We start from the raw sequence: 56,319 nt of genomic DNA on the forward strand, positions 1-56,319 counted from the left end.
TTCGGCGAGCTCGGATAATGCGATAGTGGCGTCGGTCATTGTGGCTCCTACTGTGGTTTTGTTAAGGTCTTCGCAAACCCAACATTACCTCAAGAATCACAATGGCCGCCCTCAAGCTGCCTTCCTAAACGCCAACTCTGGCGAAGTCTTCATACACCACGCTGCGGGACACAATCCACTGCTGGAACACCTGTCAGTACACCGCTCGACAAAATGGCGCAAACATTGGGTGCAGCCAGTTTCGACATATTGCTATCCTGGATCGACGCATTGCGTGCGGTCAGGAATCTATGTGCACATCACACACGCTTATGGAACAGAAATCTGGCGGCACCGAGAAGCATAGACGTGCCAAACATTGTCAGCGTCTCTCCAGTAGGCAGTGGCCATCGAAACGCCCACAATACAACCTACACAGCCATCCTTGTCATACGGCAGATCAGCAAGATTTCGGGGCTCGTTGAAAACATCAAGGACGGCCTCAATCAGCTGTTAAAAAAATACCCGGAAGCTGATCGGGTCAAGACATCGATGGGGATGCCGGATCACTGGGAAACCTGCAGGATCTGGAGACCATAGACCCTGCATGCCTTTGCAGATCAAAGCGACTTCGCCGCCGTGCGCGCGATTTCCACGAACGCCTGCACGGCCGGCGCGGCGCGCGACAGGTTGCGCAGGATCAGCCCGACGCGCCGCCGCGCCATCGGCCGCAGCGGCCGCGCGACGATGCGCGGATGCGTTTGCGCCATCGCGTGCGGCAGCGCCAGCTCGGGCATCACGGTGACGCCGTCGCCATTGTCGACCAGGCCCAGCACCGTGACCATCTGCGACATGCGGTAGCGCACGTGCGGCGCCAGCGCGGCATTGGCGAACAGCGGCTCGACCAGCGCCGAGCAACCCTGTTCCGGCATGATGAAGGGAATGCCCACCAGCTCCTCCAGCGTAACGGACTTCCTGGCCGCCAGCGGGTGATCGCGCTGCAGCAGGGCCACCAGCTGGTCCTCGACCAGCGGTATGGTGTCGAAGCGGTCGTCCGGCAGCACGGCGAAACCGACATCCACGCGGCGGTCCGCCACCCACTGGATGACGGCGGCATCCGGCCCTTCGTCGATCTGCACTTCGATGCCGGGATAGCGCGCGCGGAACGCCTGCAGGATCGCCGGCAGCAGTTTCAGGGAGGACGTGGGGCCGAACGAGCCGATGCGGATCAGGCCCTGGTTCAGGCCGCGCGCCACCGAGGCATCCTGCCGCATCGCTTCCTGCAGGCCGAGGATCTCGCGGGCGCGCAGCAGCAGGCGGCGGCCCAGTTCCGTCACTTCGACGGCGGCCTGCTGGCGTTCCACCAGCTGCACGTCGAGTTCCTGCTCGAGCGAGCGGATGGCGTGCGAGACGGCGGACTGGCTGATGCCGAGGCGCAGCGCGGCCGAGGTGAAGCCGCGCATCTCGGCCACCATCACGAAGATTTCCAGTTGGGTGAAGGTCATGGTAGTCCGATGGAAAGGTGGCCATGAGCTTTTGCTCATTTGCCTATGAGTCGGGATAAGTAATACTGTATGGCTTCCCCAACCCCGGATGCAAGCGGAACATGAACAGCCCTCTCCTGAAAAACAATCTCGTGTACGTGAAACTCGTACTGGTCACCCTGTTCTGGGGCGGCACGTTCATCGCCGGCCGCATCGTCGCCCATGCGCTGCCGGCGATGACGGCCGCCGCGCTGCGTTTCGCCGTGGCGGCCGTCCTGCTGCTGCTGGTCGCATGGTTGAAGGAGGGCGGCCTGCCGCGCCTGAGCGGCAAGCAGATGGCGGCCACCGCGGCGCTGGGCCTGACCGGCATCTTCCTGTACAACCTGTGCTTCTTCGGTGCGCTGGGCTCGATGCCGGCCGGGCGCGCCGCGCTGTTCATCGCGCTGAACCCGATCGTGACCGCGCTGGCCGCCGCCGTGCTGCTGCGCGAACGGCTGCACGCCGTGAAGTGGGCCGGCATCGCGCTGGCCTTCGCCGGCGCGGCGATCGTCATCACCCGCGGCGACCCGATGGCGGCCCTGCACGACATCGGCCAGTCGCTGGGCAAGGGCGAACTGCTGATGCTGTGCGCGATCAGCAGCTGGGCCGCGTACACGCTGGTGGGCCGCGCCGCGCTGAAGGGCCTGACGCCGGTCGCCGCCACCACCTATGCCGCGCTGTGGGGCTTGCTGTTCCTGCTGGTGGGCGCGGGGCGCGACCTGGTGACATTGCAGTGGAGCGCCATCGGCTGGCAGGTATGGGGCAGCCTGGGCTACCTGGGCGCGTTCGGCACCGTGCTGGGCTTCGTCTGGTACTACGAGGGCGTGAAGGCGATCGGCGCATCGCGCACCGCCGTGTTCAACAACCTGGTGCCCGTGTTCGGCATCGGCCTGGCGGCGCTGCTGCTGGGCGAGCAGGTGCTGGCATCGATGGTGGCCGGCGGGGTGCTGGTGGCGGCCGGGGTGACGCTGACGAACCGCTGAACCGCTGAACCGTTCACGTACGTGCGCGCTGTTTGCCGGTGTTGTGCCGCGCGGTATCGTGCGATGGCGGCGTGGCGATCTCCCTATCATGACGCGATCTGAAGGGAGGAGAAAGCATGCGGTACCTGATCCTGTTGCTGTTGGTGGCGCAGCTGGGCGGCTGCGCCACGGTGCTGTCGGACAGCGAGCGCACCGCCGTGGCGGGCAAGACCTATGTGATCACCGGCGCTTCCAGCGGTTTCGGCAAGGGTGTGGCGCTGGAGCTGGCGGCATTGCGCGCCAACGTGGTGCTGGCGGCGCGCCGCACCGATGCGCTGGAGGCCGTGGCGGCGGAAGCGGCGGCGAAAGGCGGCAATGCGCTCGTGGTGACGACGGATGTCAGCCGCCAGGGAGACGTGCAGCGGCTGCTCGATGCGGCGCTGGCGCGCTTCGGCCGCGTCGACGTGTGGATCAACAACGCGGCCGTGGGCGCCATCGGCGCGTTCGATAGCGTCCCGCTGGACGACCATGCGCGCATCGTCGACGTGAACCTGAAGGGCCTCATTTACGGCAGCCATGCGGCGATCCGCCAGTTCCGCAAGCAGGGCGCGGGCACGCTGGTCAATATCGGCTCGGTGGAAAGCGTGATCCCGCAGGCCTATCACGCGACGTATTCGGCCACCAAGGCGGCCACGCTGTCCCTCGGCCGCTCGCTGAACGAGGAATTGCGGCTGACCGGCGCCGGCAACATCGCGGTGGCCACCGTGCTGCCGTGGGCCACCGACACGCCCTTCTTCACGCACGCCGCGAACTACAGCGGCGGTACGCCGCGCATGCCGCTGATGGACGAACCGCAAAAAGTGGTGGATGCGATCGTGTGGGTGTCGGTGCACCCGAGGGAAGAACTCGCGGTGGGGTGGAAAGCCAAGGCCGCGTACGCCGGCGCGCGGCTGGCGCCCGACCTGGCCGAACGGTTCTCCGCCAATGTGGCGCACCGTTACCAGTACGAGACGGCGCCGCCCGCACCGGCCACCGCCGGCGCGGTGCACCGGCCGATGCCCGGTTCCACCGGCATCGATGGCGGCCACCGCGAACGCATCGAACGCGAGAACGAGGAACGCGCCGCGGCCCGGCGCGGGGATTGACCGTTATTGCTTGCCGGCGTCGAGCGTCTTCAGGTAGTCCTCGTACACGTCGTACATGCCGCCGAAACCGCCTTCCATGGAAGCATGGCTGGCCAGGAAGATGGCGTTCTCCGCCGCGCTGGCATTCAACGGCGCCGAGTGCAGCGTGAAGGCCGTCCGGCCGTTGTCTTCCTCCAGCGTGACGGTGTTCAGCACTTCCAGTGGCCACATGGGCAGCAGCGGATAGCGGATGCGGTTGCCCTGCTCGTCCGCGAAGCCGTTGACGAAGGCGAAGCGCTGCGGCGGCTCGATTTCCTGGAAATCGAAACGGCCCCACACATCCATGTCGGCCGTGCCGCCGCGCGGATGCATGCAATAGTGGAAGATGCCGCCTGGCCGCACGTCGGCCTGTGCCACCGTGATCGTGCATTCCTTCGGCCCCCACCAGTGCCGCAGGTGGTCCGGGTCGGTCATTGTCGCGAAGACCAGGTCGCGCGGCGCGTCGAACACGCGGCGGATGGTGAGTCCAACTTCGTCAGCGTTTGCCATGCTCGTTCTCCTTAGTTTGCACTTCAGCCAGGTAATCGTCGAGGCGGTCCAGGCGCTCTTCCCACAAGCGGCGGTACTGGCCGATCCAGCCGCTCGCCTCGCGCAGCGGCGCCGCTTCCAGGCGGCATGGCCGCCACTGCGCATCGCGGCTGCGCGAGATCAGGCCGGCGCGCTCGAGCACCTTCAGGTGCTTCGTGATCGCCGGCTGCGTCATGTCGAACGGTGCCGCCAGTTCCGACACCGAGGCCTGCCCCCGTGCCAGGCGTGCCAGGATGGCGCGGCGGGTGGGGTCGGCCAGGGCCGCGAACGTCAGGCTCAATTGTTCGGAATGGAGAGATTGCTCGTCCATGGGGTAAGACCGGAAGCTTATTTAACCTGTTGGTAATGTAAGCTGTGGATCAGCGTGGTGTCAAGCTATTGCCGTGTTGCGGTGAAGTGCACGGCAAAAGGAAACTCCTGGGTACATGGCTTGCCTTCACAGAGGGCTGGCTTGTATTTCTCCAGCATCAATACACCGGCAACCAGCTTCGTCAGTTTCGTATTGGCAGAGTGGGCATCGGGAGATTGATACACCTTGATATCGGTGGCACGGCCATCCGGTCCCACGATGACGCCCAGGTCGAAAACGCCTTCGATATGCACCTTGCGGCGGATATCGGCCAGCGTGCGCATCAGGTGCGCATAGCCATTGACGGGGAATGGCGGCTCGTCGTCCGGTCCCATCTGCTCGTACATCCCCCGCAGCCGCGCTTTCTCGTCTTCTGGAAGCTCGGCATAAGGTTTGTTGAAGGCAATGGTAGTAAGTGCGACGTTTCGCTTGATGTTGGTCCCGACACGCGCATCCTGCTCCGCCATGCGGTATTGCTGAGCATGGGCCAGGCAGCTCGCCAGCGCCAGCATGGCCCCGAGAATGAAGTGGATACGCAACATGAGCTCCGTGCAAAAGGCGCAGTTATAGCGCATCGCTGCCATGGTAAAACTCACGAATTGTCACGATGTAATAAGTTTTTCCTTGAACAATCTAGCCAGCCACGCGGCCGTTTTCAGTGCCGCAGCTTGAAGTTCATGCGGAACGGGAATTCCTGGGTGCAAGGCGTGCCACCGCACAGCGCCGGCTTGTACTTTTCCAGCACCAGCACGTTGGCGATGACGGTCGTCAGTTGCGGGTCGGACGATCCGTACACCTTGATCTCGCTGGCGCGGCCATCCGCGCCGACGATCACGCCCATGTCGACGTTACCGGCGATCTGCAGGCGCTCCTGCACGGCGGACATCGCCCGCATCAGGCTGCGGTAGCCGCGCGCGGGGAACGGCGGCTCGTCGCCGGGCGCCATGTGTTCATACATGCCGCGCAGGCGCGCCTTGTCCGTCTCGGACAATTCCGCATAGGTCTTGTCCGGCGGCAGGCTGAGGCGGGTATTCTCGCGCTTGAGGAGCGTGCCGGTGCGTGGTTCCTCCTCCTTCATGCGGTACTGCTGGGCGTGGGCGAGGCTGGTCGACAGTACCAGCATGGCGCCGAAGGCAAGGGCGATTCGCAAGTTGACAACTCCCCAGTGGAAACGCGGTTCATGACGCATCGATGTCCATCGAAAAACCAGCCATGATCAAGGCGGCCAAGGCCCCGGAAATCCAGGTGGCCCTTGATCGGCTTCATGCAACATCGCGGGGCCGCTAGCGGTAGGTTTTCAGCTGTTGGTTCTCCAGCGAGAAGCGGATGGCAAAAGGGAATTCCTGGGTACACGGTTTGGCATTGCACAGCGCCGGCTTGTATTTCTCCAGCATCAGCACGCTGGCGATCACCTGCGTCGTCTTCGGGTCCGGCGACTGGTAGACCTTGACGCTGTCGGCCTGGCCATCGGCACCGACGATCACGCCCATCTCCACCACGCCCTCGATCTGCACGCTGTTCTGGGCGGAACTGATTGACCGCATCAGCTTGCCATACCCGCGCGCCGGATACGGCGGCTCGTCATCTGGCCCCATGTTCTCGTACACGGCGCGCAGGCGGGCCTTGTCCGCCTCCGGCAATTCGGCATAGGTCTTGTCGGGTGGGAAATTGATGCGTGCCGTACTGCGCCGGAGATTGGAGCCAGTCTGGGGCTCGTCGGCTTTCACGGAGTATTCCTGGGCCTGCGCCAGCAACGTCGACAGCGCCAGCACGGCGCCAATGGCAGGGATGATGCGCAAAATAAACTCCGCAATGGTAAATGCTGTTTATAGCGCATCACCCCCTGTCGAAAACTCACTATTTATCACACGGCAACTAATTTCCCAAAAACGGGGACAGTCCCCGATTTTTAGCAACAATTCTGTGGTTTTTACACCGCATCCTGTTGTCTGGCTTATTTCGACAAGGGCGGCACGAATCATTTGTCGGAATGCCGACAAATCCCATGCCTGCAAGAAAATTGTTGCTCAAAAACGGGGACAGTCCCCAGTGCGGGTGTTGTGGATTTACCACCCGGTGCCGGAGCAGTACTGTTCGACGTATTTCTGGTGCGACGGCAGCTGGGCCACGGTACGGTCGATGGTGCCGCTGATGTTGCCGAGGAAGCGGGCCAGTTCTTCGTCGCCCATCAGGTCCGCGGTCTGGTGGTGCGAGGCGGGCAGGATGCCCTGGCCCAGCATCACCTGGATCCACGAGTTCTCGGCGAACAGTTCGTTCGGCACGCGGAACACGCGGCCGGTGTCGCGGAACAGGTCGATGCGGTGCTGCAGCGACGGCGGCAGCTTCATCGTGGCGGCGTCGCGCCAGTACGGCGTGTCGCGGCGGTTTGTCACGTTGTAGTGCAGGATGATGAAATCGCGGATGTGCTGGATCTCGTAGTCGGCCTGCTGGTTGAATTCGTCGATGTCGGCCTGGCTGATGCCATCCTGCGGGAACATCTGCATCAGCCGGATGATGCCGCGCTGGATCAGGTGGATGCTGGTCGATTCGATCGGTTCCAGGAAGCCGCTGGCCAGCCCGATGGCGATGCAGTTGCCCTTCCACGTCTGCTTGCGCTGGCCCGGCGTGAAGCGGATCACGCGCGGCGTCATCAACGGTTCGCCATCGACGGCCGCCTGCAGCGTGCGCACTGCCGTTTCGTCGTCCGTGTAGCGGGTGGAGTACACCAGGCCATTGCCGACGCGGTGCTGCAGCGGGATCTGCCACTGCCAGCCCGCGTCGCGCGCGATCGAGCGGGTGTACGGCACCGCATCGCGCACCGATTTCGTCTGCAGCGCCACGGCGCTGTCGTTGAACAGCCAGTGCGACCAGTCCTCGTATTCCACGCCCATGGTCTGCCCGATCAGCAGGCCGCGGAAACCAGTGCAGTCGATGAACAGGTCGCCCTCGAGTTCGGCGCCGGAGTCCAGGCGCAGGGCGGTGATGTCGCCGCTCAGCAGGTTCTTGCGGACCTCGACGATCTTGCCTTCCACGCGCTGCACGCCATAGCGTTCCGAGAAGCGGCGCAGGAATTTCGCGTAGCGGCCGGCATCCATGTGGTAGGCGTAGTTCATGCCGTTGTTCGGCAGGTGCGCAAAGCGGTTCTTCAGGCCGGCCTTCAGTTCCAGGCAGTAGTCGCCGTAGTCGCCGGCGATGCCGCGCTCGCGGCCCTTGTGCCAGAAATGCTGGAAGCCGGCCGTCCAGTGGTCGGTGCCAGTGGTGCCGAACGAGTGGATGTAGTCCTCGTTCACGTTGCGCCAGTTTTCAAAGCTGATGCCCAGCTTGAAGGTGGCCATGGTCTCGGCCATGAACTCCTGCTCGTTGATTTCCATGAGGTGGTGGAAATTGAGCAGCGTGGGAATGGTGGCTTCGCCGACGCCGACGGTGCCGATCTCCTCGGACTCGATCAGCTTGATGTCCAGCAGCTTGCCCAGCGATTTCGACAGCCCGGCGGCGACCATCCATCCCGCCGTGCCGCCGCCGGCGATCACCACGCGGCGCACCGGTTTTTTCTGGCGTTGTTGTTCCATGTTCGTCTCCTTCTTGCCTTCTTGTAGTGGCTTCAGCGGTTCAGGCGCTTCAGCAGCTGGGCGCGCAGCGCGCGCGACATGTCCTCGGTCATCGGCGCCAGCATGCGCTGCGCGGCCGGCGGAATGTGGGCGGAAGTCCGCTCGTCGTGCTCGAACACGTAATGGCGGAACAACCCTTCCCATGCCTTGCGCTGCGCCGGCGGCAGGTCGCGGATCGTCATGATCGCGTACATCAGCGCGTTGGTCGCCGTATCGATGTAGTGCGGCGACTGGCGCCACCAGTAATTCACCAGCACGTTGAAGGCGTCGAGCGCCTCGACGTGGTGCCACCACATGCTGGGGATGAACAGCGCGTCGCCCGGCTCCATCTCGGCCACCTGCGCATGTTCCAGGGCTTCGGCAAAGCGCGGGAAGCGCTCGAAGTCCGGCGCATGCAGGTCGACCAGGCTGATCGCCTGCCCGGCCGGGGTGAAGTCCAGCGGCCCCACGTACAGGTTCGGCAACTGCTCGGGCGGGAACAGCGTGAAGCGGCGCCGGCCCGCCGTCACGCAGGCCAGGTTGTCCGGCGCGTCGTAGTGCGCGGCGATGCGCGTGCGGTTGCCGATCCAGATCGAGGCCAATGGCTCGCGGCCGCCGCCCAGGTCGACGTCGTTCTCGGCGCGAAAACCGGGCAGGAAGTTATCGATCGTGGTGGAACCCACGTAGATCGCCGGCGGCTGCTCGTCGTTGCGGTGCCCTTCCAGCTCGTCCAGCACGCCGCCCAGGGGCGCGTGCACGGGCCGGAAATTGAAGCCGGACAGGTCGTCGTTGTAGAAGAAGCGGCCGCCGATGTCCGGCAAGCCGAGCATCGCCACGACCGGGGCGCCGGTATAGAAGCGCTTCAGGTACGCGGACGCCGCTTCCTGCGATGCCAGCGCGGCGCGCACCATCGGCCAGTGCGCCACCAGGCCGCGCAGCAGCAGCGGCTGCGTGGACGTCAGGATGCGGTCATTCAGGTCGCGCGGCGTGAGGCCGCGCAGTTCAGCGACGGGCAGCATGCTGCCGGTTCTTCCGGTCGATCAGCGCGCGGAATTGCGACAGCGACGCCAGCACCATGTGGATCGGCTGCAGGTAGCCGGCCCGGTGCAGCGCACCGATGGCTTCCGTGTCGAGCACGTGCAGGCGTTCCTCGTGGATCGTGTAGAAGCCGGCGAGGCGGTTTTGCGAGCCGTCGTCCAGTTCGATGTCGAACACGAACGATTCCAGCAGCTCGTACTTCAGCAGCGCGTCGACGAAGGCCACGTTGCTCTGCAAGCCTTCGTGGATCGTGAACAGGATCGAGTTGATGCGTTCGAGGTATTCGGTGATGCCGCCGTGCGGCAGGAAGGCCGGCTCGCCTTCGGTACGGGAGACGCGGGGGCTGTCCAGGTCCACGTGCACCAGCATCTCTTCGCCATTGCGGCCGATCAGGAACGGCTGGCGTTCGATCATCAGCGGGATTTCCGGCGCATCCCAGCCATCGGCTTTCAGGAACAGGTTTTCACCGGCCTGGAAGCCGAACAGCACGATCGGCTCAAAGCCGCGGCCATCTTCGGCCTTGCGGAACACGATCGGGTAATGCGCCTGCAGCGTGCGGAATTCGGCGGGGAAGGTGGCAACGTACATCTGCTCGTCGCCGAGGCCGGCGCCGTGGCGGGTGATGACCTTCAGGTCCTTGTGCTGGACGTTGTTCAGTAAAACGTGGTTCGTCATGCGTGTCTCGTCTGTTCTAGATTTTCTGTAGGCCGTGTAGGCGGATATGGTCGATCAGTTCGCGGTTCGACGGCAGCGCGCGCAGCATCTTGCGCGTGAGCTCGGCGGCTTCGCGGAAGTAGCCGTCGGCGCTGCCCGTGGAACCACGCCGCGTGATGCGTTCGCGGTCGGGCTGGAAGCCCATCCCGTACAGCACGTACTGCCAGCTGGCCGACGGGAAGACTTCCTCGATGCGGTTGAAGTCCAGGCGCGATGGCGGCCGGTGGCGCCACAGCGCCAGCAGTTCCTGCAGCCGCGCGGGAATCGTTTCGGCGCGGCGGTTGTCGTGCCAGTAATCCGAAGTACTGCCCGGATCCGTCCGGCCACTCAGCACATAGTGCAGCTTGAGGAATTCGATGACGCGTTCCCAGCGATAGGTAAAGGCGTCGTTGAAGCGCCGCGCCACGATGTCCATCGCCTCGCGCGTGGCCGGAAGATCGTCACTGACCATCGCCGCCGACATTTCCACCAGCGCCAGCGCGGAAGCTTCCAGCGGTTCGATGAAGCCGGCGGACAGGCCGATGGCGACCACGTTGCGGTGCCAGAACTGCTCGCGGTAGCCGGGCTGGAACGTCAGCTTGCGCGGCGCCGGAATATCGTCCTTGCCGATATAGGCGCGCAAATCCGCTTCCGCCTGTTCATCGCTCGTGTGCGCACTCGAATACACATGGCCGATGCCGCGCCGGGTCGGCAAGCCGATATCCCAGATCCAGCCGGCACGCTGCGCGGTGGAGGTGGTCTGCGAGGCGATCGGGCTGTCGTCGCGCTCGTAGGGCACCTGCACGGCCAGCGCGCTGTCGTTGAACAGCACGTCCTTGCGGTGCAGCAGCGGCACGCCGTAGTGGCGGCCCAGCAGCAGCGACTGCATGCCGGTGCAGTCGATGAACAGGTCACCAGCGAGGGCGCCATGTTCCCTGGTCTGCAGCGAGGCGATGTCGCCATTGTCATGGCTGTTGACGGCCGTGACGTGGTCCGGCACGTAGCGCACGCCCAGCTTTTCCAGGCAGTGCTTGCGCAGGAACACGCCGAACTTGCCGGCATCGAGGTGATAGCCGTAGTTGGCCACGGCGGCGAATTCCGGCGTGGCCGGCTGCTTCGGTGCGCGGCCATGCACGCACAGGTGCGGCTGGAAGCTCACCAGGTCGGCGAACGGCACGCCCGGAACATCGCGCTGCCAGCTTTCCACCAGGTCGGCCTCGCCGAAGCCCTGCGGCAGCACGAACGGATGGAAGTAGTAGTCTTCCGCGCCGCCGCCGCTGCGCCAGCCGTTGAAGCGGGATCCCTGCTTGAACGCGGCATCGCACTCGCGGAAGAACGCCGATTCGGACACGCCGATACGGTGCAGGGTGTCGCGCATCGATGGCCAGGTTCCTTCGCCCACGCCGATCGGCGCCACGTCCGGCGATTCGACCAGCGTCACGGTAAGCGCTGGATGGTCGGCGGCGATGACGCCGGCGGTCAGCCAGCCGGCCGATCCGCCGCCGACGATGACCACATGGTTGACCAGGCTGGAAACGGGCGGCTGGGACATGGGGAACCAAAATGAAAAGGTGGCAATTAGTCTAACCGAAAAACTAACGCTGGAAAGAAAAATCGGAGCGGCTCCGCTGCCTGCGAAGCCGCTCCCCTCTCATAGTATGAAAACGATTGTCAGAACTTGTAGCGCAGACCCAACATATAGCGCGCGCCAGCCTGCGTGGCATTGACCAGCATGCGCTCGTTACGGCCGTGCTGGCGCGTCGTTTCATTGGCCAGGTTGATGCCTTCGAACTGCATCGACAGCTGCGGCGTGATCGCATACCCCACCGACAGGTCGAACTGGCCGTAGGCTTCCGTGTAGACCGGGTTAGGACCCGCGCCATCGAAGGTGGAAGCGAGGAACTTGTCGCGCCAGTTGAACGCGGCGCGCACGTTCCACTTGTCGTTCTCGTAGATACCGATCAGGTTGGCCGAATCGGACAGGCCGACCAGCGCGAACTGCTCGCCGGCGCTGGCGTTGTCGAAGCCCAGGCCGGAATCGACATACGTGTAGTTGGCCGACACCCCGAAGCCGCTGTTGCCGAACATGTGCTGCACGTTCACCTCGAAGCCTTTCAGGCTGGCCTTCTTCTGGTTCGAGAACGACGTGATGCGGAAGTTCGCGAGCGGATCGCCCGGCTGGCCGACGATGGTGCCGGTGGCGTTGCCGGAGGCGTCATCCTTGCCTGGCGTGACGCCCGGCGCCGTCGGATGGTTGCGGAAGATGTAATTGCGGATGCAGGTGGTATCGGCGCTGGCGCAGCCGTTGGCCAGGGCCAGGTTCCACAGTGCCCCGCCCACCGGCGTGTGCAGGTTGAACGGGTTGGCGTCGACCTGGGACTGGCCGGCGTAGTTATCCAGGTTCTTCTTGAAGAAGCCCAGCGCGAAGAAGTTCTGCTTGCCGTAGTACCACTCGTACGACAGGTCGAGGTTTTTCGACTCCACCGGCTTCAGCCCCGGGTTGCCGGCAGTGCCGGTGCCGCCGTCCACGCGCGCCAGGTTACTGAGCACCGTGCCGCCCTGGATCTGGTCATAGCGGGGGCGCCCGATGGTTTCTCCGTACGACAGGCGCAGTTTCATGTCTTCGCGCAGTTCGATATCGGTATCGATGCTGGGCAGCAGGTTGTTGTACTTGCCGGTCAGCGTGGTGAAGTCCGGGGCGCCGAACTGCACCGGGAATTCATTCTGCGATACCCATGAGATGCCGGTGGCGGTCTGCACCAGCGCGGAAGAGACGATGTCGGTCTTCTCGTAGCGCACGCCGATGGCGGTGTGGATCGGCAGCGCCGTGTCCCAGTCGGTATTGAACTGCAGGTACAGCGCCTTGGATTTTTCTTCGGTGCGCTGGTCGGTATCCCAGGTGCCCTTGACCGAATACAGGTCCGGCCGCCCGGATGCCTTGATCGCCAGGTCGCGCACTTCACCGAAGTTGAAGGTGTAGAAGTTGTTGAACAGTTTCGGGTTGCCGGAGCCGTCGATCTTGTCGAAGTAGCCGCGCACGGTGGCCGGATGCCACACGCTGCTCGGGTAGTCGGCCGGGCTGGTGGCGCCGCCCCAGGTATCGCGCTGCATCGTCGAGAAGGCGGATCGGTTGTCGACCTTGGTGGCGGACAGGCCGAAGTTCAGCTGCGACGATTCCATCACTTTCAGGCGGCCCTTGAACTGGGCCTGGCTGATTTCGCCTTTCATGTAGCCGTTGCGGAACGCCGAGCCGGTCACCTGCTGCGGCGCGCGCGCGAAATCGGCACCGGCGATCGACAGGACGGGGAAATCCTCGCTGAAGTCGGCCGTGGTGTCGCCGCGGCTGAACGACGCGGTGCCCAGCACGTTGTCCGAACCCCACGGGCTGTCGGCCTGCGATTCGGCGGTGGAGCGGTGCACGTCCAGTTCCAGGCGCAGCGCGGAATTGACCTTCCACAGCGTGTTGAAGCCGACCGACTTGTTTTCGCTGACGGTGGCGAAGTCGGCGCCGCCCATGGCGATGTCGCTGGTCCCGGCAGGGAGGAACTCGGTGTACACCAGCGGGCCGGCGGCCGGGCCATCGGTCCAGCTGGAGGCGGACGGGCCGAAGTTGAACCATGCCGACAGGTCCTGGCGGCGCGTATGGATCTTGTTCTGCGAGTAGGTGTAGTCGAGCGTGGTGGTGAGATCCTTGCGCGGCGCGAACTGGAACGTCAGCTGGCCGTTGGTGCGCTCGCGCTGCACGCCGTTGAACGCGTAGTTCAAATTCTGCGGCAGCGAATACACGTCGTTGGCGCCGGGCCGGTTGGTGATGTTTTCCGAGCCGGGCGCGCCGGGCTGGGGAATCGTGCCGCCGACCGTGGAGCTGCCCCGGTACGGGCCCTTCCAGCCATTGCCCACGGATGCCGTGCTGTAGCCCAGGTTGCGTTCCTGGTAGCTGGCGGTGACCGCCACGCCGAACATGTTGTCGTTCCAGGTATTGCTGTAGATGCCCGAGATTTCCGGCGTCACGCGCTTGCCATCCTTGACATCGCCCGGCAGGTTCGAGGCCGACTTGTCGTAGACGCCTTTCACCCCGACGGAAGCCTGCATGCCGGGGCGGTCGAGCGGACGCGCCGTCATCACGTTCAGCGTGGCGCCGATGCCGCCGGTCGGCGTTTCGGCGCGGCTGGTCTTGTACACCTGCAGCTGCGACACCGCCTCGGAAGCGAGGTTGGCGAAGTCGAAGGCGCGGCCATTCAGGTCGCCCAGGTTCGACGTCGGCATCTGGCGGCCGTTCAGCAGCACCATGTTGAAGTCGGGGCCCACGCCGCGCACGGTGACCTTCGAGCCTTCGCCGATCGAGCGGTCGATCGACACGCCGGAAATGCGCTGCAGCGATTCGGCCAGGTTCGTGTCGGGGAACTTGCCGATGTCCTCGGCGACGATGCCGTCGACGATGCCGTCGGAATTGCGCTTCAGGTTCAGCGACGATTGCATCGATGCGCGGATGCCGGTCACCACCACCGATTGCACCGGCTGCGACGACGACAGGTCGGCGCCCTGGCTTTGGGCAGCGTCCTGTGCCCATGCCGGCAGCGCGGTGGCGGCGCAGGCGCTGGACACGGCCAGGGCGATCAGTTTCTGTTTGGTCCTTGGATAGTGCATGTGGTCTCCTGTGTTCTTCGTTCTTATGGTTTTCTACCGATGAGTTCCTGCCTGGCCGGCGCCGATCCATCCGGTCCGCCTTGCTTTCCAAGGTGTTCCAGAGGTGTATGGAAACGTTTCCATATCAGGCCGCTCAATGGTAGGTGGGCACTTCTACGTTGTCAATCGGAACAGATTTGTTGTTGGACGATACTGTTGTAAAAACTCATCTGGCGGGCTGGAAGACCCGCACGTACTCCACTTCCATGCGCCACGGCAGGCTGTCGTCGCGCACCGCGCCTCCGAGGTCGCCGCCCACCGCGACGTTCAGCAGCAGGTACTGCGGCCGGTCGAACGGCCACTTGTCGTAGTCGCCATCCTTCGGGTTCGCCAGTTCGGCGTAATTGCGCCCATCGACACCCACGAGGATCCGGTCGTTCGTCCACGTGAGCTGGTAGTCGTGGAAGGCGCCGCACGCGCCGGGCACCGTCGTCTTGCTGGTCTTGCCGGTACCACGCGGCCAGTTCTGCGCATTCGTGTAGATGCTGCCGAGGATTTCGCCGGGCTTGTGGCCCACGTGTTCCATGATGTCGATCTCGCCGTCGGCCGGCCACTTGCCGCCGGTGCCCAGCATCCAGATCGCCGGCCAGCTGCCCGGACCGCACGGCAGCTTCGCGCGCACTTCGATGAAGCCGTGCGTCCAGCTGGCCTTGCCCCGCGTGACCAGCCGTGCCGACGTGTAGGCCTGGCCGCCGTAGTCCGGCATCGACGCCAGCGCTTCCTTGCGGGCGGTGATGACCAGGCGGCCATGCTTCACTTCGGCGTTTTCGCGGCGCGCGCTGGTGTAATACTGCAGTTCCCTGTTGTGCCAGCCGGTGCGGTTGAATGCGGTGTCGTAATCCCACTTCGCCGGATCGGGCAGGCCGTCGACATCGAATTCATCCGCCCATGCCAGCTTCCAGCCGGGAGGCGCTTCCATGGCCGGCGCGGCGTCGGCCAGCGCCAGCAGCGCCAGGGACATGGCGGCAGCGATGCCGGTGGCGGTCGGTGAGCGTCGATGGAAAGCAGCCATGGTTCTCCGGATTGACGGCGCGGCAGGCGCATGCAAAGATGAATGTCGTTGTATGGTAACGTTTCCACTTTAACAGTGCAATCCGCGCCGCACTCTGCACCGCAGCATGCGTTGCGTTCTTGTCACATACCCGGGTACGAGATGAAGACAACCTTCTGGATCCTGCTGGCGCTGGCCGGCGCAGCCACCGGCGCCGGCGCCGCCGAAACCTTCCCCTGGCCGAACGGCGCGAAAGCGGCCGTCAGCCTGGCCTATGACGATGCCGCCGATTCGCAGCTCGATCATGCGATCCCCACGCTGGACAAGTACGGCGTGAAGGGCACGTTCTACCTCACGCTCTCCAGCCAGACCATCGACAAGCGCCTGGCCGAATGGCGCGCCGCCGCGCAACGGGGCCATGAGCTGGCCAACCACTCGCTGTTCCACCAGTGCCGGCGCTCGCTGCCGGAGCGCGGCTGGGTGGCGCCGCACCGCGACCTCGACACGACGAGCGTGGCGCAGATGAAGGACCAGGTCACGCTGGCCAACACGATGCTGTACGCGATCGACGGGCGGCGCGAACGCACATTCACCGCGCCTTGCGGCGACCTGCTGGCGGCCGGTGGGCAGGAGTACCTGCCGGCGGTGCACGCCGACTTCGTGGCGATCAAGGCGAGCGTCGGCCGCGGCGCCGTACCGTCGATGGCGAAGCTCGATCCGTACCGGGTACCGGTGGTGGCGCCCGTCGGCCTCACCGGCCAGCAACTGATCGCGATGGTCAAGGAAGCGGCGGACAAGGGCACGATGGTGGCTTTCACCTTCCATGGCATCGGCGGCGACCACCTCGCCAACTCGAGTGCCGCGCACGAGGAACTGGTGAAGTACCTGGCCGACAACCGCAAGGTGTACTGGACCGACACGTTCCTGAACATCATGAAGCATGTGAAGGCTCAATGAACCTAATGCCGTTAAGTTAAGCGTTACCCGGCGCATTGAGAGCGCGTGCATTCACTCCAACAGCGAAGGGCTGGGGTCAGGGAGGAGTACCGGCAAGCATGCCGGTACCGCGACGCAGGCTAGGAGCAGTGCTCCTCGAAACCCCTGCTCTGCCCCGGCGGGGTGTAGCAGGGGTTTCGCGAAGCATGCTTCGCGCCTGCGCAACGGTGCTGGCATAAATGCCAGCACTCCTCCCTGACCCCGGAATTTGCACTTGGGGTTTGCTTAACCAAGCGACACTACCCACTGGACCCCGGATGCGGCAATGCGCGCCCGGCGGGAAGGGCGCGGCATCCGCCGCGTTTGGCGCGGGCGGGTGAGTTCCAGTATGCTCGCCATGTTTTGTCAGCGGAACAGGAATTTCAGTGGCAACCATCAAAGACGTCGCCCGCCTGGCGGGCGTGGGCCTGGGCACCGCGTCGCGCGCGATCAACGGCAGCGGCCCGGTGTCGCCAGCCACGCTGGAGCGCGTGCGCAAGGCCATCGACGAACTGGGCTTCCGGCCGTCGCATGCGGCCCGGGCGCTGCTGTCCGGTTCGTCGAAGATGATCGGCGTGTACATCCCGGCGCTGTCCGGCACCTTCTTCACGCCGATCCTGCAGATCATCGATACCGAGCTGCGCGCGGCGGGGCTGCACATGGTGGTGGCGTTCGGCGTGGGCCTCGGCAATGCGCGCCGCCAGGCCCTGGAAGGCATCGAGTTCCTGATCGAACGCGGCTGCGATGGCCTGATCGTGATGACCAGCGCCCTGGACGAGGACGACCTCGCGGTGGCCGGCAGCCGGCTGTCGCGCCTGGTGGCGCTGAACCATGGTTTCGCGACCATCCCGGACCAGTGCTTCACGGTCGACCACATGCTGGGGGGCCGCCTGGCCGCGCGCACGCTGCTGGAGAACGGCCACCGCGACATCGCGCTGCTGACCGGCCCGATGGAGCTGGAAGACAGCGTGGCCCGCATCGATGGCTTTCTCGCCGAGCTGGCGGCGGCGGGCACCGACACCACCGCGATGTGGCGGCGCGAGGGCGACTTCTCGCCGGCCGCCGGCTGGGCCGCGGCGCGCGAGCTGGTGGCTTCCGGCCGAAAGCCCACCGCGCTGTTCTGCGCCAACGACGAGATGGCCGTGGGCGCGCTGTCGCATTTCCAGGAAGCGGGCATCCGCGTTCCGCATGACCTGTCGGTGCTGGCCTACGACGACACGCCCAGCGCGGAGTATGCGGCCCCGCGCCTGACGTCGGTGCGCATGCCATGGCAGCAGATGACGCTGAACGGCATCAACCAGCTGCTCAACCTGTGCTACGGCCTGAAGCGGCCGGTCGAGCGCGATTTCCCGGTAACGGTGACGATGCGGGCCTCGGTGGCGAAACTGGAGCGCCAGGGGTCACGATGAACCCAGGCGCGGTGCCCTTGCTAGAATAAGCCGCATCCATAAGCCGCATTTCCGCATTCCCGATGGCGGCTCACGAGGCCGGCCATCCGCCAGGAGCCCGACATGATCTTCCGCCAGCTGTTCGATCCAGTTTCATCGACCTACACGTACCTGCTTGCCGACGGCGGCGAGGCACTGCTGATCGATCCCGTCTACGAGCAGGTGCCGCGCGACCTGGCCCTGCTGCAGGAACTCGGCCTGGCGCTGCGGGCCACGCTCGACACGCACGTGCATGCCGACCATGTGACCGGCGCCTGGCGGCTGCACCAGCGCTGCGGCAGTGACATCGCGCTGGCCGCGGCCGCCGGCGCCGAACTCGTGGATCGCCCGCTGCGGCACGGCGACCGTATCGTGTTCGGTGCGCGCCACCTGGACGTGCGGGCCACGCCGGGCCACACCAACGGCTGCCTGACCTACGTGCTCGATGACGCCAGCATGGCCTTCACCGGCGACAGCCTGCTGATCCGCGGCTGCGGCCGCACCGACTTCCAGCAGGGCAGCCCGCAGCAGCTGTTCACTTCCGTGCGCGAGCAGATCCTGTCGCTGCCCGACAGCTGCCTGCTGTACCCGGCGCACGACTACCGCGGCATCACGGTCACCAGCGTGGCCGAGGAACGCCGCTTCAATCCGCGGCTGGGCGGCGAGGTCGACGTGGGCGATTTCACGGGCCACATGAACAACCTGCACCTGCCGCATCCGAAGATGATCGCGGTGGCCGTGCCCGCAAACCTGCGCTGCGGCCAGCCGGAAGGGGGCGCCCTGCCGCCGGAAGCGCCGGACTGGGCGCCGCTGACCCTGCGCTTTTCCGGCGTGTGGGAAATCGAGCCCATGGCGCTGCTCGAACACGGCGCCAAGGCGCAGATCCTCGACGTGCGCGAGGAGGCGGAATTCATCGACAAGCTGGGCCACCTGCCGGGTGCGCGGCTGGTTCCGCTGTCGCAACTGGCGGAGCATCTGGAAGCACTGGACAAGGAGCGCCCGGTGGTAGCCGTCTGCCGCTCCGGCGTGCGCTCGGCGCAGGCTTGCGTGCTGCTTGCCAAGGCGGGATTCGGCCAGGTGGCCAACCTGGCCGGCGGCATGCTGCGGTGGAAAATCGAGGGCATGCCGGTGGCGGCGGAAGCGTGAGCGTGGGCTGATACACTGGCGCCGGCCAGAGCGGCTGGCCCACCGTCGTGGCTGCTGCATCATGCGACAGCACCGATGCGACATGATCGACGCTACCTACCTCGAACGATGACAGGCATGCGATGAGACGTTTTGTACTGATCCCGGCGACCTGCCTGTTTCTCCTCTGCGGTACCGCGGCGGCGGCAAGTTTCGACTGCGCCCGCGCGGCATCCCGGTTGGAAAAGCTGATCTGCGCGAATCCGGAATTGTCGGCTCAGGATGAAACGCTGAACGCCGCGTACCGGAATGCACTCGGCCGCGCGGCCGACAAGGCCATGCTCCGGCGCGCGCAGCGCAACTGGCTCTACTCGCTTGACGCAGGCTGCGCCGATTCCCTCTGCGTGCAGGATGCGTTCTCGGAACGGATCCGGTTACTCGGTTCTCTGGCGGGTTCAAACGTGCCCGGCACGAACTGGACGGGCCATTTCGTGCGCTACTGGAAGGGCCGCGAAGACACGGACAGCGCGTCGATCACGGTCCTGCCGCTGGAAAATGGCCATCTCCATCTCACCGGCGAGGCGCTCTGGCTTGGGCCCGACGGCTACGAGGGGCAGGTGGCCACGGGGCAGATGACCGGATACGCCACGGTGCAGCCGGACGGCACGGCACTGTTCGAATCGGAGTACTGCAAGGCCCGGTTACGGCTGCGCGACGACGCGCTGGAAGTGTCCGGCGAATCCGGCTGCGGCGGCATACGCGTGACGTTCAATGGTGACTACCGCCGCCAGTGACCGGGCGCCGCCAACCGTAATCGCCTGGCCGGATCGCTCGGGTATAATCGCCTGTTGCATTCCAACCAACATCGAATCCATCATGTCCGTACAGATCCGAAATAATGTTCATGTCGCGGGGAACGGGTCGGCCACCATGGTGTTCGCGCACGGATTCGGCTGCGACCAGACCATGTGGCGCTTCCTGGCACCCGCCTTCGCCGAGCGCTTCCGCACGATCTCGTTCGATCTCGTCGGCAGCGGGCGATCCGATTTATCGGCCTATGACCGCGACAAGTACGGCACGCTGCACGGCTATGCGGACGACCTGCTGGAAATCCTCGATGCGTTCGCCACCGGCCCCGTGGTCTTCGTCGGCCATTCGGTCAGCACGATGATCGGCCTGCTGGCGACGATCAAGGCGCCGGAACGCTTCGTCGCCCAGGTCATGGTCGGGCCTTCGCCCTGCTACATCAACGATGGCGACTACGTGGGCGGCTTCAGCCGGGAAGACATCGGCGAATTGCTGGAAACCATGGATGCCAATTACCTGGGCTGGTCGAGCAGCCTGGCGCCCGCCATCATGGGCGCGCCGGGGCGCCCGGAGCTGCGCGCGGAGCTGACCGACAGCTTCTGCCGCAACGATCCCGAGATCGCCAAGCATTTTGCGCGCGTGACGTTCCTCTCCGACCACCGGGCAGACCTGCCGAAATCCACCGTGCCGGCGCTGATCCTGCAATGCAGCGACGACCTGGTGGCACCGCTGGACGTGGGCCGATACCTGCACCGCCACCTGCCGCGCAGCACCCTCCACGTGATCGACAACGTGGGCCATTGCCCGCACATGAGCGCACCGACCGAGAGCTCGCGTGTCATCGAGGGCTTCCTCGCGCAGACCCTGCGCTGATCGACGTGAACGGCGCGCTTCCCGGAGGCGATACCCTGTTCGAGAATGCCGCCTGTGCCCTGGTGGTTACCGGCGCGGACGGCGTGATCCTGCGGGCCAACGCTACCGCCTGCACGTGGCTGGGCTATGGGGAGGAAGAACTGGTCGGCAAGGTGCGCATGCGCGACCTGCTGCCGGTCGGCGCCCGGCTGTTCTATCACACGCATTGCCAGCCGATCCTGGAAGTGCAGGGATCGGTGGCGGAAATCCAGGTCAACCTGGTCAACCGCGGCAAGGAACGGCTGCCCGTGCTGATCAACATCGCGCGCCGCCAGGAGGGTGGCGCCAGCTTCGATCACTGGGCCCTGTTCAAGGCGGCCGACCGCCATGCCTACGAGCGCGAGTTGCTGGCCGCCCGCAAGGCGGCCGAGGCGGCGCTGGAGGCGCGCCGCGAAGCCGAGACCCGGCTGCAGGCCGCGAACGCCCGGCTGTCGGCGGCCGACCGGCGCAAGGATGAATTCCTGGCCACGCTGTCGCACGAATTGCGCAATCCGCTGGCACCGATGCGCAGCGCGCTGGACGTGCTGACGTTCAAGCTGGGAGACAGTGCCGAACCGCGCCTGATCCAGGCCTTCGACCGGCAATTGCGCCACCTCACACGGCTGGTCGACGACCTGATGGAAGTCTCGCGCATCACCCAGGGGCGCATGCAGCTGAGCCGCGCCACGGTGGAGCTCACCGCGCTGGTACGCGGCGCCGCGCACGACCTGGCGCCGATGATGGCGGCGGCACGGCATACCTTGCACGTCCACGTCGCCGACGGCCCGGTACTGGTCGACGGCGATGCGACCCGGCTGGCCCAGGTGGTGCTCAACCTGCTCGCCAACGCGGCGAAATACACCCCCAACGGCGGCATCATCGAACTGCACCTGGCGTGTGTTCCAGGCTTGGCGGAGATCCGGGTGCGCGACAACGGCATCGGCATCCCCACCGCCGCGCTGGCCACCGTGTTCGACATGTTTTCGCAGCTGGAACCGGCGCTGGACCGCGCCAAGGGCGGCCTCGGCATCGGCCTGGCGCTGGTGCGCGGCATCGTCGAACTGCATGGCGGCACGGTGGACGCGGCGAGCGAAGGCCCCGGCCGGGGCAGCGAATTCACGGTGCGCCTGCCGCTGGCGATGGGCGCGGCCTGCCCCGCGGCGCCGGCGCAGGACGATACGCCGCCGGCATCCGTGCGCATCCTGGTCGTCGATGACAACCAGGATGCGGCCGAAACGCTGACGATGGCCCTGACCATGTTCGGCTGCGAAACGCGCACCGTGCATACGGCTGGCGCGGCACTCGATATCGTTGCCGCCTTCCGGCCGGAGGTCGCGCTGCTCGACATCGGGCTGCCCGACATGAACGGCTATGAACTGGCACGCCGGCTGCGCCAGGCGCCGGGCGGCACCGCCATGAAGCTGATCGCCATCACCGGCTGGGGGCAGCAAAAGGACCGCGAGCTGGCACAGGCCGCGGGGTTCGACCACCACATGACCAAGCCCATCGAACTGGGCAAGCTGCGCGACCTCCTGGCCAGGGAGTTTCCCGACCGCTGAACGGCATGGCGCCCGCACGCTGGCGGGGCCGCGATTGCCACGGCGTGCCGTATTCGCGATTCAACGGATGGCGATCAGCGCGAACATCCTGTGCAGTTCACGCAACACCGTGCGCTCCGGCGCTACGGCCGGTGCGGCCTCGTCCGGGACTGCCGGCGCGGACGGGCCGCGTTCCGTGACCTCGACCGGCTCGTCGCGTTCCCTGGCCCGGGTAGCGGCGGACTGCTGGCGCACGGCTTGGCTGTTCATGATGATCTCCCCGTTGACGACGTTATCAAAACACTCAAATCCAGTATACCGGACAAAATATTCTTGTATACTGGATTTTGCATTCGATGCCACAGGAGCCCCGCCTTGTCCATGCCGCCACCCGCCATCGCGCCCGACGACGAACATTACTGGAGCGCCATCCGCCGCCAGTACACGCCTTCGCCCGGATTCATCAACCTGGAAAACGGCTATTTCGGCCCACCGGCCCTGCCGGTAAAGGCGGCGTTGCGCCGCTACCAGGAACAGGTGGACCGCGAGAATTCCTATTTCCTGCGCGTGCGCTTTCCCGAGCGGCTGGAACAGGTGATGGCGGCGCTGGCCGCGTTTACCGGCGCCGCGCGCGACGAGCTGCTGATCACCCGCAACGCGATGGAATCGCTGAACATCCTGGTCCAGGGCTATCCGTTCGCGGCGGGCGACGCGGTGCTGCTGGCGCGGCATGACTACGACAGCGTCATCGACACGTTCGGCATGGTCGGCGAGCGCAGGTCGCTGCGACTGGTGACGGTGGATGTGCCGCTCGATCCGGGCAGCGACGAGGAAATCGTGGACTTGTACGAGCGCGCCATCACGCCGCGCACGCGGGTGGTGCTGGTCACCCACCTGGTGCACCGCACCGGCCAGGTCATGCCGCTGGCGAAGATCGCCGCGATGGCGCGCCGGCGCGGGATCGACGTGATCGCCGACGCGGCGCATTCGCTGGCCCACATCGACTACACGGTGCCCGCGCTGGGCGTGGAATTCGCCGCCTTCAACCTGCACAAGTGGGTCGGCGCGCCGCTGGGGACCGGGCTGCTGTACATCGCCAGGCACCGCATCGCCGATATCGCCCCGCTGTTCGGCGACGTGGGGCACGCGCCCGGCGACATCGTGAAGCTCGGCCACTTCAGCGCGGTGCCCCCGGCCCCGGTGCTGGCGATCGAGGATGCGCTGCGCTTCCATGCAGCGATCGGCACGCCCAACAAGGAGGCAAGGCTGCGCTACCTGGCCCGGTACTGGATGGACCGCGTACGCGATGTGCCGGGAGTGCGCCTGTTCACGCCGCGCGACGCCCGGCGCCATGGCGCGCTGGCGTCGTTCGGCATCGCCGGCATGGCCGCCCGCGACGTGGCCGAACGGCTGATGCGCGACCACCGCATCTTCACCGTGGTGCGCGGCATCGGCGACGAGGAATGCGTGCGGGTGACGCCGCACCTGTACACCTCGCCCGACGATCTCGACGCGCTGGTGGCGGCGATCCGCGCGCTGGCGGGTTAAGTTACTGGCGGTCCACCACGGCGCGCGGGACAATGGCCGCCTGCATGACCTGGGCGATCAGGTAGCGCGCCGGGATGGTGCCGGGATTGTGATAGGTGCTTGGCTCGTCGAGGCGCATGACGAGGCAGTCGCCGGCGGCGAGGTCCCAGCAGCTGGTGCCGACGGTGATTTCCATCCGCCCCTCGATCATCCACAGCTGCCGGTCGATGTCCTGCGACGAGGTTTCATAGGCCACCCGCGCGCCCGCCGGGAAGGTGATCTCGACCATCTGGATCAGCGACGGCACGGTGGGCGACAGGGTGCGGCGCACATAGCCCGAACCCGGGTCGGTCCAGACCGGTTGCTCATCGGCGCGCGCGATCGGCGACGTCGCGTCGACCGGCCGCTCGAACAGCGAAGCCACCGGCACGCCGAGGGCGGCGGCCAGTTTGTCGAGCACCGTCGCCGTGGCGCTGCTTTCACCGCGTTCGATCAGGGAGATGTTCGACCGGCTCACGCCGCTGTGTTCGGCCAGCACCGCGAGGGTCATGCCGCGGGCGCTGCGCAGTTCGCGCAGGCGGTGGGCGATGATTTGATTGATATCCATGGGGCGCGAGTATACAGCCACAGCACACGCCCAGCCGGCCCCGCAGCCGTACCGCGATCGATCCCGCGCGCGGCTAGAATACCGCCATGCCCCGCAAATCTCCGATCTTCCCCGGGCCCCGCACCGCGCGCGGCGCCGTCCTTGCCGTCCTGCTCTCCAACGCCGACCAGGCCGGCGCCGAACCGCTGCGCGGCCGTGTCACGCTGGCGGCCATCGTGCGCGCGCTCAAGCGCAAGTACCACTGGCCGATCGACACGACGAGCTTCCCGTCCAACGCCGCCGATGGCCGCGCCACCTGGGCCACGGTGTACAGCCTGCCGCCCGACGTCATCGACGCCGCGCTGGACGAGAAGGGGCGGGACTGGCTGAAGGCGGCATCGTAGGAAGTATCGTCACGCAATGCACGTCACGCCCGGAACGCCTCCTGTGACGGCTTGCCGGTGCGCTTACCGAAGGGCTAACCGAAGGGCTTCATCCAGCGTTCATGAAGGATTCATGAAGGGCTTGCTGGCGAGCGCGTTAAATCGCTTGTCGCTAAAATAAGATTGTGACAGCATTGCCGCCGCTTCCACTACCTTTTGAAGGAAACATGATGACACCGCACCGGCTGGCCTTTGCAGCAGCACTCCTCCTTGCAGGCGCCGCGCACGCCCAGGTCGTCGAGCAGGCGCCCGGTACGTTCACCGCGCCGGGACAATCGGCCACGCAAGCCCTGTTCGACAAGGCTTACCGGCCCTATCCCCATGCCTATGGCGGTAACGAGGCGGCCAGTCCCAACGACAAGGTATTCCAGGAGCGTTTCAGGCGCGACCCGAGGCTGCTCGGCGGCTACCAGCTGACGCCGAACCTGGCCATCGAGGCGGGTTACGTGTACCTGCTGGACCGGGGCTTCCACCGTATCGATGCGTTCGAGCCGGACAACGCGCTGGGCAGCCTGAGCACCAGCAACTTCAGCAGCCACCTGGCGCTCAAGTACTCGCTGCCACTGACCGACAGGCTGACTGCCTTCGGCAAGGTGGGCGTCGCCCACAGCGTGATGACCCCGAGCCTGAATGCGGTGGCGCTGGACAAGGCCTATGACACCGACAAGCCGGCACGCAAGAAGGAAGCCGACAGGGGCCGCTACCTGGGCGTGGGCGCGCAGTACAAGCTGAGCGACAAGGCATCGATCGACGCGCAGTATGGCAGCCACGGCGACGCGGCCGGCAAGTGGGGCAAGGCGACCAATTCCACCGGCGCCAGGGCCAACCTCAAGATCGGCTTCTGACGGCACGCGCACCGGATCAGCGGCGGTGCTTCTCGAAGAACCGCCAGATCGCTTCGTTCGCATCGAGATCGCGGCTGGTTTTCCCGATCGGCAGGCCGACGTTGAACGGGTCGGCACCGGGCCACGTGTGGCCGCCTTCCCGGATCGTGGCCAGCGCCACGCTCTGCTGCCCGTTGCCGGCCTCGATCCATGTCACGCTCGTTCCGTCGCCGGCATCCGTGTCGATGACGCGGCGGCTTGCACCATCCGCCGCATCCTCGGCACGGAGACCGTTCCGCTTCAGCCAGTAGCCATACGTGTCTTCCGCCGACAGGTAGCCGGCCGGCTTGCCGGCGTACGCCACCACCTCGTCGGCGGTGCCGTGCACCAGCAGCATGCCGACCCGGCCGGGATTCGCATGGTGCTGCACCACCGGTTCCGGCATCGGCGCCCCGACCGGGGCCACCGCGGCGAACAGGTGTGGCAGTTCCGCCGCGATGCGCAGCGCGAAGAAGCCGCCGCGCGACAGGCCCGTGGCGTACACCCGCCGCGGGTCGACCCGGTAGTCCGCCTTCAGCTTGTCCAGCAATGCCGCCGTAAAACCGATGTCGTCGGTGCCTTCGAGGTAGGACATGCCGAAACCCACGTTCCAGTCCCCCTTGATGCCGGCCGGGTAGACGACGATGAAGCCGTGCCGGTCGGCCGCGCGGTTCATTTGCGTGTACAGCATCTGTTCGGCCATCGTCATGCCGCCGCCGTGGAAGTTGAAGACCACCGGAAAAGCCTGGTTCGGCGCGGCCGCATACGCAGGCGGCGTGTAAACGAGGTAGCGGCGCTTTTCTTCCTTGTGGACGAGCGATTTCACCTGGGCGAGTACAGGAACGGCGGTGCAGGCGAGGACGACGAGGCTGAGCAGGATCTTCATGGGCGTACGGTGTGGGTTGACCAGTACGCAGCATAGGAAGCCGGCGGTGAAATCGTGGTGAATTCCAGCCGGTTTCCATTACCGGCGCAGCGGCACGATGTCCACGCGGTAGGTGGCGGTGGCGGCGTGGAAGCCGATCTCCCAGCCCATGGCGGTGGCGATCCGCCGCAGCAGGTCCTGGCCGTGCTGGAAACCCTGCATCGTGCCCGCGCGGCCCGGCTCGACCGCATTGCCGATGCTGAGTACCCCGCCCTGCGCACCCGGCCCGAAGGCTATCCGCAAGCCCGGCGCGCCGTGGAAGCGGGCATTGCCCAGGCAGTTATCGATGAGCAGCCTGGCCAGGTGGCGGTTGCCGGTCACTTCCAGCCGGTCGGGGAGGTCGAGCACCAGCCCTTCACTGTCCCAGCCGCCTTCCACCAGCCGCAGCAGGCTTTCCTCGATGGCGCCGCGCAGGTCGAACGTTTCACGGGCGATGTGCTCCGCGCGCGCCAGGGCGAACAGCACGTCGATGGTGTAGCCGATGTCCTCGAGGCCGGCCCGCAGCTGCGCCACCTCCTGCGTGCCGAGCGGCTGCCGGCCTGCCTGGCCGAGGACATTGTTCATCACCGTGAGGGGCGTGCGCAATTCATGGCTGACGTCGCGCGTAAAGGCATGCTCGCGCCGGAGCGCCGCGTGCAGTCCGGCGATCGTGGTGCCGAGCTTGTCGGCCAGGTAGCCGATTTCATCCGGGCGCCGCCTTGCGCTGAAGGCGACGGTACCCTCCGGTGTCACATTGCGCACTTCCCGCGCCAGCTCCAGCAGGGGCGAGACGAGCCGCCTGGCCAGCAGCCACGCCAGCAGCAGCGCCAGCGCGACCAGTCCGAGGGCAACGACGATCACGACACCGCCGACATCCTCGATCAGCTTGGCCACCACCAGCAGCGGCCCCACGTCGGCCAGCAGGTAGATGCGCTGCGAGCCATGCGCGCCCTGCAGGTCGAGCGCGCGGAAGTGGTAGTGCCGGCCCGTGCCGGCGAAGATTTCGGCGCGCGCCTTGCCGGCGGCCTGCACGCGCACTTCCGGCGGCAGCGTAGCGGTGCCGCGGTGGATGCCGATGAAATCGTGGGCCGGTGCCCGGACCTCGCCGTGCGCACGGAAATGCGCCGCGACGGCGGCCGCCTCGCGCTCCAGCAGCCGGTCGACCAGCATGTCTTCCGTCACGTAGGCAATCACCAGCGCCAGCCCCGTATAGACCGCGCAGATCAGCACCGTGAAGCCGGCCAGCGCGGCGAACAGGCTATGCCGGATCGACCTGGCCATCGCTTGCCGCATTGCTTGCCGTATTGTTTGCCGTCTTGCTTGCCGCATCGATTACCTCATCGGCCTGCAGCCGGTAGCCGAGCTGCGGGATGGTCACGATCGCGTGCGGCGCCCCGGCGAGTTCCAGCTGCCGGCGCAGCGCATAGACATGCGACTTGAGGGCATCGCTGTCCGGCGGATCGGCACCCCACAGCTCGTGGATCAGCGCCGACCGCGACACGGCACGCGGAAAGGCGGTACACAGCATCAGCAGGATCTTGAAGCCGGCCTGCGTCAGCGCGACCGGTGCGCCGTTGCAAAGCGCCCGCCGCTCCCTCGGCAGCAGCACCAGCGAACCCACGCGCAGTTCCTGGCCGATGTGCAGCTGCCCGCGCCGCGCCAGCGCTTCGCAGCGCAGCGCCACCTCGCGCAAGTCGAACGGCTTGGTCACGTAATCGTCGGCGCCGCCGTGGAAGCCGCGCGCCTTGTCCTCGAACGCATCGCGGGCGGTCAGCATCAGTACCGGCACGTTGCGCGGCGCGCGCGCCTTGATGGCACGGCAGACGTCGAAGCCGTCGATGTCGGGCAGGTTCAGGTCGAGCAGGACCACGTCATAGGGCTCGCGCGTGGCGAGTTCGATGGCCAGCGCGCCGGTGGCCGCATGGTCCGCGTGCCACTTCAGGCCATCGAGGAACTGCCCGATCTGGCGGGCGATCGCCGGGTGGTCTTCGACGACCAGGATACTGAGGGCGCTGCGGTTCATCGTGCTGTCGGGTCGCTGTGGGTGCCCGCCAGTATAGCCGCCCGCTCAGCCATCCTGACGGCTGCCCGCCTCACGGTCTTGCCGGTAGCGTTTCGCCAGCGGGAACGCCGGCAGCCAGGGCTCGCGGCGGATCGTCCACAGTTCATAGGTGGGCTGGAACTGGCCGGGCGCATCGAGCGCGCCGAGGTTCACCTCGATTTCATCGGCGCTGCGCGAGAAGACGGACGAGCCGCAGCGCGGGCAGAAGTACCTGCCGGCATAGTCGCGCGTCTCGCCTTCGATCGCCACGGCATCCTGGGGAAAGATGGCCGAGGCGTGGAACAGCGCGCCGTGGTGCTTGCGGCAGTCGAGGCAATGGCAGATACCCACGCGGTACGGCGCACCGGTCGCCACGATGCGCACGCTGCCGCACAGGCAGCCGCCGCTTACTTGCTCCCTCATCTGCTCCCTCATCTGCTCCCTCATCTGCTCGCTTATCTGCTCCGTCACGTGCTCCATGCCTGGCCTGCCGTGATCAGCCACGGCGGCTCAACAGCCGCGCCGCGAGCGCCACGCCGACCACCGCCGCGCCCACCGCCAGAGCCGTGTTGCGCTGTCCGCCGTGGCGGCGCTGGCCGCCATGGATGCCGCTGGCGGCGGGCGCCGGCGTGTACATGGTGCCAACGGTATCCCTGGCCGGTTCCGCACGCCTGGACCACCGGTCCATGAAGCGCTTCATCAGCAGGTTGGTGAGCGGCGCCGCGAACTGGCCCAGCTTCAGCATGGTCTCGGGCATGCCGATCACGGTCGTGGCGCGCGGTTGCCGAGCCAGCTTGACCACGGCGTTCGCCACGGTTTCAGGCGCCAGCGCGCCGGGCGGATACGTCAGCCTGGCGCCCGTGTAGTTACCGGCGTGAAAGATCGCCGGGGTATCGACGAAGGTGGGATAGACGTCGCAGATGTGGATGTCCGGATGGTCGTGCATTTCGCCGCGCAGCGCCGCGCTGAAGCCGCGCAGGCCGAACTTGCTGGCCGAGTAGGCCGCGGCGTAGGGCGAGGTGATGTAGCCGCCCAGCGAGATCATGTTGACCCAGATGCCGTGGCCCTGGTGCACGAAGACCGGCAGCACGGCATGCGCCTCGTTCATGTGGCTGACGAGATTGGTCTCGACCACCTGCCGGTGGTCGGCCATCGGCACGTCCAGGTATTTGCCGACCACGCCGATGCCGACATCGCTGAACCACAAATCGATCCCGCCCAGCGCGGCGCGTGCCGCCGCCGCGAACGTCGCGACCGCGTCGGCATCGGTGACGTCGACGATGCCGATCTCCGCCTGCCCGCCCGCTTCCCTGCAGCGAGCGGCGATATCCTCGAGACCCTCCCTGCCGCGGGCACCCAGTACCAGGTGCGCGCCCTGCCTGGCGAAAGCCACCGCCGTCGCGGCGCCGATGCCGCTCGATGCGCCCGTGATGACGACACGTAATGTGTTCTGCTTCATGCTGACCACCTTTCAACGGATGAAGGAGTCGAGCAAGTTACCCCATCCGCTTTGTGGGCGGCGCAGCGGTCGGCACGCATGGCCGGCGCGCACGGGACCCGGCGTGGAAAAGCCGGCAGTGCTCGCCCATGGCCATGGCATGAATCATCCTCGGCGCCATCGGTCACGTTCTGCGCAATACAGCGCGGCGATAACGTCCGAACATCGAAGTTTCCACGTAAAAACGTTCAACCGGGCTGTCCGGCTGGTTTCGGCAGACGCAATCACCGGAAAGGGCCATCGACAAGCAGGCAATTGTTCAGCTATTATTGCGAGTGATTCTCATTTAGATTCTCATTTCGTTCCCACACCACAGGAGTAGTCAATGTTTTCCGATCGCGCAGCCAGTCCCGCCCCGCACCCGTTCCGCCAGCCTTCACGTGGGCGCCGGGCGCGGTTGACGCTGCTGTGCGCGAGCCTGTCGGTGGCCTATCCGCTGGCCTTGCATGCGGCGGAAGATCCCGCGTCGGAAGCCGTGGACGCGGCGGCCACGATGCAGACCGTCACCGTGACGGGCACGGCCGACAACAATACGGAAAACACGGGTTCCCTGGCCAGCCGCAAGGCCAGCGTGATGAAAGGCTTCGAATCGGTCCGCGACATTCCCCAGCCGGTGACGGTGATCACCCGCCAGTTGCTGGATGACCGCAACCTGCTCGACCTGCACGACGTGCTGCAGAACACGCCGGGCGTATCGGTCGACTACACCGACAGCGAGCGCGTGTCGTACCACTCGCGCGGCTACCAGATCGATGCGCTGCAGGTCGATGGCATCACGATCAACCAGAGCGGTTCCCACTTCGTGCAGCCGGATACGGCCGTGCTGGACCGCGTGGAAGTGCTGCGCGGCGCCTCGGGCATGCTGCGCGGGTCGGGCAATCCGTCGGCCACCGTGAACATGGTGCGCAAGCGTCCCACGCGGGAATTCCAGCTGTCCGGCGCGGCCACGGTGGGGCGCTGGGACCGCCATCGCGTGGAAGGCGATATCTCCGGGGCGCTGAATGCCTCCGGCTCGCTGCGCGGCCGTGCCGTGGTGGTGGCGGACGAAAAGGAATTCTTCCAGAAGGCCAAGCAGGAAAAGCGCGAAGTGCTGTACGGCGTGGTCGAATACGACCTGGCCCCGTCCACCACGGTCACCGCCAGCCTGCAGCACACGGACCTGGATGCCACCGGCGCCTGGGGCGGCATGCCGGGCAACTTCGACGGTTCGCCGCTGTACCTGCCGCGCGATACGTACCTGGGCGTGGACTGGAACCGCTGGAACCGCTACAACGACATCGCCCTCGCCGAGATCGAGCACCGCTTCGCCAATGGCTGGACGGCGAAAGCCAGCGTGGCCTGGGTGCACCTGGCGCTGAAGGACGCCGGCTTCAAGCAGTCGTATTTCACGCGCGTGGCCGGCGCCACCAATCCCTACCTGTTCAGCGTGGCCTCGGCGCAGTACACGGGTGCCGAGAGCACGCAGAAGGTCGCGAACCTGGTGGCCAACGGCCCGTTCACGCTGTTCGGCCGCAAGCACGAGCTGATCGTCGGTGGTGAAGCGCTGCGCACCGAGGCGATCGACAGCTGGGGCCAGGGCAACCTGTACCCGCAAGTGGTGGACATCCGCACCTTCGACCCCTACACCACTTATACGGAGCGCGACGTGGCAACGCCGGGCAGCGCCAACCCGAACTACACGCGCCAGAAGGGCGTGTTCGGCACGGCGCGTCTGTCCGTCACCGATCCGCTGACGCTGCTGGTGGGCGGACGCCTGTCGTGGTGGGAATACGCCGTGCCGCGCACGCCGGCCAGCAACTACAAGATCGAGCGCGAAGCCACGCCGTTCGCCGGCCTGGTGTACGACTTCAACCAGAACGTCAACGCCTACCTGAGCTACACGGAAATCTTCACGCCGCAAAACGTGAAGGATGTGAACGGCAACATCCTGCAGCCGGTCCGCGGCGAGGACTACGAAGCCGGCGTGAAGGGCGACTTCTTCGGCGGCAAACTGACAGCATCGGCCGGCATCTTCCACATCACCAACGAAGGCAAGGCGGTCGAGGATCTCGCGTCGATCAATCCCTGCCTGCCGCACTACATCGCCGGCTTCTGCCGCGTGGCCGGCGGCAAGACGCAAAGCAAGGGCTGGGAACTGGAAGTGGCGGGCGAAGTCCTGCCGGGCTGGCAGGTGCAGGCGGGCTATACGAACACCCGCACCAAGTACATCACCGACACCAACAGCGCCAACACCGGCCTGCCGCTGCGCAGCATCGATCCGCGCCACAAGCTGAACCTGTTCTCCAGCTACCGCTTCGATGGCGCGCTGGCCGGCCTGACGGTGGGCGGCGGCGTGCGCTCGCAGGATGGCAGCTACGTGACCGCCAGCGGATTGACGGCGCGCCAGGGCGGCTATTCGATCTTCAACGCGATGGCCGGCTACAGGTTCAACGAGCGCTACTCGCTGCAGCTGAACGTGGACAATTTGTTCGACAAGACGTACTACAAGAAATTCGCGCCCACCAACATCAGCTATTACTACGGCGATCCGCGCTACGTATCGCTGACGCTGCGCGCCAGCCTGTAAGCGCGCGCCGTCACAGCGCCTGGCCGCCGGACACCTCGATCCGCTGGCCCGTCACCCAGCGGTTGCCGGGCGACAGGAGGCTGGCGATCATCGGTCCGATGTCGTCGGCCACGCCGACCCGGCCCAGTGCCGTCATCTGCGCCAGTGTGCGGTTCAGGTCGGGATTGTCGCGCACCGCGCCACCGCCGAAATCGGTCTCGATGGCGCCCGGCGCCACGGTGTTGACGGCGATGCCGCGGCTGCCGAATTCCTTGGCCATGTAGCGGGTCATCACTTCCACCGCCCCTTTCATCGCCGCATACGCGGCATAGCCCGGGAAGGTGAGGCGCGTCAGTCCGGACGACAGGTTGACGACCCGGCCGCCGTCGGCCAGCAGCGGCAGCAGTGCGCCGGTCAGGAAGAACACGCCCTTGAAATGCACGTCGACCAGGCGGTCGAACTGCGCCTCCGTGGTGTCGGCCAGCGGCGCGAACTCGCCGTGGCCGGCGTTGTTGACGAGGTGGTCGAACGTGTCGCGCTGCCACGTGTCGCGCAGGGCGCCGCGCAGCGTTTCCGCGAACGCCGGGAAGGATGCGATATCGCCGCTGTCGAGCCGGAACGCCAGCGCCTTGCGGCCCAGTGCTTCGATCTCGGCCACGACCGCCTGCGCGTCCTCGGCGCGGCTCTGGTAAGTCAGGATGACGTCGCCGCCCTGGCGGGCGATGCTGAGGGCGGTGTTGCGGCCGAGGCCGCGGCTGGCGCCGGTGACGAGGGAAATGGTGGTCATGCTGGGCTCCTTGGACAAATGCGTGGTTGGGAGACGCCATGATGCGGCCGGCGACCCATGTGGAATTTCCCGAATCGCCGGCGTTTTTGCCTGATCCTCCAAACGGCGTGGCGACGCGCCGGTTTCCGGTTACATTGGCGGCATGACGACCCTGCTCGACGCCGTGCGCCGCCACGCCGACCTCCATACGGATGCCAGCGGTCTCGGCATTTCTCCCATTCCCGGCCTGATGACCGTGCGCGCGTTCGCGCCCAGCGGCTTGCAGCACGCCATCGCCAGGCCGATCGTCTGCCTGGTGGTGCAGGGCAGCAAGAACGTGACGATGGGCACCACATCGGTGGACTTCAGCGCCGGCGAGTCCCTGCTGATCACGGCCGACGTGCCGATCGTCAGCCAGGTCACCCAGGCCAGCCTGGCGGCGCCTTACCTGTCGCTGGTGCTGGAGCTGGACCCGGCGCTGATCGCCGAACTGGGCGTGCAGATGGGCGCGGCGCCCGAGGAGACCCACGTGCCGGTGCGCGTCGACACCACCGATGCCGAAGCGGCGGATGCGGCGCTGCGGCTGCTGCGCCTGCTGGAGCGGCCCGCCGCCGTGCCCGTGCTGCATGCCCAGCTGGTGCGCGAACTGCATTACTGGCTGCTGGCGGGGCGGCACGGTGCCGCGCTGCGGCGCCTGGGCTGGCCGAACGGGCCGGCACAGCGCGTGGCGCGCGCGGTCGCGCTGCTGCGCAAGGATTTCGCCCGCACGCTGCCGGTCGAGCGGCTGGCGGACGTGGCGGGCATGAGCCTTTCCTCCTTCCACCAGCATTTCCGTGCGGTGACGTCGCTGTCGCCGCTGCAATTCCAGAAGCAGCTCCGGCTGATCGAGGCACGCCGCCTGATGCTGGCCGAAGGTGCTTCCGCCAGCAGCGCCGCCTTCGCCGTCGGCTATGAAAGCGTGCCGCAGTTCACGCGCGAGTACGGGCGGCTGTTCGGCACCACGCCGGTACGCGACGCCCGGACGGCACGGGAGCGCCTGGCTCCGGCATAGGCTGGCACGCGAACCTGCGCAGGCGTGCGCCGCGAGCACGATTGGCGCGGCGATTGGTATTGCAGCCGGATTCGACATAGTATGGTCACTGCCGCGTGTCACTGCCGCGTGTCGGTGCTGGCGTGCATTGCCGCTGCTGCGTAATACAGCTGCGTATGAATGCTGCGTATTACTGCCGCATTACCACTCATCCTCTTATTCATTGCTTCCGGCCGCCGATCATGACGAGCGAGCATCAGCCATCCGCAACCCCACCGGACCCGGACCAGAAGCCGGAGCTGTCGTTCGGCCAGCTGCTGTACCGCTTCCTGTTCTTCGACTGGCTGTTTCGCGACGTGAACGCGGCGCGCGACCTGTACGAACGCCACGCCGCCCGCCAGCACAACCAGCGCATGAGCCGCTACCTGCCCGTCTACCTGCGCCGCTGGTCGGTGCTGGCGGCATTCGATTTCTGCCTGGGCATCCTGTTCGAGAAGGTGGTGCAGGCCACGCTGCTGTCGGCCTGGTTCTTCACGTGGTCGTGCGTGACCGTGACGGGCATGGTCGTCATCACGGTGGCCTGGCTGTTCCTGGCGTTTGCCCGCATGCCCTGATTGCCCCGGCGCGCTGGCGAATGCTAGAGTGAAGCTCTCGCCGATCCGGGAGCCCCCCCATGCGCAGCTTCATCAACGGTAGCCGCTCCACCAGCAACTCCGCCAGCAACTCCGCCAGCCGGTCCGCCATCCTGGTCAACCTCGCGCTGGCCCTGGCGGGCGGTTTCGCGATGCGCCAGGCCTTCGGCCTGGAGCCGGTGTGGTGGCTGGCCTGGATCGCGCCCGCTCCGCTGCTGGTGGCGGCCTTGCGCAGCGGTACCGGCGCGGCGCGGCTGCTGGTCCTGGCGGCGTCGCTGATCGCCACCAGCGGGCCGTTCTCCTATTTCGCGCTGCTGATGCCCGTGCCCGCCGCCGTGCTGGTCACCGTGCTGCTGGCCCTGACCTGGACGCTGGTGATCCTGCTGGCACGGCGCGTGATGCTGCGTACCGCCTCGCCATGGGCCGTGCTGGCGTATCCGCTGCTGTGGTGCGCGGTGGATACGCTGATGGCCACCCTGCACCCGGACGGCAACTGGAGTAGCATGTCGTACTCGCAGGCCGGTTTCGTGCCGGCCGTGCAGGTCGTGTCGCTGGCCGGGGTTGCCGGGCTGGTGTTCGGCCTGTCGCTGGTACCGTCGGCGATCGCCTTCGTAGCGACGCGCGGCTGGCGCGCGGCAGGGGTGCCCGCCCTCGCCACGCTGGCGGTGGTGGCCGCCATCTTCGCGTTCGGCTACACGCGCATCCCCGCGGCGGCGCCGGCCGGCGGCGAGCTGGTGGGCCTGGTGTCGATCGACGACTTCATCGGCCCGCGCGTGCCGGCCGCGCACGCCGAGCGCGTCTGGACGCAATATGAACGCCACGTGGCCGCGCTGGCCGCGCAGGGCGCGCGCATCGTGGTGCTGCCGGAAAAGATCGCGGTGCTGGCGCCGGATGCCGCTGCGCAGCTGTCACGGCGCCTGGCCGCGCTGGCCGCGCGCCATCGCCTGTGGCTGGTCGTGGGCGTCGGCACCGACGACGGCGGCCGCAAGCGCAACCTGGCCTGGCTGTTCGGGCCCGATGGCCGGCTGGGCGCCAGCTACCTGAAACACCACATGGCCCCGCCGGAGCGCGAATTCCTGGCCGGCGCCGCCTACGACGTGCGCACCATCGGCGGTACCGCCTACGGGCTGGCGATCTGCAAGGACATGCACTTCGCCGGCATGGGCCGGGCCTATGGCCAGCGCGGCGCGCAGGCGATGCTGGTGCCGGCGTGGGATTTCGGGCTCGATGCCTGGTATGCCGCCAGGCTGTCCGCGCTGCGCGGCGTCGAGAGCGGGTTTGCAATGGTGCGCGTGGCGCGCGACGGACTGCTGACGGTCACGGATGCCTACGGCCGCGTAAGCGCCGAAACCCGTTCGGCGCCGCTGCCCGGCGCGACCCTGCTGGCGGCCTTGCCGGCGCAGCGCATCGGCACGCTGTACGCGCGTACCGGCGATGCCTTCGGCTGGCTGTGCACGGCGGCCGCCGGGCTGATGCTGCTGCGGTGGCTGTGGCTCGATCGGCGGCGGCGCCCGGCTCAGGCCGGGAACGAAAAGCCCGCCGGATACGCGTGAAAGCCGTCGAAATCGGCTTTGCCCACCGGTACGCCGGCCTGCCGTGCGATGGCGTACACCATGCTGTAGTGGAAAAAGAAGTTGGGCAGGCCGTACAGCAGGAAGTAATCGGGCCCGTTGAAATGCAGTTCGGCAAACCCCGCCACCGTGTCCACCTGCCGTGCGGCGAGATCGTCGAACGCCGCGGCGGGCAGCGCATCCAGGTAGGCGATGGTGCTGGCCAGCTCGCGCCGCACACCTTCCAGCGTGAATTCCTCGCCCTCGAACGACACGATGTCCCGGCCCGCCAGCGGGCAGCTGACGCGCAGCGTGAAGCCGATGGCGGTGCGCGCCTGCTGCAGCAGCGGCGCCATGCCGGGGTGCAGGCGGTTGGCGGCCACCGCCGGATCGAAGGCGGCCAGGTGCTGCAACAGCTGGTCCAGGCGATCCAGGTAATGCAGGAAAACGCGGGTCGGCAACATCATGCGGCAGGCTCCTGTTTGCTGAGATGGCAATGACGGGTATCATAGTCGATAGCGCCGCCGGGCCATCACCCGCGATTTTGCATCAGGTTTTTTCCATAACGGCTTTTTTGCATCACCCCCTATTTCCCATTGCCGCCATGCGCCGCTGGATCCTCATCATGCTGCTGCTGATCTACCCGTTCCAGGTTGCCCTGGCGATGGCGGACCGCTGCTGCCTGACGACACCGCAAGGCGTGACGCATCACGCGAGCGCGGCGCAGCCGGGTGCACAACCGGTGGCGCTGGCGGCGGACGACCACGGCAGCGCCAGCGATCCGCATTGCGCCGCCTGCGTGTTCGTGCACACGATCAGCGTTCCTCCCACCATCGCCATGCTGCCGGCCGTGTACGACACCGTGCCAGCATCGTCTTCCGCCAGCCACTGGCTGGCTTCGCATAGCCCCGGCCGTCCCGAACGGCCGCAGTGGCAGCCTGCCGCCGACCAGTAGCGCAGGCATTCGGCACGCCTGATCCGATCCCATCATCAGGAGCATCCATGTTCATCCAGCCCGGACGACGATTCGTCCCGGCCGTGGTGCTGGCCCTCGCCTGCGGCATTGCCGCGGCGGGGGAGCCGGCCACGGTCAGTCCGCTCGACCTGCCGGCCGCCATCGCGCTGGCCGCCGAGCGCCATCCCGCCCTGCGCGCCGCGGCCCACGAGGCCAGCGCCAGCGCAGCCGCAGTGGAGCAGGCCGGCCGCCTGCCTAACCCCGAACTGGCGTACCTGCGCGAAGGCCACCGCGCGGGCAGCCGCACCACCACCGTGCAGGTCAGCCAGCCACTCGAACTGGGCGGCAAGAGGAAGGCCCGCATCGCCGTCGCGCAAGGCGCGTTCGACCTGGCCGCCAGCGAGCACGCGCTGCGCCGCCAGGCCCTGCGCGCCGACGTCATCGAGGCCTTTTATACGGCCCTGGTCGCCGGGGAGCGCGTGCAGCTCGCCCAGGCAACGGTGGAGCTGGCCGGCAAGGGCCTGCAAGCCGCCGACGGCCGGGTCGCCGCCGGCAAGGTCTCGCCGGTGGAAGCCAGCAAGGCGCGCGTGGCACATGCCGATGCCCGCGCCGACCTGGCACGCGCGGCAGCGGACCTGGCGATCGCCCGCAATGCGCTGGGCGCGCTGGTCGGCGAGCCGCTCGAGGCGCGCGAGCTGGCCGGTGGCGCGGTGGACGCGCTGCCACCGCTCGAAGCGCTGCCGGCGCTGTTGCAGCGCGGCGCCGGTGCGCTGTCCGTACGCCGCGCGCGCCAGCAGTTGACGTACCGGCAGGCGCAGGCCGATGCGGAACGCGCGGCGCGCATGCCCGACGTGACGCTCACCATCGGCAGCCAGCGCGACGACCAGCTGGCGCACCGCCAGGCCGTGGTCGGGCTGGCCATCCCGCTGCCGCTGTTCGACCGCAATGGCGGCAACCTGGCAGCGGCCGTCGCCCGCACGGACGGTGCGCGGGCCGAACTGGAAGCGGCCGAACTGGCGGCGCATACCGGCCTCGCGGCCGCCCACCTGCGCTATGGCCAGGCGCGCGGCGAAGCGCTGCTGCTGGCGCAGGACGTGGTGCCCGAAGCGCGCAATGTGCACGCTCTCACCCTGAAGGGTTTCGAGTACGGCAAGTTCACCTTCCTCGACGTACTCGATGCGCAGCGCACCTATTTCCAGGCCCGTGCCCGGCAGTGGCAGGCCATGCTCGACGCGTGGCGCGCCCACGCCGACATCGAGCGCCTGGCCGGCCCGGCACAACCAGACTAAGAGACCGACATGACAAGAAAACAGACACTGGCGATCGCGCTGATGTGCGTCGCCGCCGCCTTGCTGGCCGCGCTGATGCTGTGGCGCCAGCCGGCCGGCACCGATGCGCATGGCCATGGTGAGCAGCAAGAACACGCCAACGATGAACACGCCAACGATGGCAAGCACGAGGAACACGGGGAGCACAAGGAACACGAGGATTCGCACGGCCACGACGACCGCCATGCCGACACGGCGCCGCCGGCCGCCCCGTCGGATGCGATCGCGATGAGCGAGGCGCAGATCAAGGCCAATGGCATCGCCATCGATGCGGCGCAGCCGGCCGCCATCCGCGAAAGGCTGCACCTGCCGGCGCAGGTGCGGGCCGATGCGGAGCGCACCGTCGCCATCGCGGCACCGGCACGCGGCATGGTGCAATCGGTGCCCGTGTCGCCCGGCAGCGTGGTGCGCAAGGGCGATGCCCTGGTGACGCTGCAAAGTCCCGAAGTGGCGCAATGGCGCGCCGAAGCCGCGGCCGCCGCGCAACGGCTGCAACTGGCGCGCACGGTGGCGGAGCGCGAACGCAAGCTATGGGATGAACGCATCTCGGCCCGGCAAGACCTCGACATCGCCCAGGCCGCGCTGGGTGAAGCGCAGGTGCAGGCCGATGCCGCACGCCAGCGCCTGGCCGCCCTCGGTATCGCCGCGTCGGGCGGTGCCAGCGTGACTCTCCGCGCGCCGCTGTCCGGCGTGGTGATCGACCGGCCCGCCGTTGCCGGCATGGCGTCGGACGGCACGCAGCCGCTGTTGACCATTGCCGACCTGGACCGCGTATGGATCGAAGCGGCCGTGCCGTCCGGCAGCCTGGCGCAGGTGGAACCCGGCATGCCGGCGACGGTGACGGCGGCCGCGCTGGCCGAAGCGGTGCAGGGCACCGTGTCGTTCGTCGGCCCCGTGCTGGGCGAAGCCACGCGGATGGCGACCGCGCGCGTCACGCTGGCCAATCCCGGCATGCGGCTGCGGCCGGGCATGCTGGCCACCGTCGACCTGCTGGGACCGAAGGGCGATGCCACGGTGACCGTGGCGGCCGACGCCGTGCAGACGATCCATGAACGCAGCGTGGTGTTCGTGCGCACTCCCGGCGGCTTCGAGGCCCGCACCGTCACCCTCGGGCGGTCGGACGGGCGGCGCACGGAAATCGTCAAGGGGCTGGCGGCCGGCACGCGCTACGCCGCGGCCGGCAGCTACCTGCTGAAGGCGGACCTCGGCAAGGCCGAAGCCGAGCACGATCACTAAGGGGCCGCCATGTATGCACAACTGATTGCCGCGGTCATCGCGCGGCGCTGGCTGGTCGTCTGCGCGGTGCTGTGCCTGGCCGCGCTCGGCCTGTACAGCTATCAAAAGCTGCCGATCGACGCGGTACCGGACATCACCAACGTGCAGGTGCAGATCAACGCGCCGGCGCACGGCTACTCGCCGCTGGAAGTGGAGCAGCGCATCACGTTCCCGATCGAGACCGTGATGAACGGCTTGCCGGGACTGGAGGGCACGCGGTCGCTGTCGAAATACGGCCTGTCGCAGGTGACGGTGGTGTTCCGCGACGGTACCGACATTTATTTCGCCCGCCAGCTCGTCAATGAACGGCTGCAGCAGGCCCGCTCCGGCTTGCCGCCGGGCGTGGAGCCGTCGCTGGGGCCGATCGCCACGGGGCTCGGCGAGATCTTCTACTGGACGGTGGAGGCCAGGGATGGCGCCCGCAAGCCCGATGGCACGCCGTACACGCCGACCGACCTGCGCGAGATCCAGGACTGGGTGGTGGCGCCGCAGCTGCGCGGCGTACCCGGCGTTACGGAGGTCAACACGATCGGCGGCTACGAGAAGGAATTCCAGGTGGCGCCGGACATGGACCGGCTGGCGGCGCATGGCCTGAGCCTCGCGCAACTGATGACGGCGCTCGAACGCAACAACGGCAATGCCGGTGCCGGCTACATCGAGCGCGGCGGCGAACAGTTCGTGGTGCGCACGCCGGGCCAGCTGCGCACGCTGGAAGAAATCCGCAACATCGTGCTCGACGTGGTGCAGGGTGCGCCGATCCGCGTGCGCGACGTGGCCGACGTGGAAACGGGCCGCGAGCTGCGCACCGGCGCCGCCACGGAAAATGGCCGTGAAGTGGTGCTGGGCGCCGTGTTCATGCTGATCGGCGAAAACAGCCGCAGCGTGGCCGACGCGGCGCGGCACCGGCTGGAAGACATCAACCGTTCGCTGCCCGCCGGCGTGCAGGCCTTGCCCGTCTATGACCGCTCGGTGCTCGTCAACAAGGCCATCGGCACGGTGCGCACCAACCTGGCCGAAGGCGCGCTGCTGGTGATCGCGATCCTGTTCGTCTTCCTCGGCAACCTGCGCGCGGCGCTGATCACGGCCATGGTGATCCCGCTGACGATGCTGATGGTATTTACCGGCATGGTGCAGGCGGGAGTCAGCGCCAACCTGATGAGCCTTGGCGCGCTGGATTTCGGCATCATCATCGATGGCGCCGTGGTGATCGTGGAGAACTGCATCCGGCGGCTGGCCCACGCACAGGGCGCGGCGGGCCGGCCGCTGACACGCGATGAACGCTTCGCCGAGGTGGCCGCCGCCGCCGCCGAGGCGCGCCGCCCGCTGCTGTTCGGCCAGCTGATCATCATGACGGTCTACCTGCCGATCTTCGCGCTGACCGGCATCGAGGGCCGCATGTTCCATCCGATGGCCGTGACGGTGGTGATGGCGCTGGTGGCGGCGATGGTGCTGTCGGTAACGTTCGTGCCGGCCGCCGTGGCCCTGTTCGTGACGAAACCCGTGGCCGAACGCGACAGCCGCATCATGGTCAAGGCACGCGACTGGTACGCGCCGGTGCTCGACTGGGTGCTGCGCAACCGCCCGGTGGCCCTGACATTCGCCGTGCTGGCCGTGCTGCTGTCGGGGTTGCTGGCGACGCGGCTGGGCACCGAGTTCGCGCCGAACCTGGACGAGGGCGACCTGGCCGTGCTGACCATGCGCATTCCCGGCACCAGCCTGCAGCAGTCGGTACGGATGCAGCAGCAACTTGAAAAATCCCTGCTCCAGCAGTTTCCCGAGATCGAGCGCATGTTCGCCCGCATCGGCACCTCGGAAGTGGCGACCGACCCGATGCCGCCGAACGCGGCGGACAGCTACATCATGCTGCGCCCGGAGAAGGAATGGCCCGCGCCACGCAAGTCGCACGCCGAACTGGTGGCGGCGATCACCGCGGCGGCCCAGCGCATCCCCGGCAACAACTACGAGTTCTCGCAACCGATCCAGCTGCGGTTCAATGAGCTCATTTCCGGCGTGCGCAGCGACGTGGCCGTGAAGGTGTTCGGCGACGATCCGGAAGCGATGCAGGCCGCGGCCCGGCAGGTGGCGCAGCGCCTGCAGAAGCTGGCCGGCGCCGCCGAGGTGAAGGTCGAGCAGACCGAGGGCTTGCCGGCGCTGGCCTTGCAGGTCGACCGCATCAAGGCGGCGCGCTATGGCCTGAACGTGGCGGACGTGCAGGAAGCCTTCGGCACGCTGGTGGGCGGGCGCGACGTGGGCCTGGTCTTCGAAGGCGACCGCCGCTTCGCCATCACGGTGCGCCTGCCGGAAGGCTTGCGCAACGACGTGGACACGCTGCGCCAGCTGCCGATCGCGCTGCCGGCCGCCTCTTCCTCGAACAATGGCCGCGCGTCCAGCATCCCGCTGTCCGAGATCGCCACGCTGGCGTTCGTGCCCGAGGCCAACCAGGTCAGCCGCGAGAACGGCAAGCGCCGCGTGGTGGTCACGGCCAATGTGCGCGGCCGCGACCTGGGCTCCTTCGTGGCGGACCTGAAGGGTGAGCTGAAGGGCGTGAAACTGCCGGCCGGCACCTGGCTGACCCTGGGCGGCCAGTTCGAGAACCTGGAAAAGGCCGCGCAGCGGCTGGCCATCGTGGTGCCGCTGGCGCTGGCGATCGTCTTCGCGCTGCTGTACCTGATGTTCAACAGCCTGCGCGACGGCCTGCTGGTCTTTACCGGCATTCCGTTCGCGATGACGGGCGGTGTGCTGGCCCTGTGGCTGCGCGGCATGCCGCTGTCGATCTCGGCGGCGATCGGCTTCATCGCCCTGTCCGGCGTGGCGGTGCTGAACGGCCTGGTCATGCTGTCGTTCGTCCGCGTGCTGCGCGAACAGGGCCATTCGCCGGAACAGGCGATCCGCGAAGGCGCGCAGGGCCGGCTGCGGGCGGTGCTGATGACGGCGCTCGTCGCCTCGCTGGGCTTCCTGCCGATGGCGCTGGCCACCAGCACGGGGGCCGAGGTGCAGCGGCCGCTGGCGACGGTGGTCATCGGTGGCATCCTGTCGTCCACGGCGCTGACGCTGCTGATCCTGCCGGCGCTGTACACATGGCGGCGGAAGGAGAAGAAAACGGGGGAGCCGGTTACCTTCCGGAATTGAATCTCCCCTTGTCGCCGATCCCCCTAAAATGATTCGCCACCGACATGACAAGCGTTCAGGAGGCTTTATGGGAAGGAAAGATGTTCCGGGGATCGGCGAATATGGCGGTCCGGCCGGCGGCTGGGGAGCGCTGCAGGCGGTAGCCAAGGCGTTGCGGGGCGAGATGAATGCCCACAGCACCACCATCCTGTTGCAGGTGAACCAGCCGACCGGCTTCGATTGCCCCGGCTGCGCGTGGCCCGATCCGCGCCACGGCTCCTCGTTCGAGTTCTGCGAGAACGGCGCCAAGGCCGTGTCGTGGGAAGCCACCAACAAGCGCGTCACGCCCGAGTTCTTCGCACAGCACAGCGTCAGCGAGTTGTGGCAGCGGGATGATTTCAACCTGGAATTCGAAGGGCGGCTGACGCACCCGATGGTGTACGACGCCGCCACCGACCATTACGTGCCGATCGCGTGGGACGACGCGTTCGCCCGCATCGGCGCCGCGCTGCGCAGCCTGCCGGATCCGGACATGGCCGAGTTCTACGCGTCCGGCCGGGCCTCCAACGAGGCCGCGTTCCTGTACCAGCTGTTCGCGCGCGAATACGGCACCAACAACTTCCCGGACTGTTCGAACATGTGCCACGAAGCCACCAGCGTGGGCTTGCCGGAATCGATCGGCGTGGGCAAGGGCACCGTCTCGCTGGAGGATTTCGACCATTGCGATGCGATCTTTTCGTTCGGCCACAATCCGGGCACCAACCATCCGCGCATGCTGGCCACGCTGCGCGCGGCCGCGCTGCGGCATGCGCCGATCGTGGTCTTCAATCCGCTGAAGGAACGCAGCCTGGAACGCTTCAAGTCGCCGCAGAGCCCCGTCGAGATGACGGTAGGGAAGGCGGTGCCGATCGCCACGCATTACTACCAGGTGCGCATCGGCGGCGACAGCGCGGTCGTGAAAGGCATGATGAAGGCATTGCTGGCGGCGGATGCCCGGCAGGTGGCCCAAGGGGGACCGAGCCTGCTGGACCGCGATTTCATCCGCGACCATACCAGCGGCTTCGAGACACTGGTGGCGGATCTCGACAACACGTCCTGGGAGGAGATCGAGCGGGTGTCCGGCCTGCCGCGCGCCGATATCGAAACGGCGGCGGACGTGTATGCGAAAGCGAAACGCGTCATCATCTGCTACGGCATGGGCATCACGCAGCACCGGCATGGCACCTCGAACGTGCAGCAGCTGGCCAACCTGCTGCTGCTCGGCGGGCATATCGGCCGGGAAGGCGCCGGCATCTGCCCGCTGCGCGGCCATTCGAACGTGCAGGGCGACCGCACCGTGGGCATCACCGAAATCCCCAGCCAGGGCTTCCTCGACTCGCTGGAGCGGGTGTTCGGCATCAAGGCGCCACGGCATCATGGCCATGGCGCCGTGGCCGCGCTGGAGGCGATGCGCGACGGCCGGTCGAAGGCGCTGGTTTGCCTCGGCGGCAACCTGCCGGTGGCGATGCCCGATCCGCAGGCCTGCTTCGACGCCATCCGCGGCCTGGACCTGTGCGTCCACATCGCCACGAAACTGAACCGTTCGCACCTGCTGGTGGGGAAGAAGGCCGGTCAACTGAGCTTCATCCTGCCCTGCCTGGGCCGCACCGAGCGCGACGTGCAGGCCACCGGGCCGCAGTCCGTCACGGTGGAGGATTCGATGTCGATGGTGCATTCCTCGCACGGCACGCTGCCGCCGGCATCGGAACACCTGCGCTCGGAACCGGCCATCGTGGCCGGCATCGCGAAAGCCGCGCTGCCACAATCGAAGGTCGATTGGGACTGGCTGGTCGCGGACTACAGCCGCATCCGCGACAAGATCGAGCAGGTCTTCCCGGATTTCGACAACTACAACGAGCGCGTTGCCCAGCCGCGCGGCTTCCGCCTCGAAAGCCCGGCCATGCGGCGCGAATGGCGCACCAGGACAGGCAAGGCCAATTTCCTGGTCTCCGACAGCCGGCGCGAGCGCCCGCTGGCCCGCACGGGCGAGGACGATCCGCTGGTGCTGGCCACGATCCGCAGCCACGACCAGTACAACACCACGATCTATGGCAAGAACGACCGCTACCGGGGCGTGACGGGCCGGCGCGACGTGATCTTCGTGCACGAGGACGACCTGGCCGCGCGCGGCCTGGAACATGGCGACATGGTCGACGTGGAAGCCGTGGCCGAGTGCGACCACCCGGACCAGCCGCGCATCCTGCGCAACCTGGTGGCCGTGGCGTTCGACATCGCGCGCGGCTCGGCGGCGGCGTATTACCCGGAAGCGAACGGGCTGGTGGCGCTGTCGAATTACGATGAACGCAGCGGCACGCCGTCGTACAAGTCGATTCCGATCGTGATCCGGCGCGCCGCTTCGGGCGGACAGGACAGGGCGGTGACGGATTGACCCATATTCCGCCAGGGCTGTTGGCTTACCTCGATACGCGGCAGGTGAAGGTCGCCAGCTCGAGCACGCCATTCTTCGCCAACGTGGTCGCCGTGCATTCCGTTGCTGCCTTCGGGATCGGATAGAACAGCTGCAGCAGACCACGCCCGCCGCCATAGCCGCAATACACGTAGGTCGGATACCAATGCGGCTGCTCGAAGCGCCAGAGCTGCATCCGGCGCCCGCCAGGCCCGGTCTCCTTGTTATCCTCCGGGACGAGATATCCGGACTCCTCTGGCGGCCCATGCAACATTCCTGCAGACGTCAGCGGGGCCGCCTGCAGCATGGCGAAGCGCCAGCCCGCCGGGGCCTTGCCCTGCACTGATCCCGGCTCCAGCGTGGATGGACATGCTATGTGATGCTCGGCGGCCCATACCGCGTTCGAGCAGAACAGGCATACGGCGCCACCGACAGCTGCCAGCAGCGGGGGCATCGGGTAAGTCAGGTCGCTCATTCGATTACTCGGAAGGCCAGGGCATTGTTACTCGCATTCGGAAACGATCCGTCAGCATTGCGCTGTTTACGGGGCGGAGGGACTCGAATCAAACGCATGGTGATCTTACCGCCGTTGTTTCGCCACTGATCAACCACCCAGATGCCAGAGTCCATCACGCGGACGACCAGCGCCGCATGCTGCCCAGTGTGCCGCTGCGGGTAACGGCCGTTCTTGTCGAAGGTGGCAATTGCCGTCCCCCTTCTGATCGAACTACCAGCTTCCATCACCCAGTTGCCGGCGCGCCAAGTCGCGGTAGTCCTGCCTCTCAGACCGAAACGTATTCCTTGATGAGGTCGACACATTCCCCGCTGCCCGCATTGGGGGTTTGACCTTTGGCTAGCTCATCGATACCGCTGTACACGTGGCCCATAGATCCCTTTCTTCCGACCGCAAATGGTCGTGGAATCCATGGTGACGAAAGTGAAAATCAGGATATTGATTGTAGGCAACAGCAAGATCGAAACGCGCCAGTTGTGTACAAGACGCATCAAAACGCGTACAGAACAATCTCGAGGGACTCATACATCTCTGCCAGGCAAACGTGCAGGTCGACAGCCGACCAGGCTTGCCGGCTACGACGCTAGCGGGTAGCGGCGATGTGGAAGCCGCTGCCGGCGATCTCTTCCTCGCCGGCTTCGGTGCGCGTGATACCGGTCACGCGCGCACCGGGCGGGCCGTGCCGTGACCAGGCCACCAGGGCTTCCACGTCCTGCTGCGGACCGCGCAGGCAGGCTTCCACCGTGCCGTTGCGGCGGTTGCATACCCAGCCGGCGAGCCCCAGCGCCGCGGCCTGCGTTGCCAGCGCGTGGCGAAAGCCCACGCCCTGGACGGTTCCTTCGATGATCAGTCGGGTTGCCATGCGTGGCTCCGTTGGGTTTTCAGGATCGCTGCCACGCCAGTGTAGCGCCGATGCGATATTCAAACAGGTATCGGCAATTAGAAATTTGTCATTGGCGCACGCATATCGATGTGGGTACGATATTTCCAATAATGCACCGCCACACCGGCGGGAGACATACATAAAACATCGGAGACCACCATGCACCGCATCGCCCATCGCGTAGCCGCCGCGCTTCGCCACGCCTTTTCCCCCTAGCCCGGTGTCGCTGCCGGACGAGTACCGCCCGGCCCCGGACACCTGAACCCATGCACGCGATCCGGCCGCTTTCAAGAGCGGCGCAGGTGGCGTTCGCACGTCCGTGCCATGGAACGTCGACCTGATTCACACAACAAGCAACGATAACGCGGAGATGACAATGCTGAAAAAACTGGTGGTGGGCGCAATGCTCGCATGCGCGGCCGCTTCGAGCGGCGCGATCGAACTGGCCGGGCTGCAGAATGCGCATGACCCGGGCACGATCACAAAGGATGGCGATACCTATTTCAACTTCACGACGGGCACCGGCATCTGGTATTCCACCTCGACCGACCTGCGGAACTGGCAGGGCGGCCCGGCCCCCGTGTTCGCGACCAATCCGGCCTGGGTCGAGCAGAAGATCCCCAACTTCAAGGCCAACGGCTTGTCGTACTGGGCGCCGGACGTGATCCAGATGAATGGCGCCTACTACATCTACTATTCGGTGTCGCAGTGGGGCACCACGAACTCGGCGATCGGCGTGGCGCGCAGCCCGTCGCTGAAGAACCCGGTGTGGACGGACCTCGGCATCGTGGTGCAATCGTTCGGCCGCGGCAATGCGGAAATCAACGCGATCGATCCGGCCCTGTTCCGCGACCATGACGGCCGCGTCTTCATGAGCTTCGGTTCCTTCTTCGGCGGCATCGGCGTGGCCGAGATCAACCAGGCCACCGGCAAGCTGGCCAACTACGTGACCAAGGTCGCCGGCGGCACCAACGCCCGGCGCGATATCGAGGCGCCCTACATCACCCGCAACGGCGACTACTACTACCTGTTCACCAACCGAGGCGCCTGCTGCAAGGGCAGCGAAAGCACCTACTACGTGGAAGTGCAGCGCGCCACCAGCGTGGACGGCCCTTACTCCGAGCCGCGCACCATCCTGGCCAATGTCGATGGACGGCACAAGGGCCCGGGCCACGTGGGCGTGCTGAAGCAGGGTGGCTGCAACTTCGTCTCCACGCACTACTACGACACGGCCGACAACGGCAACGCCAAGCTGCAGATCATGAAGATGACGTATGCCGACCGGGGTACCGATATCGACTGGCCGCAGCTCACGCGCGACTTCGACAGCTTCGAGGAAGGCTGTGACGGCGTCAGCGATGGCCGCTACGCGATCATGAACGGCGCCAGCGGCAAGGCGATGACGGTGGCCGATACCGCCATGCTGCGCGCCACCCAGCCGGGCGCGATGGTCCAGCAGAAGACCTTCGCCAACCTGAAGAACCAGTACTGGTACGTGATCGGGCACGGCAACGGCGACTACAGCGTGATCAACGAGCACAGCCTGCTGGCGATGGACGACTGGGAAGTGTCGATGTCGCCGGGCGCCAAGGTCGCACAGTGGTCCTACTGGGGCGGCGAAGGCCAGAAGTGGCGCTTCGCCGACGCGGCCAACGGCAAGCACACCATCCAGAACAAGATCAACGGCCTGATGGCCGAAGTGAGCGGCGGCAGCACGGCGAACAATGCGCCGGTCCTGCAATACCCGCTGCATGGCGGCGCCAGCCAGCAGTGGTCGCTGCAGCGCAAGTAATCCCCACTCAAAAGGAATGACCCCATGAATACCCGACTCGCTCACCTGGCCGTGGCCGCGCTGCTGGCCGCCGCCGGCACGACGGCCTCCGCCGATGTCGTCCTCGTCGCCGACCGCGCCGCGTTCAATGCGCTCGGCACCATTGCCTACAACAGCAATTTCGACGATTTCGGCGCCGGCTTCAACGTGCCGGGCGATCCCTTCACCCGCGGCGATGTCACGTATGCGTCCGACATGAACATCACTGTCGGCGCGGGCACCGAATTCGGCATCGGCAGCTTGCGCACGCTGGTCTCGAACAATTACTTCAGCGGGCTGGCGGGCACCATCGCGGCGGGCTACAGCCTGTTCGGCTTCGATGCGGCGGTGAACGAAGGGCCGGTCGACATCACGATCACCACCAACCAGGCCAGCTACACCTTCAACGGCGTGGCCCTGGCCGATGGCGTGAGCGGCCTGACGTTCCAGGGCTTCCAGTCGACCGGTGCCGGCGAGTATTTCACGGGCTTTCGCATCGACACGCTGGGCGATGGCCATCTGCCCGGCATGACGGACGTGGCCGTCGGCGTGTCACCGGTGCCGGAGCCGGCGACGGGCTTGCTGCTGCTGGGCGGGTTGGGCGCGCTGGGACTGGCGCGCCGGCGCTCGACACAGCGGGCTTGAACCGGCAGCGCCAGCGTCCTGGTGTCGCACACCCGGGGTGTGGGTGTCCGACACCGGTTCTGCCGGCAACCCGGCAGGGCACCATAAAAAAACGGCCGGTTGCTCGCGCAACCGGCCGTTTTCACATGCAGCAAGGAGCTATCAGGCGCCCAGCGTTTCCAGTGCCGCGTTGAACGTGGCGCTCGGGCGCATCACGGCTTTCACCTTCGCGCTGTCCGGCTGGTAGTAGCCGCCGATGTCGGCCGGCTTGCCCTGGATTTCCAGCAGTTCGGCAACGATCTTCTGCTCGTTCTCGCCCAGCGCCTTGGCCAGCGGCGCGAACTTGGCGGCCAGTTCGGCGTCTTCCGCCTGGTTCGCCAGTTCCTGGGCCCAGTACAGCGACAGGTAGAACTGCGAGCCGCGGTTGTCCAGCTCACCGGTCTTCGGCGACGGCGACTTGCGGTTGTCCAGCAGCTTGCCGGTGGCCGCGTCCAGCGTCTTGGCCAGCAGCTTGGCCCGCGCGCTGCCGGTCTTGATGCCGAGGTCTTCCAGGCTCACCGCCAGGGCCAGGAACTCGCCCAGCGAATCCCAGCGCAGGTGGTTTTCCTCGGTCAGCTGCTGCACGTGCTTCGGTGCCGAACCGCCGGCGCCCGTTTCGTACATGCCGCCGCCGGCCATCAGCGGCACGATCGACAGCATCTTGGCCGACGTGCCCAGTTCCATGATCGGGAACAGGTCGGTCAGGTAGTCGCGCAGGATGTTGCCGGTGACGGAGATCGTATCCAGGCCGCGGATCACGCGTTCCAGCGTGTAGCGCATCGCGCGCACCTGCGACATGATCTGGATGTCCAGGCCCGTGGTGTCGTGATCCTTCAGGTACGCGGTGACCTTCTTGATCAGTTCATTTTCGTGCGGACGGTACGGGTCCAGCCAGAACACGGCCGGCATGCCGGAGTTGCGGGCGCGGGTGACGGCCAGCTTGACCCAGTCGCGGATCGGCGCATCCTTCACCTGGCACATGCGCCAGATGTCGCCCTTCTCGACGTTCTGCGTCAGCAGCACTTCGCCGGTGGCCAGGTCGGTGATGTTGGCGATGCCGTCTTCCGGCACTTCGAACGTCTTGTCGTGCGAACCGTATTCCTCGGCCTGCTGGGCCATCAGGCCCACGTTGGGCACCGTGCCCATCGTGCGCGGATCGAAGGCGCCGTGCCATTTGCAGAAGTTGATGATCTCCTGGTAGATGCGGGCGAAGGTGGATTCCGGGATCACGGCCTTGACTTCCTTCAGGCGGCCATCGGCACCGTACATCTTGCCGCCAGCGCGGATCATTGCCGGCATCGACGCGTCGACGATCACGTCGTTCGGCGAGTGGAAGTTGGTGATGCCCTTGGCGGAATCGACCATCGCCAGCGGCGGACGGTTTTCCTGGCAGGCGTGCAGGTCGCGTTCGACTTCTTCGCGCTGCGACGCCGGCAGCGTGGCGATCTTGTTGTACAGGTCGGCCATGCCGTTGTTGACGTTGATGCCCAGGCTGTCGAACAGCGCGCCGTGCTTCTCGAACGCTTCCTTGTAGAACATGCGCACGCAGTGGCCGAACACGATCGGGTGCGACACCTTCATCATGGTCGCCTTCACGTGCAGCGAGAACATCACGCCGGTGTTCTTGGCATCCTCGATCTGCTGTTCATAGAAGTCCAGCAGGGCCTTGCGGCTCATGAACATCGAATCGATGATCTCGCCTTCCTGCAGCGCGACCTTCGGCTTCAGCACGATGGTCTGGCCGGACTTGGTGATCAGTTCCATCTTGACTTCGCGGGCGCGGTCCAGCGTCATCGACTTTTCGCCGTGGTAGAAGTCGCCGTGCGTCATGTGCGACACGTGGGTGCGCGATGCCTGCGACCACTCGGCCATCGAGTGCGGGTTCTTGCGCGCGTATTCCTTGACGGCGCGCGGGGCGCGGCGGTCGGAGTTACCTTCGCGCAGCACCGGGTTCACGGCGGAACCGATGCACTTGCCGTAGCGGGCCTTGATGGACTTTTCTTCGTCGGTCTTCGGATCGGACGGGTAGTCGGGCAGCTTGTAGCCCTTGCCCTGCAGTTCCTTGATGGCGGCCTGCAGCTGCGCCACCGAAGCGCTGATGTTCGGCAGCTTGATGATGTTCGCGTCCGGCTCCAGGGTTTTCTTGCCCAGCTCGGAGAGCACGTCGGGCACGCGCTGTTCTTCCGTCAGGTATTCCGGGAAGTTCGCGAGGATACGCGCGGCCACGGAAATATCGGCCTCGTCGACGCGGATGCCGGCGGGCTTGGTGAAAGTCCTGACGACCGGCAGGAATGCGTGGGTCGCCAGCAGGGGCGCCTCGTCGGTCAACGTGTAGATAATGGTCGGATCATTGCTCATGCGCTCGTTCCTCGGAATTCGTGGGGTTCCTGATACTGAAAAATCGCCTGCCTGGTCGCGCGTCAACGCAATATCCTTCATCACCGAGACGCTCCGGCGGCGCTATGGACAGCGCCAAATCATACCCCAGTAGCCCCTGCTGAGGGGTCCGGAATGATGCTGTTTCGCTATGCCAGAGGTCGGGGTCCGGTAGCCGGGCAGGCCTGCCTTGCCGATCAAGTCTTATATAAGATATAGGACACGGGCGGTATTATGCACGAGCTTGGAGTGGGATGCCAGTTTTTGCCCTTGCCGCAATGGCTGAGCCCGTGTCAGGGGCCTGGGGGAGTGCGGCCCTGCATGGCCGCACCGTTCCGTAGGCGCGAAGCAGGCTTCGCGAATTCCCTGCTCCACCACCATGACACGAACTCGACAGCGGGTCATCGCGCCCAGGAAAAGGTGCGGCCATGCAGCAGCGTACTCGTGCCAGGCACCGCAACATGCTTGAGCCCGTGTCAGGGGGTCAGGCACCATGACACGGGCTCGACAGCGGGTCAGCTGGCGTACTTCACGGAGCAGCCATACGGCTGCGTGACGGGCTTGCTGACGGCCTTGCCGGCCTTGACCTCGTCGATGGCCTGGATCACGTAATTGGTGGAACCGGCGATGTCGGCGGCGTTGGAGCTGGGCTTGCTGTCGATGGCGCCGGCATAGACGATCTTGCCGGCCGGGTCGACCAGGTACATGTGCGGCGTGGTCTTGGCACCGTAAGCCTGGCCGATCTTGCCGTCGTCGAGCACCAGCGCGGTCGGGGTGGCTTTCTTTTCCTTCGTCCAGCTGTTCAGCGAGCTGGCCACCTTGGGATCCTTCGTCGCGTTGCCGCTCGTGCTCACGGACAGCCACACCACATCCTTTGCCGCCGCATGCTTCTGCGTGGCCGGCATGTTGCCGCTGTCATAGTGCTTCTTGACGAACGGGCAATCGGGATTGACCCATTCCAGCACCACGTACTTGCCCTTGTAGCTGTCCAGCGAAACCGGCTTGCCGGCCGTGTCCACGGCGGTGAAAGCGGGTGCCGGCTGGCCGACGGTGGCCTGCGCCGCGGCAAGGCCGCTGGCCAGCAGGCCGGCGGCCAGGAGTGCTGCTGTCGTCATCTTCTTCATGGGTTTCCTCGTCCAGGTTGATCACATCGGCGCAGGTCGGATCTTGCCCAGTGCCGCCCGCACCTGCTCCACGGTCAGCACCTCGGACAGCACTTGCGGCGGCTGGCTGTCATTCGCTCCAAACAACACATATACGGGCACGCCGCTGCGCCCCAGCCGGGCCAGCTGCTCGGTGATGGCGGGGTCGCGGCGCGTCCAGTCGGCGCGCAGCAGCACGACATTCCTGGCGCCGAAATCCTTCAGCAATTGCGCGTCGTTCAATACGGTGCGCTTGTTGAACTGGCAGGTGATGCACCATGCGGCCGTGAAGTCGATGAACACGGGCTTGCCGGCGGCGCGCGCCTGGCCGACCGCTTCGACCGACCACGGCGCCCAGTCCCCCGATGCCTGCGCCTGCGCCGTCGCGGGTTCCGCCTTCAGCAGCGGCCATGCGAGATGCACGGCGCCGGCCAGCACCACCACGCCCGCCGCCGCGAACAGGCCGCGCGTGCGGCGCGACTGCACCGGCGTGCCGATCGTCCAGCAGGCGAACGCCAGGGCGACGAGCACCCCGGCCACGCCGGCCATCGCATCGATGCCGGTCTGCTGGCCCAGGACCCACAGCAGCCACACCACGGTGGCGAACATCGGGAACGCCATCAGCACCTTGAAGCGCACCATCCAGGCGCCCGGGCGCGGCAGCAGCCGGCCCAGCGCCGGCACCAGCGCCACGGCCAGGTACGGCGCGGCCATGCCGAGCCCCAGCACGGCGAAGATGGCCAGGGCGCGCGGCGCCGGTTCCGTCAATGCCACGCCCAGCGCGGCACCCATGAAGGGGGCGGTGCAGGGCGATGCCACGGCCACGGCCAGCGCGCCGCTGAGCGCATCGTCGACCAGCGGATTCTTCGCCCGATGGGCGGCCAGCGCGCCGGGCAACACGCCGCCGAACTCGAACACCCCGGCCAGGTTCAGCCCGATCAAGGTGAACAACGCGGCCAGCCCGGCAACGAACAGGGGCGACTGCAACTGGAAGCCCCAGCCCAGCCCGGCCCCACCGGCGCGCAGCGCCAGCAGCAGCCCGGCCAGCGCGACGAACGACACCACCACCCCGGCCGTATAGGCCAGGCCGCCGGCCACCGCCTTGCCGCGCTGGTCGCGGTGCTGCACGAGGCTGAAGATCTTGAGCGACAGCACGGGGAACACGCAGGGCATCAGGTTGAGCAGTGCGCCGCCGAGGAAGGCGAACAGCAGCGACAGCGTGAAGGACGTGGCGGCGGCCGGTGCAACGGACGTGGCGGGAGCGGGCGCCGTGGTGGTGGTCGCCGCCGCCGAAGTAGCCGGCGCCGGCGCAGCACTGCCGAGCGCGGGCCACGGGCCCTCGACGGGAATCGACAGGGTCCAGCCGGCCGGCTGTCCCGGTACCACCAGCAGGGCTTTCATGACCGCCGGGCTTTCGCTGCGCTGCGGCGACAGGGGCACGCGCAGGCGCAGCGTGCCGTCCGCCCACTGCTGGCCGGCCTTGGCGGCGTAGTCGATGACGCCGATATCCTCGGCAAAGTACTGCACCTCGCCGGACGGCGGTGCCGGCAAGCCGCGCACCTCGATCGCCAGCGCATGGTCTTCCACGCGCGCGGTGGCACTGGCGCCTTCGGGTGCCACCGGCGTGGCGGCGCGGGTCGCGTCGAACAGGGCGCCATGGGCGGCAAGCGCTGCGCCGGCGGGAACGACGAGTTCGAAGTCGCCCGCTTCGGGCAGGCAGATTTCCTTGCAGACCAGCCATTCGGCATGCAGGCCGATCTTCAGCTCGCTCCCGGAAAAACCGGCCGGCACTTGCACCGGCACGGGCAGCAGCACCTTGTTTTCGTAGCCGTAGTTGGTCAGCGGGCCGAGCGGGAGCTTCTTCGGCGTCGGCCAGGCGATTTCGCCGGCCGTGAAACCGGCCGGCAGCTTCCAGGCCAGCGTGGTGGCCAGTCCGGAATCGCCTGGATTCTTCCAGTACGTATGCCAGTGCGGCTGGTGGTCGATGGCCAGGCCCAGCCACAGCGTCTTGCCGGGCCGGATGCCGTCCGGCGCATGGACGAGCAATTCGCTGCGCACATGGTCGGTGACGACCACGGGTCCGGCGGCCTGCGCCAGCGGCAGGGCAGCGAACTGCAGTGATAACAGCAGGCTGGCCGCCGCGAACTTGTACAGTGACGTCACTTCCCTCATCCTTGCCGATATCGATGCGTCAATGATAAGGCTTAATGGCCCCCCAGGCTTAAGGAGGCCTGATTGAGAAGGCTTGAACAAGGAGGCCCGATCAAGGAGGCCTGGTGCGGCGCGACTACTGCGTCAGCGAACGCTCCAGTTCAGCCATGCCGGCGGGCAGGTCGAGGCCGGCCCCGTGCGCCTTCATGCTCGATCCCAGCGCGTGCAGGGTGCGGAACAGGTGGTGCGCGCGGCTTTGCTCGCCCATCTGGCCGATGCGCACGATGTTCAGGCCGAACGCGCCACTGATTTCCACGCGGTGCACGCGCGACATGTGCGCCAGCACGTCCGGGGCCGACACGCCGTCCGGCACCACGATGCCGACGACGGAATTGAGCCGGTGCTGCTTGGCCACCAGCAATTGCAGCCCCATGCCCTCGATACCGGCCTGCAATGCTACCGAGCACTGCAGGTGGCGCTCGAACCGCTTCGGCAAGGTTTCGCCGCAGATCAGCCGCAGCGCTTCATGCAAGGCGAGAATGCCGGAGACGGGCGCGGTGTAGTGATAGGATTTCTGGTTCCAGAACTTGTCGGCCAGGTTCGCATCCAGTACCCAGTGGAACGGCAGTTCGGTGCGCGTGGCGACCTTCTTCGCCCATGCCCGTTCGGAAAACGCCAGCAGCGACACGCCCGGGATCGACGACAGGCCTTTTTGCCCGCCGGTGATGACGGCATCGATCTGCCAGCGATCCATTTCCAGCGGCATCGTGCTGAGCGTGCAGACGGCGTCCACGATGACCAGTGCGCCATGCTCGCGCGCCACCTGGGCGATGTCCGCCAGGGTGCCATTGCAGACCGTGTTCGAGGTTTCCCCCTGCACCAGCGTGACCACGTCGTAGCGTTTCGCTCGCAATTCCCGTGCGACCGCTTCCGCGCTGGCCGCCTCGTTGCCGCCCACCTCGAGAATGGTGACCTGGCCCCGTACGCGGGCGGCCATCTC

Annotated in this window: 52 protein-coding genes (2 of these 52 running past the window's edge); 23 read left to right on the top strand and 29 right to left on the bottom strand. The window is 66.6% G+C overall.

Going from position 1 to position 56,319, the window contains the following annotated elements:
- A protein-coding gene (locus OU994_RS01485; RefSeq protein ID WP_281609340.1) for an IS256 family transposase crosses the window boundary here: on the bottom strand, window positions 1-39 show its 5' end (the start). The gene continues 1,158 nt to the left of window position 1, outside the view; 39 of the gene's 1,197 nt are visible here — the first part of the coding sequence; its start codon is at window positions 37-39; the stop codon falls past the left edge of the window.
- 174 nt (window positions 40-213) lie between these two features.
- Between OU994_RS01485 and OU994_RS31685 the strand changes: the two genes are divergently transcribed.
- Complete coding sequence (locus tag OU994_RS31685; protein WP_373922527.1) at window positions 214-579, top strand: Abi family protein; 366 nt, start codon at window positions 214-216, stop codon at window positions 577-579.
- A 20-nt stretch (window positions 580-599) separates the two neighbouring features.
- Here OU994_RS31685 and OU994_RS01490 read toward each other — a convergent pair whose 3' ends face one another.
- On the bottom strand, window positions 600-1,484 hold the full coding sequence (locus OU994_RS01490; protein WP_281609341.1) for a LysR family transcriptional regulator: 885 nt from the start codon (window positions 1,482-1,484) through the stop codon (window positions 600-602).
- Window positions 1,485-1,585: 101 nt separating this feature from the next.
- On the opposite strand from OU994_RS01490, the gene OU994_RS01495 reads away from it, so the two are divergent.
- Window positions 1,586-2,485, top strand: a complete 900-nt coding sequence (locus OU994_RS01495) for a DMT family transporter (RefSeq protein WP_281609342.1) — start codon at window positions 1,586-1,588, stop codon at window positions 2,483-2,485.
- A gap of 116 nt (window positions 2,486-2,601) precedes the next feature.
- A complete protein-coding gene (locus OU994_RS01500) occupies window positions 2,602-3,609 on the top strand; it encodes an SDR family oxidoreductase (protein ID WP_281609343.1) in 1,008 nt (335 codons plus the stop codon).
- Between the two features lie 3 nt (window positions 3,610-3,612).
- Here OU994_RS01500 and OU994_RS01505 read toward each other — a convergent pair whose 3' ends face one another.
- The 11 genes from OU994_RS01505 to OU994_RS01555 form a co-directional block, all read right to left on the bottom strand.
- Window positions 3,613-4,137 (bottom strand): SRPBCC domain-containing protein, encoded by a 525-nt coding sequence (locus OU994_RS01505; protein ID WP_281609344.1) that lies wholly within the window; start codon window positions 4,135-4,137, stop codon window positions 3,613-3,615.
- A complete protein-coding gene (locus OU994_RS01510; protein WP_131148490.1) occupies window positions 4,124-4,486 on the bottom strand; it encodes a helix-turn-helix transcriptional regulator in 363 nt (120 codons plus the stop codon). Before OU994_RS01510 ends, OU994_RS01505 begins: the two co-directional genes overlap by 14 nt.
- Window positions 4,487-4,551: 65 nt before the next feature.
- Window positions 4,552-5,109 carry a hypothetical protein gene (locus tag OU994_RS01515; RefSeq protein ID WP_281609345.1) on the bottom strand — a complete coding sequence of 186 codons (558 nt, stop codon included), beginning with the start codon at window positions 5,107-5,109 and terminating at the stop codon, window positions 4,552-4,554.
- A 71-nt stretch (window positions 5,110-5,180) separates the two neighbouring features.
- Window positions 5,181-5,675: an energy transducer TonB gene (locus OU994_RS01520; protein WP_281609346.1), complete on the bottom strand. Its 495-nt coding sequence runs from the start codon at window positions 5,673-5,675 to the stop codon at window positions 5,181-5,183.
- A gap of 133 nt (window positions 5,676-5,808) precedes the next feature.
- Window positions 5,809-6,324: an energy transducer TonB gene (locus tag OU994_RS01525; RefSeq protein ID WP_281609347.1), complete on the bottom strand. Its 516-nt coding sequence runs from the start codon at window positions 6,322-6,324 to the stop codon at window positions 5,809-5,811.
- Between the two features lie 267 nt (window positions 6,325-6,591).
- On the bottom strand, window positions 6,592-8,094 hold the full coding sequence (locus OU994_RS01530; RefSeq protein ID WP_281609348.1) for a tryptophan halogenase family protein: 1,503 nt from the start codon (window positions 8,092-8,094) through the stop codon (window positions 6,592-6,594).
- 32 nt (window positions 8,095-8,126) lie between these two features.
- On the bottom strand, window positions 8,127-9,131 hold the full coding sequence (locus OU994_RS01535; RefSeq protein ID WP_281609349.1) for a cupin-like domain-containing protein: 1,005 nt from the start codon (window positions 9,129-9,131) through the stop codon (window positions 8,127-8,129).
- Entirely contained in the window at window positions 9,115-9,825 is a 711-nt protein-coding gene (locus tag OU994_RS01540) for a SapC family protein (RefSeq protein WP_281609350.1), read from the bottom strand. Before OU994_RS01540 ends, OU994_RS01535 begins: the two co-directional genes overlap by 17 nt.
- 16 nt (window positions 9,826-9,841) lie before the next feature.
- Window positions 9,842-11,395 (bottom strand): tryptophan halogenase family protein, encoded by a 1,554-nt coding sequence (locus tag OU994_RS01545; RefSeq protein WP_281609351.1) that lies wholly within the window; start codon window positions 11,393-11,395, stop codon window positions 9,842-9,844.
- Between the two features lie 119 nt (window positions 11,396-11,514).
- Window positions 11,515-14,490 (bottom strand): TonB-dependent receptor, encoded by a 2,976-nt coding sequence (locus tag OU994_RS01550; RefSeq protein ID WP_281609352.1) that lies wholly within the window; start codon window positions 14,488-14,490, stop codon window positions 11,515-11,517.
- Between the two features lie 205 nt (window positions 14,491-14,695).
- Window positions 14,696-15,541: a glycoside hydrolase family 16 protein gene (locus tag OU994_RS01555; RefSeq protein ID WP_281609353.1), complete on the bottom strand. Its 846-nt coding sequence runs from the start codon at window positions 15,539-15,541 to the stop codon at window positions 14,696-14,698.
- 141 nt (window positions 15,542-15,682) lie between these two features.
- Between OU994_RS01555 and OU994_RS01560 the strand changes: the two genes are divergently transcribed.
- The 6 genes from OU994_RS01560 to OU994_RS01585 all read left to right on the top strand — a co-directional run bounded on the left by OU994_RS01560 (window position 15,683) and on the right by OU994_RS01585 (window position 22,304).
- Entirely contained in the window at window positions 15,683-16,477 is a 795-nt protein-coding gene (locus tag OU994_RS01560; RefSeq protein WP_281609354.1) for a polysaccharide deacetylase family protein, read from the top strand.
- Between the two features lie 404 nt (window positions 16,478-16,881).
- The gene (locus tag OU994_RS01565; protein ID WP_281609355.1) at window positions 16,882-17,904 is read left to right on the top strand and encodes a LacI family DNA-binding transcriptional regulator; all 1,023 of its coding nucleotides are present in this window, start codon (window positions 16,882-16,884) and stop codon (window positions 17,902-17,904) included.
- Window positions 17,905-18,006: 102 nt separating this feature from the next.
- Window positions 18,007-19,068 carry a rhodanese-like domain-containing protein gene (locus OU994_RS01570; protein WP_281609356.1) on the top strand — a complete coding sequence of 354 codons (1,062 nt, stop codon included), beginning with the start codon at window positions 18,007-18,009 and terminating at the stop codon, window positions 19,066-19,068.
- 122 nt (window positions 19,069-19,190) lie between these two features.
- Window positions 19,191-19,841, top strand: a complete 651-nt coding sequence (locus tag OU994_RS01575) for a lysozyme inhibitor LprI family protein (protein WP_281609357.1) — start codon at window positions 19,191-19,193, stop codon at window positions 19,839-19,841.
- 82 nt (window positions 19,842-19,923) lie between these two features.
- Window positions 19,924-20,727, top strand: a complete 804-nt coding sequence (locus tag OU994_RS01580) for an alpha/beta fold hydrolase (RefSeq protein ID WP_281609358.1) — start codon at window positions 19,924-19,926, stop codon at window positions 20,725-20,727.
- 5 nt (window positions 20,728-20,732) lie between these two features.
- A complete protein-coding gene (locus OU994_RS01585) occupies window positions 20,733-22,304 on the top strand; it encodes an ATP-binding protein (protein ID WP_281609359.1) in 1,572 nt (523 codons plus the stop codon).
- Window positions 22,305-22,364: 60 nt separating this feature from the next.
- On the opposite strand, the gene OU994_RS01590 is transcribed toward OU994_RS01585, so the two are convergent.
- Window positions 22,365-22,553, bottom strand: coding sequence for a hypothetical protein (locus OU994_RS01590; RefSeq protein ID WP_281609360.1), 189 nt, complete (start codon window positions 22,551-22,553; stop codon window positions 22,365-22,367).
- 111 nt (window positions 22,554-22,664) lie between these two features.
- Here OU994_RS01590 and OU994_RS01595 point away from each other — a divergent pair, with 111 nt between their 5' ends.
- Window positions 22,665-23,831 carry an aminotransferase class V-fold PLP-dependent enzyme gene (locus OU994_RS01595; protein ID WP_281611559.1) on the top strand — a complete coding sequence of 389 codons (1,167 nt, stop codon included), beginning with the start codon at window positions 22,665-22,667 and terminating at the stop codon, window positions 23,829-23,831.
- Window position 23,832: 1 nt separating this feature from the next.
- On the opposite strand, the gene OU994_RS01600 is transcribed toward OU994_RS01595, so the two are convergent.
- A complete protein-coding gene (locus OU994_RS01600; RefSeq protein ID WP_281609361.1) occupies window positions 23,833-24,417 on the bottom strand; it encodes a helix-turn-helix domain-containing protein in 585 nt (194 codons plus the stop codon).
- A gap of 86 nt (window positions 24,418-24,503) precedes the next feature.
- On the opposite strand from OU994_RS01600, the gene OU994_RS01605 reads away from it, so the two are divergent.
- Both OU994_RS01605 and OU994_RS01610 read left to right on the top strand, forming a co-directional pair.
- Window positions 24,504-24,800: a hypothetical protein gene (locus OU994_RS01605; protein ID WP_131148471.1), complete on the top strand. Its 297-nt coding sequence runs from the start codon at window positions 24,504-24,506 to the stop codon at window positions 24,798-24,800.
- A 206-nt stretch (window positions 24,801-25,006) separates the two neighbouring features.
- Window positions 25,007-25,684 (top strand): outer membrane beta-barrel protein, encoded by a 678-nt coding sequence (locus tag OU994_RS01610; protein ID WP_281609362.1) that lies wholly within the window; start codon window positions 25,007-25,009, stop codon window positions 25,682-25,684.
- A gap of 16 nt (window positions 25,685-25,700) precedes the next feature.
- Here the strand turns inward: OU994_RS01610 and OU994_RS01615 are convergent, their stop codons facing one another.
- From OU994_RS01615 to OU994_RS01635, 5 genes are all read right to left on the bottom strand, one after another.
- Window positions 25,701-26,588: a PHB depolymerase family esterase gene (locus OU994_RS01615; RefSeq protein ID WP_281609363.1), complete on the bottom strand. Its 888-nt coding sequence runs from the start codon at window positions 26,586-26,588 to the stop codon at window positions 25,701-25,703.
- 78 nt (window positions 26,589-26,666) lie between these two features.
- Window positions 26,667-27,887: a HAMP domain-containing sensor histidine kinase gene (locus OU994_RS01620; RefSeq protein WP_281609364.1), complete on the bottom strand. Its 1,221-nt coding sequence runs from the start codon at window positions 27,885-27,887 to the stop codon at window positions 26,667-26,669.
- Complete coding sequence (locus tag OU994_RS01625; RefSeq protein WP_281609365.1) at window positions 27,865-28,629, bottom strand: response regulator transcription factor; 765 nt, start codon at window positions 28,627-28,629, stop codon at window positions 27,865-27,867. Before OU994_RS01625 ends, OU994_RS01620 begins: the two co-directional genes overlap by 23 nt.
- 45 nt (window positions 28,630-28,674) lie before the next feature.
- Complete coding sequence (locus OU994_RS01630) at window positions 28,675-29,070, bottom strand: GFA family protein (RefSeq protein ID WP_281609366.1); 396 nt, start codon at window positions 29,068-29,070, stop codon at window positions 28,675-28,677.
- Between the two features lie 73 nt (window positions 29,071-29,143).
- Window positions 29,144-30,106, bottom strand: a complete 963-nt coding sequence (locus OU994_RS01635; protein WP_281609367.1) for an SDR family oxidoreductase — start codon at window positions 30,104-30,106, stop codon at window positions 29,144-29,146.
- Between the two features lie 364 nt (window positions 30,107-30,470).
- Between OU994_RS01635 and OU994_RS01640 the strand changes: the two genes are divergently transcribed.
- Window positions 30,471-32,711 carry a TonB-dependent siderophore receptor gene (locus OU994_RS01640; RefSeq protein WP_281609368.1) on the top strand — a complete coding sequence of 747 codons (2,241 nt, stop codon included), beginning with the start codon at window positions 30,471-30,473 and terminating at the stop codon, window positions 32,709-32,711.
- A gap of 10 nt (window positions 32,712-32,721) precedes the next feature.
- On the opposite strand, the gene OU994_RS01645 is transcribed toward OU994_RS01640, so the two are convergent.
- On the bottom strand, window positions 32,722-33,477 hold the full coding sequence (locus tag OU994_RS01645; RefSeq protein ID WP_281609369.1) for an SDR family NAD(P)-dependent oxidoreductase: 756 nt from the start codon (window positions 33,475-33,477) through the stop codon (window positions 32,722-32,724).
- A gap of 142 nt (window positions 33,478-33,619) precedes the next feature.
- On the opposite strand from OU994_RS01645, the gene OU994_RS01650 reads away from it, so the two are divergent.
- The 3 genes from OU994_RS01650 (at window position 33,620) to OU994_RS01660 (ending at window position 36,671) form a co-directional block, all read left to right on the top strand.
- Window positions 33,620-34,507, top strand: coding sequence for an AraC family transcriptional regulator (locus OU994_RS01650; RefSeq protein WP_281609370.1), 888 nt, complete (start codon window positions 33,620-33,622; stop codon window positions 34,505-34,507).
- A 221-nt stretch (window positions 34,508-34,728) separates the two neighbouring features.
- Entirely contained in the window at window positions 34,729-35,100 is a 372-nt protein-coding gene (locus tag OU994_RS01655; RefSeq protein ID WP_131148461.1) for a hypothetical protein, read from the top strand.
- Between the two features lie 59 nt (window positions 35,101-35,159).
- Window positions 35,160-36,671: a nitrilase-related carbon-nitrogen hydrolase gene (locus OU994_RS01660; RefSeq protein WP_281609371.1), complete on the top strand. Its 1,512-nt coding sequence runs from the start codon at window positions 35,160-35,162 to the stop codon at window positions 36,669-36,671.
- On the opposite strand, the gene OU994_RS01665 is transcribed toward OU994_RS01660, so the two are convergent.
- Window positions 36,635-37,135, bottom strand: coding sequence for a DUF1993 domain-containing protein (locus OU994_RS01665; RefSeq protein ID WP_281609372.1), 501 nt, complete (start codon window positions 37,133-37,135; stop codon window positions 36,635-36,637). The genes OU994_RS01660 and OU994_RS01665 overlap by 37 nt on opposite strands.
- A 158-nt stretch (window positions 37,136-37,293) precedes the next feature.
- On the opposite strand from OU994_RS01665, the gene OU994_RS01670 reads away from it, so the two are divergent.
- From OU994_RS01670 to OU994_RS01690, 5 genes are all read left to right on the top strand, one after another.
- Window positions 37,294-37,623, top strand: a complete 330-nt coding sequence (locus tag OU994_RS01670) for a hypothetical protein (RefSeq protein WP_281609373.1) — start codon at window positions 37,294-37,296, stop codon at window positions 37,621-37,623.
- A gap of 47 nt (window positions 37,624-37,670) precedes the next feature.
- Entirely contained in the window at window positions 37,671-38,912 is a 1,242-nt protein-coding gene (locus OU994_RS01675) for a TolC family protein (protein WP_281609374.1), read from the top strand.
- Between the two features lie 9 nt (window positions 38,913-38,921).
- Window positions 38,922-40,187: an efflux RND transporter periplasmic adaptor subunit gene (locus OU994_RS01680; RefSeq protein WP_281609375.1), complete on the top strand. Its 1,266-nt coding sequence runs from the start codon at window positions 38,922-38,924 to the stop codon at window positions 40,185-40,187.
- 9 nt (window positions 40,188-40,196) lie between these two features.
- Complete coding sequence (locus OU994_RS01685) at window positions 40,197-43,355, top strand: efflux RND transporter permease subunit (RefSeq protein WP_281609376.1); 3,159 nt, start codon at window positions 40,197-40,199, stop codon at window positions 43,353-43,355.
- Between the two features lie 67 nt (window positions 43,356-43,422).
- Window positions 43,423-45,762 (top strand): FdhF/YdeP family oxidoreductase, encoded by a 2,340-nt coding sequence (locus OU994_RS01690; RefSeq protein WP_281609377.1) that lies wholly within the window; start codon window positions 43,423-43,425, stop codon window positions 45,760-45,762.
- 25 nt (window positions 45,763-45,787) lie between these two features.
- Here OU994_RS01690 and OU994_RS01695 read toward each other — a convergent pair whose 3' ends face one another.
- The 3 genes from OU994_RS01695 to OU994_RS01700 form a co-directional block, all read right to left on the bottom strand.
- Window positions 45,788-46,255: an STY0301 family protein gene (locus OU994_RS01695; protein WP_281609378.1), complete on the bottom strand. Its 468-nt coding sequence runs from the start codon at window positions 46,253-46,255 to the stop codon at window positions 45,788-45,790.
- Window positions 46,252-46,599, bottom strand: a complete 348-nt coding sequence (locus OU994_RS31690; RefSeq protein WP_373922528.1) for a BPSL0067 family protein — start codon at window positions 46,597-46,599, stop codon at window positions 46,252-46,254. Before OU994_RS31690 ends, OU994_RS01695 begins: the two co-directional genes overlap by 4 nt.
- A 278-nt stretch (window positions 46,600-46,877) precedes the next feature.
- Complete coding sequence (locus OU994_RS01700; protein WP_281609379.1) at window positions 46,878-47,156, bottom strand: acylphosphatase; 279 nt, start codon at window positions 47,154-47,156, stop codon at window positions 46,878-46,880.
- A gap of 397 nt (window positions 47,157-47,553) precedes the next feature.
- Here OU994_RS01700 and OU994_RS01705 point away from each other — a divergent pair, with 397 nt between their 5' ends.
- Both OU994_RS01705 and OU994_RS01710 read left to right on the top strand, forming a co-directional pair.
- Window positions 47,554-48,969 carry a family 43 glycosylhydrolase gene (locus tag OU994_RS01705; protein ID WP_281609380.1) on the top strand — a complete coding sequence of 472 codons (1,416 nt, stop codon included), beginning with the start codon at window positions 47,554-47,556 and terminating at the stop codon, window positions 48,967-48,969.
- A 24-nt stretch (window positions 48,970-48,993) separates the two neighbouring features.
- Window positions 48,994-49,632, top strand: coding sequence for a VPLPA-CTERM sorting domain-containing protein (locus tag OU994_RS01710; protein WP_281609381.1), 639 nt, complete (start codon window positions 48,994-48,996; stop codon window positions 49,630-49,632).
- Window positions 49,633-49,773: 141 nt separating this feature from the next.
- Here the strand turns inward: OU994_RS01710 and OU994_RS01715 are convergent, their stop codons facing one another.
- The 4 genes from OU994_RS01715 to OU994_RS01730 form a co-directional block, all read right to left on the bottom strand.
- On the bottom strand, window positions 49,774-52,008 hold the full coding sequence (locus tag OU994_RS01715) for an NADP-dependent isocitrate dehydrogenase (RefSeq protein WP_281609382.1): 2,235 nt from the start codon (window positions 52,006-52,008) through the stop codon (window positions 49,774-49,776).
- A gap of 533 nt (window positions 52,009-52,541) precedes the next feature.
- The gene (locus OU994_RS01720; protein ID WP_131148445.1) at window positions 52,542-53,150 is read right to left on the bottom strand and encodes a redoxin domain-containing protein; all 609 of its coding nucleotides are present in this window, start codon (window positions 53,148-53,150) and stop codon (window positions 52,542-52,544) included.
- 21 nt (window positions 53,151-53,171) lie between these two features.
- Window positions 53,172-55,340 carry a protein-disulfide reductase DsbD gene (locus OU994_RS01725; RefSeq protein WP_281609383.1) on the bottom strand — a complete coding sequence of 723 codons (2,169 nt, stop codon included), beginning with the start codon at window positions 55,338-55,340 and terminating at the stop codon, window positions 53,172-53,174.
- Between the two features lie 115 nt (window positions 55,341-55,455).
- A protein-coding gene (locus OU994_RS01730) for an alanine--glyoxylate aminotransferase family protein (protein ID WP_281609384.1) crosses the window boundary here: on the bottom strand, window positions 55,456-56,319 show its 3' portion. The gene runs 333 nt beyond the window's last position; only the last 864 of its 1,197 coding nucleotides appear in the window; the start codon falls outside the window, past its right edge; the stop codon is at window positions 55,456-55,458.

It is taken from the genome of Pseudoduganella sp. SL102 (assembly GCF_027856995.1).
Classification (GTDB): Bacteria; Pseudomonadota; Gammaproteobacteria; order Burkholderiales; family Burkholderiaceae_D; genus Rugamonas; species Rugamonas albidiflava.

Bases quoted from the DNA above. Each gene is read 5' to 3' on its own strand.
- OU994_RS01670 (WP_281609373.1), top strand. From the start codon at position 37,294: ATGCTGCTGCTGATCTACCCGTTCCAGGTTGCCCTGGCGATGGCGGAC.
- OU994_RS01545 (WP_281609351.1), bottom strand. From the start codon at position 11,395: ATGTCCCAGCCGCCCGTTTCCAGCCTGGTCAACCATGTGGTCATCGTC.
- OU994_RS01610 (WP_281609362.1), top strand. From the start codon at position 25,007: ATGATGACACCGCACCGGCTGGCCTTTGCAGCAGCACTCCTCCTTGCA.
- OU994_RS01620 (WP_281609364.1), bottom strand. From the start codon at position 27,887: ATGGCCAGGTCGATCCGGCATAGCCTGTTCGCCGCGCTGGCCGGCTTC.
- OU994_RS01700 (WP_281609379.1), bottom strand. From the start codon at position 47,156: ATGGCAACCCGACTGATCATCGAAGGAACCGTCCAGGGCGTGGGCTTT.
- OU994_RS01685 (WP_281609376.1), top strand. From the start codon at position 40,197: ATGTATGCACAACTGATTGCCGCGGTCATCGCGCGGCGCTGGCTGGTC.
- OU994_RS01650 (WP_281609370.1), top strand. From the start codon at position 33,620: ATGACGACCCTGCTCGACGCCGTGCGCCGCCACGCCGACCTCCATACG.
- OU994_RS01725 (WP_281609383.1), bottom strand. From the start codon at position 55,340: ATGAGGGAAGTGACGTCACTGTACAAGTTCGCGGCGGCCAGCCTGCTG.
- OU994_RS31685 (WP_373922527.1), top strand. From the start codon at position 214: ATGGCGCAAACATTGGGTGCAGCCAGTTTCGACATATTGCTATCCTGG.
- OU994_RS01690 (WP_281609377.1), top strand. From the start codon at position 43,423: ATGGGAAGGAAAGATGTTCCGGGGATCGGCGAATATGGCGGTCCGGCC.
- OU994_RS01560 (WP_281609354.1), top strand. From the start codon at position 15,683: ATGAAGACAACCTTCTGGATCCTGCTGGCGCTGGCCGGCGCAGCCACC.
- OU994_RS01640 (WP_281609368.1), top strand. From the start codon at position 30,471: ATGTTTTCCGATCGCGCAGCCAGTCCCGCCCCGCACCCGTTCCGCCAG.
- OU994_RS01705 (WP_281609380.1), top strand. From the start codon at position 47,554: ATGCTGAAAAAACTGGTGGTGGGCGCAATGCTCGCATGCGCGGCCGCT.
- OU994_RS01550 (WP_281609352.1), bottom strand. From the start codon at position 14,490: ATGCACTATCCAAGGACCAAACAGAAACTGATCGCCCTGGCCGTGTCC.
- OU994_RS01590 (WP_281609360.1), bottom strand. From the start codon at position 22,553: ATGAACAGCCAAGCCGTGCGCCAGCAGTCCGCCGCTACCCGGGCCAGG.
- OU994_RS01575 (WP_281609357.1), top strand. From the start codon at position 19,191: ATGAGACGTTTTGTACTGATCCCGGCGACCTGCCTGTTTCTCCTCTGC.
- OU994_RS01495 (WP_281609342.1), top strand. From the start codon at position 1,586: ATGAACAGCCCTCTCCTGAAAAACAATCTCGTGTACGTGAAACTCGTA.
- OU994_RS01625 (WP_281609365.1), bottom strand. From the start codon at position 28,629: ATGAACCGCAGCGCCCTCAGTATCCTGGTCGTCGAAGACCACCCGGCG.
- OU994_RS01515 (WP_281609345.1), bottom strand. From the start codon at position 5,109: ATGGCAGCGATGCGCTATAACTGCGCCTTTTGCACGGAGCTCATGTTG.
- OU994_RS01570 (WP_281609356.1), top strand. From the start codon at position 18,007: ATGATCTTCCGCCAGCTGTTCGATCCAGTTTCATCGACCTACACGTAC.
- OU994_RS01600 (WP_281609361.1), bottom strand. From the start codon at position 24,417: ATGGATATCAATCAAATCATCGCCCACCGCCTGCGCGAACTGCGCAGC.
- OU994_RS01665 (WP_281609372.1), bottom strand. From the start codon at position 37,135: ATGATGTTGCCGACCCGCGTTTTCCTGCATTACCTGGATCGCCTGGAC.
- OU994_RS01505 (WP_281609344.1), bottom strand. From the start codon at position 4,137: ATGGCAAACGCTGACGAAGTTGGACTCACCATCCGCCGCGTGTTCGAC.
- OU994_RS01720 (WP_131148445.1), bottom strand. From the start codon at position 53,150: ATGAAGAAGATGACGACAGCAGCACTCCTGGCCGCCGGCCTGCTGGCC.
- OU994_RS01655 (WP_131148461.1), top strand. From the start codon at position 34,729: ATGACGAGCGAGCATCAGCCATCCGCAACCCCACCGGACCCGGACCAG.
- OU994_RS01645 (WP_281609369.1), bottom strand. From the start codon at position 33,477: ATGACCACCATTTCCCTCGTCACCGGCGCCAGCCGCGGCCTCGGCCGC.
- OU994_RS01635 (WP_281609367.1), bottom strand. From the start codon at position 30,106: ATGAAGCAGAACACATTACGTGTCGTCATCACGGGCGCATCGAGCGGC.
- OU994_RS01710 (WP_281609381.1), top strand. From the start codon at position 48,994: ATGAATACCCGACTCGCTCACCTGGCCGTGGCCGCGCTGCTGGCCGCC.
- OU994_RS01605 (WP_131148471.1), top strand. From the start codon at position 24,504: ATGCCCCGCAAATCTCCGATCTTCCCCGGGCCCCGCACCGCGCGCGGC.
- OU994_RS31690 (WP_373922528.1), bottom strand. From the start codon at position 46,599: ATGTGTCGACCTCATCAAGGAATACGTTTCGGTCTGAGAGGCAGGACT.
- OU994_RS01675 (WP_281609374.1), top strand. From the start codon at position 37,671: ATGTTCATCCAGCCCGGACGACGATTCGTCCCGGCCGTGGTGCTGGCC.
- OU994_RS01630 (WP_281609366.1), bottom strand. From the start codon at position 29,070: ATGAGGGAGCAAGTAAGCGGCGGCTGCCTGTGCGGCAGCGTGCGCATC.
- OU994_RS01715 (WP_281609382.1), bottom strand. From the start codon at position 52,008: ATGAGCAATGATCCGACCATTATCTACACGTTGACCGACGAGGCGCCC.
- OU994_RS01490 (WP_281609341.1), bottom strand. From the start codon at position 1,484: ATGACCTTCACCCAACTGGAAATCTTCGTGATGGTGGCCGAGATGCGC.
- OU994_RS01530 (WP_281609348.1), bottom strand. From the start codon at position 8,094: ATGGAACAACAACGCCAGAAAAAACCGGTGCGCCGCGTGGTGATCGCC.
- OU994_RS01615 (WP_281609363.1), bottom strand. From the start codon at position 26,588: ATGAAGATCCTGCTCAGCCTCGTCGTCCTCGCCTGCACCGCCGTTCCT.
- OU994_RS01540 (WP_281609350.1), bottom strand. From the start codon at position 9,825: ATGACGAACCACGTTTTACTGAACAACGTCCAGCACAAGGACCTGAAG.
- OU994_RS01580 (WP_281609358.1), top strand. From the start codon at position 19,924: ATGTCCGTACAGATCCGAAATAATGTTCATGTCGCGGGGAACGGGTCG.
- OU994_RS01660 (WP_281609371.1), top strand. From the start codon at position 35,160: ATGCGCAGCTTCATCAACGGTAGCCGCTCCACCAGCAACTCCGCCAGC.
- OU994_RS01500 (WP_281609343.1), top strand. From the start codon at position 2,602: ATGCGGTACCTGATCCTGTTGCTGTTGGTGGCGCAGCTGGGCGGCTGC.
- OU994_RS01535 (WP_281609349.1), bottom strand. From the start codon at position 9,131: ATGCTGCCCGTCGCTGAACTGCGCGGCCTCACGCCGCGCGACCTGAAT.
- OU994_RS01595 (WP_281611559.1), top strand. From the start codon at position 22,665: ATGCCGCCACCCGCCATCGCGCCCGACGACGAACATTACTGGAGCGCC.
- OU994_RS01510 (WP_131148490.1), bottom strand. From the start codon at position 4,486: ATGGACGAGCAATCTCTCCATTCCGAACAATTGAGCCTGACGTTCGCG.
- OU994_RS01680 (WP_281609375.1), top strand. From the start codon at position 38,922: ATGACAAGAAAACAGACACTGGCGATCGCGCTGATGTGCGTCGCCGCC.
- OU994_RS01695 (WP_281609378.1), bottom strand. From the start codon at position 46,255: ATGAGCGACCTGACTTACCCGATGCCCCCGCTGCTGGCAGCTGTCGGT.
- OU994_RS01555 (WP_281609353.1), bottom strand. From the start codon at position 15,541: ATGGCTGCTTTCCATCGACGCTCACCGACCGCCACCGGCATCGCTGCC.